The 41,616-nt window shown below is 71.9% G+C and carries 38 protein-coding genes and 1 riboswitch (1 of these 39 cut by a window edge); of the genes, 17 read left to right on the top strand and 21 right to left on the bottom strand.

What is annotated here, in order from left to right; translation table 11 throughout:
- Both KF737_RS07975 and KF737_RS07970 read left to right on the top strand, forming a co-directional pair.
- The coding region (locus tag KF737_RS07975) for an FtsX-like permease family protein (RefSeq protein WP_296452625.1) at positions 1-1,111 on the top strand (1,111 nt) is incomplete at its 5' end.
- A 100-nt stretch (positions 1,112-1,211) separates the two neighbouring features.
- On the top strand, positions 1,212-1,424 hold the full coding sequence (locus KF737_RS07970) for a hypothetical protein (protein WP_296452623.1): 213 nt from the start codon (positions 1,212-1,214) through the stop codon (positions 1,422-1,424).
- A gap of 616 nt (positions 1,425-2,040) precedes the next feature.
- On the opposite strand, the gene KF737_RS07965 is transcribed toward KF737_RS07970, so the two are convergent.
- On the bottom strand, positions 2,041-2,871 hold the full coding sequence (locus KF737_RS07965; protein ID WP_296452620.1) for a PEPxxWA-CTERM sorting domain-containing protein: 831 nt from the start codon (positions 2,869-2,871) through the stop codon (positions 2,041-2,043).
- Between the two features lie 284 nt (positions 2,872-3,155).
- On the opposite strand from KF737_RS07965, the gene KF737_RS07960 reads away from it, so the two are divergent.
- Positions 3,156-3,692: an ECF-type sigma factor gene (locus tag KF737_RS07960; RefSeq protein WP_296452617.1), complete on the top strand. Its 537-nt coding sequence runs from the start codon at positions 3,156-3,158 to the stop codon at positions 3,690-3,692.
- Complete coding sequence (locus tag KF737_RS07955; protein ID WP_296452614.1) at positions 3,685-6,054, top strand: serine/threonine-protein kinase; 2,370 nt, start codon at positions 3,685-3,687, stop codon at positions 6,052-6,054. Before KF737_RS07960 ends, KF737_RS07955 begins: the two co-directional genes overlap by 8 nt.
- Before the next feature lie 249 nt (positions 6,055-6,303).
- Here KF737_RS07955 and thiC read toward each other — a convergent pair whose 3' ends face one another.
- A complete protein-coding gene (gene thiC, locus KF737_RS07950; RefSeq protein ID WP_296452611.1) occupies positions 6,304-8,142 on the bottom strand; it encodes a phosphomethylpyrimidine synthase ThiC in 1,839 nt (612 codons plus the stop codon).
- Between the two features lie 41 nt (positions 8,143-8,183).
- A riboswitch (TPP riboswitch) is annotated at positions 8,184-8,291 on the bottom strand.
- A 123-nt stretch (positions 8,292-8,414) separates the two neighbouring features.
- On the opposite strand from thiC, the gene KF737_RS07945 reads away from it, so the two are divergent.
- The 3 genes from KF737_RS07945 to KF737_RS07935 all read left to right on the top strand — a co-directional run bounded on the left by KF737_RS07945 (position 8,415) and on the right by KF737_RS07935 (position 10,085).
- Complete coding sequence (locus tag KF737_RS07945; RefSeq protein ID WP_296452608.1) at positions 8,415-8,846, top strand: DUF6491 family protein; 432 nt, start codon at positions 8,415-8,417, stop codon at positions 8,844-8,846.
- A 9-nt stretch (positions 8,847-8,855) separates the two neighbouring features.
- On the top strand, positions 8,856-9,266 hold the full coding sequence (locus tag KF737_RS07940) for a hypothetical protein (protein WP_296452605.1): 411 nt from the start codon (positions 8,856-8,858) through the stop codon (positions 9,264-9,266).
- A gap of 111 nt (positions 9,267-9,377) precedes the next feature.
- Positions 9,378-10,085: an aspartate/glutamate racemase family protein gene (locus KF737_RS07935; RefSeq protein ID WP_296452602.1), complete on the top strand. Its 708-nt coding sequence runs from the start codon at positions 9,378-9,380 to the stop codon at positions 10,083-10,085.
- Between the two features lie 472 nt (positions 10,086-10,557).
- On the opposite strand, the gene KF737_RS07930 is transcribed toward KF737_RS07935, so the two are convergent.
- From KF737_RS07930 to KF737_RS07900, 7 genes are all read right to left on the bottom strand, one after another.
- Positions 10,558-11,700 (bottom strand): PEPxxWA-CTERM sorting domain-containing protein, encoded by a 1,143-nt coding sequence (locus KF737_RS07930; RefSeq protein ID WP_296452597.1) that lies wholly within the window; start codon positions 11,698-11,700, stop codon positions 10,558-10,560.
- Between the two features lie 289 nt (positions 11,701-11,989).
- A complete protein-coding gene (locus KF737_RS07925; RefSeq protein ID WP_296452595.1) occupies positions 11,990-12,841 on the bottom strand; it encodes a neutral zinc metallopeptidase in 852 nt (283 codons plus the stop codon).
- Positions 12,842-12,990: 149 nt separating this feature from the next.
- Complete coding sequence (locus tag KF737_RS07920; protein ID WP_296452590.1) at positions 12,991-13,368, bottom strand: hypothetical protein; 378 nt, start codon at positions 13,366-13,368, stop codon at positions 12,991-12,993.
- Between the two features lie 188 nt (positions 13,369-13,556).
- Positions 13,557-14,114 (bottom strand): hypothetical protein, encoded by a 558-nt coding sequence (locus KF737_RS07915; protein ID WP_296452589.1) that lies wholly within the window; start codon positions 14,112-14,114, stop codon positions 13,557-13,559.
- Between the two features lie 88 nt (positions 14,115-14,202).
- Complete coding sequence (locus tag KF737_RS07910; protein ID WP_296452587.1) at positions 14,203-15,093, bottom strand: DMT family transporter; 891 nt, start codon at positions 15,091-15,093, stop codon at positions 14,203-14,205.
- Positions 15,094-15,130: 37 nt separating this feature from the next.
- Complete coding sequence (locus KF737_RS07905) at positions 15,131-15,949, bottom strand: EamA family transporter (RefSeq protein WP_296452584.1); 819 nt, start codon at positions 15,947-15,949, stop codon at positions 15,131-15,133.
- Positions 15,950-16,102: 153 nt separating this feature from the next.
- A complete protein-coding gene (locus KF737_RS07900) occupies positions 16,103-16,768 on the bottom strand; it encodes a sugar transferase (RefSeq protein ID WP_296452581.1) in 666 nt (221 codons plus the stop codon).
- A gap of 154 nt (positions 16,769-16,922) precedes the next feature.
- Here KF737_RS07900 and KF737_RS07895 point away from each other — a divergent pair, with 154 nt between their 5' ends.
- Positions 16,923-17,708 (top strand): cyclase family protein, encoded by a 786-nt coding sequence (locus tag KF737_RS07895; RefSeq protein WP_296452580.1) that lies wholly within the window; start codon positions 16,923-16,925, stop codon positions 17,706-17,708.
- Between the two features lie 131 nt (positions 17,709-17,839).
- Positions 17,840-18,424, top strand: coding sequence for a PEPxxWA-CTERM sorting domain-containing protein (locus tag KF737_RS07890; RefSeq protein WP_296452577.1), 585 nt, complete (start codon positions 17,840-17,842; stop codon positions 18,422-18,424).
- 36 nt (positions 18,425-18,460) lie between these two features.
- Here KF737_RS07890 and KF737_RS07885 read toward each other — a convergent pair whose 3' ends face one another.
- Positions 18,461-19,651 carry a diguanylate cyclase gene (locus KF737_RS07885; RefSeq protein WP_296452574.1) on the bottom strand — a complete coding sequence of 397 codons (1,191 nt, stop codon included), beginning with the start codon at positions 19,649-19,651 and terminating at the stop codon, positions 18,461-18,463.
- 175 nt (positions 19,652-19,826) lie between these two features.
- Between KF737_RS07885 and KF737_RS07880 the strand changes: the two genes are divergently transcribed.
- Positions 19,827-20,840 carry a helix-turn-helix domain-containing protein gene (locus KF737_RS07880; protein ID WP_296452572.1) on the top strand — a complete coding sequence of 338 codons (1,014 nt, stop codon included), beginning with the start codon at positions 19,827-19,829 and terminating at the stop codon, positions 20,838-20,840.
- 32 nt (positions 20,841-20,872) lie between these two features.
- On the opposite strand, the gene KF737_RS07875 is transcribed toward KF737_RS07880, so the two are convergent.
- Positions 20,873-21,688 (bottom strand): PEPxxWA-CTERM sorting domain-containing protein, encoded by an 816-nt coding sequence (locus KF737_RS07875; protein WP_296452569.1) that lies wholly within the window; start codon positions 21,686-21,688, stop codon positions 20,873-20,875.
- Positions 21,689-21,891: 203 nt separating this feature from the next.
- Between KF737_RS07875 and KF737_RS07870 the strand changes: the two genes are divergently transcribed.
- The 3 genes from KF737_RS07870 to KF737_RS07860 all read left to right on the top strand — a co-directional run bounded on the left by KF737_RS07870 (position 21,892) and on the right by KF737_RS07860 (position 25,576).
- Positions 21,892-22,587, top strand: a complete 696-nt coding sequence (locus KF737_RS07870) for a TetR/AcrR family transcriptional regulator (RefSeq protein WP_296452568.1) — start codon at positions 21,892-21,894, stop codon at positions 22,585-22,587.
- A 112-nt stretch (positions 22,588-22,699) separates the two neighbouring features.
- On the top strand, positions 22,700-23,857 hold the full coding sequence (locus KF737_RS07865; protein WP_296452562.1) for a serine hydrolase: 1,158 nt from the start codon (positions 22,700-22,702) through the stop codon (positions 23,855-23,857).
- 6 nt (positions 23,858-23,863) lie between these two features.
- A complete protein-coding gene (locus KF737_RS07860; RefSeq protein WP_296452558.1) occupies positions 23,864-25,576 on the top strand; it encodes an ABC transporter ATP-binding protein in 1,713 nt (570 codons plus the stop codon).
- Here KF737_RS07860 and KF737_RS07855 read toward each other — a convergent pair.
- The 10 genes from KF737_RS07855 to KF737_RS07810 form a co-directional block, all read right to left on the bottom strand.
- Positions 25,558-27,162, bottom strand: coding sequence for a peptide ABC transporter substrate-binding protein (locus tag KF737_RS07855; RefSeq protein WP_296452555.1), 1,605 nt, complete (start codon positions 27,160-27,162; stop codon positions 25,558-25,560). The two genes, KF737_RS07860 and KF737_RS07855, sit on opposite strands and share 19 nt — an antisense overlap.
- The gene (locus KF737_RS07850; RefSeq protein WP_296452552.1) at positions 27,159-28,025 is read right to left on the bottom strand and encodes an ABC transporter permease; all 867 of its coding nucleotides are present in this window, start codon (positions 28,023-28,025) and stop codon (positions 27,159-27,161) included. The genes KF737_RS07855 and KF737_RS07850 overlap by 4 nt, the downstream gene beginning before the upstream one ends.
- A complete protein-coding gene (locus tag KF737_RS07845; RefSeq protein WP_296452549.1) occupies positions 28,022-28,939 on the bottom strand; it encodes an ABC transporter permease in 918 nt (305 codons plus the stop codon). The genes KF737_RS07850 and KF737_RS07845 overlap by 4 nt, the downstream gene beginning before the upstream one ends.
- A gap of 9 nt (positions 28,940-28,948) precedes the next feature.
- Positions 28,949-30,040: a C45 family peptidase gene (locus KF737_RS07840; protein WP_296452546.1), complete on the bottom strand. Its 1,092-nt coding sequence runs from the start codon at positions 30,038-30,040 to the stop codon at positions 28,949-28,951.
- A gap of 96 nt (positions 30,041-30,136) precedes the next feature.
- The gene (locus tag KF737_RS07835) at positions 30,137-32,989 is read right to left on the bottom strand and encodes a TonB-dependent receptor (protein WP_296452543.1); all 2,853 of its coding nucleotides are present in this window, start codon (positions 32,987-32,989) and stop codon (positions 30,137-30,139) included.
- 209 nt (positions 32,990-33,198) lie between these two features.
- A complete protein-coding gene (locus KF737_RS07830; protein ID WP_296452541.1) occupies positions 33,199-34,668 on the bottom strand; it encodes an NAD-dependent succinate-semialdehyde dehydrogenase in 1,470 nt (489 codons plus the stop codon).
- 50 nt (positions 34,669-34,718) lie between these two features.
- Positions 34,719-35,429, bottom strand: a complete 711-nt coding sequence (locus KF737_RS07825; protein ID WP_296452538.1) for a GntR family transcriptional regulator — start codon at positions 35,427-35,429, stop codon at positions 34,719-34,721.
- Between the two features lie 12 nt (positions 35,430-35,441).
- On the bottom strand, positions 35,442-36,746 hold the full coding sequence (locus KF737_RS07820) for an aspartate aminotransferase family protein (RefSeq protein ID WP_296452535.1): 1,305 nt from the start codon (positions 36,744-36,746) through the stop codon (positions 35,442-35,444).
- A 3-nt stretch (positions 36,747-36,749) separates the two neighbouring features.
- The gene (locus tag KF737_RS07815; protein ID WP_296452533.1) at positions 36,750-37,769 is read right to left on the bottom strand and encodes a phosphotransferase; all 1,020 of its coding nucleotides are present in this window, start codon (positions 37,767-37,769) and stop codon (positions 36,750-36,752) included.
- Positions 37,770-37,987: 218 nt separating this feature from the next.
- A complete protein-coding gene (locus KF737_RS07810) occupies positions 37,988-38,632 on the bottom strand; it encodes a TetR/AcrR family transcriptional regulator (protein WP_296452530.1) in 645 nt (214 codons plus the stop codon).
- A 147-nt stretch (positions 38,633-38,779) separates the two neighbouring features.
- Here KF737_RS07810 and KF737_RS07805 point away from each other — a divergent pair, with 147 nt between their 5' ends.
- The 4 genes from KF737_RS07805 to KF737_RS07790 form a co-directional block, all read left to right on the top strand.
- Positions 38,780-39,397 (top strand): sigma-70 family RNA polymerase sigma factor, encoded by a 618-nt coding sequence (locus tag KF737_RS07805; RefSeq protein WP_296452526.1) that lies wholly within the window; start codon positions 38,780-38,782, stop codon positions 39,395-39,397.
- A 41-nt stretch (positions 39,398-39,438) separates the two neighbouring features.
- Entirely contained in the window at positions 39,439-41,076 is a 1,638-nt protein-coding gene (locus tag KF737_RS07800) for a fatty acid--CoA ligase (protein WP_296452523.1), read from the top strand.
- A gap of 3 nt (positions 41,077-41,079) precedes the next feature.
- Positions 41,080-41,523: a nuclear transport factor 2 family protein gene (locus tag KF737_RS07795; protein ID WP_296452520.1), complete on the top strand. Its 444-nt coding sequence runs from the start codon at positions 41,080-41,082 to the stop codon at positions 41,521-41,523.
- A gap of 87 nt (positions 41,524-41,610) precedes the next feature.
- A protein-coding gene (locus KF737_RS07790) for a phytanoyl-CoA dioxygenase family protein (protein WP_296452517.1) crosses the window boundary here: on the top strand, positions 41,611-41,616 show its 5' portion. Its footprint extends 894 nt past the window's final position; 6 of the gene's 900 nt are visible here — the first part of the coding sequence; the start codon lies at positions 41,611-41,613; its stop codon lies off the right edge, out of view.

Here is a 41,616-nt window from a genome sequence, read left to right as displayed (position 1 = left end):
GGCGGCGCGGACGGCCGCGCCGGCCATCGGGCTCGGCGTGGGCCTGCTGGCGGCCGTGGTGCTGATCCAGTCCAGCCTGCTGCGCCAGATCGCCATCGTCGCGCCGCAGACCGCGCCGGCCATGGTGTTCACCGAGATCCCGGGCGACCGGGTCGCGGAGTTCGACGCCGACGTCGCCCGCGCGCTGGGCCGCACGCCCGGCCGCGACGAGTACCTGCGCGCGCCGATGCTCTCGGGCCGGATCGTCGCCGTGCGCGGCGAGCCGGTCGATCGCGAGAAGATCCCCCGCGGCGAGCGCTGGGCCTACGACCAGGACATCACCATCTCCGCCCTGCCCGCCGAGCCGCCCAACCCCGGCACGCTGAAAGGGCGCTGGTGGAAGGCGGGCTACGCGGGGCCGCCGCAGGTGGCGATGGCGCAGGGCGTGGCGGCCGCGGCCAACATCAAGACCGGCGACGAGATCACGCTGTCGGTGCTGGGCGCCGAGATCGAGGCGACGGTGGCGGTCATCCGGCGCGTGGACGTCGGGAGCTTCGGCGCGAGCTTCCCGATCGTGCTGACGCCCTCGGCGCTGGAGGGCGCGACGCCGCGGCACGTCGCCATCGCCAAGGCCAGCCGCGCGGAGGAGGCGCGGATCACGCGGGCGCTGGGCCAGGCGTTCCCGGAGGTGAACGTGATCTCGGTGCGCGAGCAACTGGAGGCGGCGACCGAGCTCTTCGACCGCGTGGCGCTGGCGATCCGGGGCGCGGCGGCGGTGGCGCTGATGGCGGCGCTGCTGGTGCTGGCCGGCGCGATCGCGGCGCGCGCGCAGGAGCGGACGCGCGAGGCCGCGACGCTCAAGGTGCTGGGCGCGAGCCGGCTGCAGGTGCTGAGCGCCTACGTGATCGAGTACGGCCTGGTGGGCGTCATCGCCGGCGCGGCGGGCGTGGGGCTCGGCTACGCGGCGGCATGGCCGGTCGTGGTGAAGGTGTTCGAGGCCACCTGGAGCATCGACTGGGCGGGCGTCGCGGCCCTGCTGGCCGGCGCTTCGGCGCTGGCGGCGGCGGGCGGCCTGCTGGCGTCGTTCCAGGCGCTGTCGAAGCGGCCGGCGCCGGCGCTCAGGAGCGAGTAGGCGGTGCGCAACAGTGTCGCATCGCCCGATCGGTAAGCTTTTGGCATCCAGCGGGGATCACGTTCGGCGGCCTCGTATCGCCAGACCCGCGGAGCCGCCCATGCCGTTCGACATCACCAGGAAGGACCTGATCGACTGGGCGACGGCCTGCCTCGTGTTCCTTTCGGGCGCGATGACCGGCCATCATGCGGCGATGGGCATGAACGCCGTCCAGTGGATGGGCGCGGTCACGGCGGTGCTGGGCTCGGTAGCCGTCGCCGTCGCGGTGCGCGTGTGGCCGCCGGCGGCCGAGGCCGGGCAGAAGGCCGACTGAGCGAACGGCCCCTTACGGGGTCAGGGTCCGGACTCAATAGAGCTGGCCCGAAACACCGGGTCATCCCGGCCGGAGGGCCGTAGGCCCGTAGAGCCGGGACCCAGGGGGTTCAAGCTCCGAAGCTGGTGTTCCTGGGTCCCGGCTCTCCGCTGCGCTGCGGCCGGGACGACGGTCTATATTATTGAATTTATGTTACTTTCACACATCCATGGCGAAGTGCGGACTCCAGGCAGAGTCGCCCGGGGAACTCCGATGGAGGCGGCTGCCCGATCGAAAGCCCTCCTCCTCGATGGAGGGCCGTCGCATATGGATGCGTGTGGCCGAAAGGCCGTCGGTCAAACCGCAGAGATCGCGGAGACACGCAGAGGATTCCTGTGGATCCGCGACATCTCTGCGTATCTCCGCGATCTCTGCGGTTCATGACTCGGGCGGACAAGCCGCCCACAAACCATATGCGATGGCCCCCTCCTCGATGGAGGTAGGGTTGGGTGGTTGGGACTCCGGCGTTACGGCAGACGGCGCCTCCCGCGCCCGGCCGGTAAGGTCCTGCGCACACCACCATCCCCGGCCCTTCCTCCATCGAGGAGGAAGGGAGGGGCGGGCATCGCGACTTTGCTCAGATCGAGACCGCCGGGCGCGCCCGGCGGCGCAACAGCGCGCCCGCGCCGCCGAAGCCCAGGATCATGAACGCCCAGGTGGACGGTTCGGGAACCGCGGCGCTCGGCGTGCTGCCGACGAGGACGCCCGACCGCGAGCTGTAGGTGACGCCCGGATCGTCGAGCTGGATGCCGAAGGTGGCGGTGTTGAGGAAGTCCAGCGTGGCGAAGACCGGATGGCCGTTCATGGCGATGGCGGTCGAGAAGCTGGCGAAGATGTCGTAGCTGCCGCCCGAGGTGACCGCGGTGTTCCCGAACAGCGACTCGTCCAGGAACAGGTCGACGATCTCGGTCGGGTTGCGGATCTCCAGCACGAAGCTGTCGGAGACCAGCGCGCCGCCGTAGCTCGCGAAGTTGCTCGCCGTCGCGCCCGAGCCCGCCTGGAACACCCGCAGGTTGGCGACCAGCAGGATCTGGTAGTTGCTGAGGTTCCCCTCCTCGATCGGATCGGAATAGATCGAGCCGTCGAAGTCGAACTTGAACCCGGCGTTGGTCGCGCCGGAGAAGGTCACGGTGTCGCCGAACACCGCCCCGGTCGAGCCGAAGTCGGGCCCCGCCACGTCGGGGCCGTAGAAGCTGAGATAGGTCTTGGCCTGGCCGGTCGAGAGATCGACCTGGGCCTGGGCGTCGCCGCCGGCGACGCTGGCCGACTTGCTGGTCGGGCCGTTCGGCGAGTAGCCGCCGTCGCTGGCCGAGCCGAGATTGGCCACGGCGGTGACGAAGTAGTCGGCGTGGGCCGCAGCCGGCGCCAGCGAGAGCGCCGCGGCGGCGGCGACCAGGAAAGTACGCATCACGAAAGTCCCCTTGTTACACCCCAGGGTTCGAGGCGAGGACCCGGATCGCTCGTGGCCACGGCTTGACACGGTTTGCCGCCGGCCCCGGCTTTCCAGGGTTGAGCGGCCCGCCTCGAGTCTCCGCTCCTCGGAGTCAGGCGCCGGTTCCGGTCGCCACGGGTCACGCCCTACGCATTTTTTCGCCCGCGCCGCCGTTTTCCCGCGAGAGGTGCGCCGACTTGCCAGCCGCGCGTGGGGTTCGCACTATCGCGCGCATGTGGGAGCGTACGGGGGGACACGATGTGCGCGGGCTGCTCGCCGCCTGGCGCAGCGGGGACCGCGCGGCGCGTGACCGCCTCTTCGAGCTGCTCTACGCCGAGCTGAGGCAGGCCGCCGCCGGGATGCTGCGCGGCGAACGGCATGTGTCGCTCTCGGTGGGCGACCTGGTGCACGAGACGATCCTGAAGCTGATCTCGCTGGAGCGGATCGACTGGCAGGACCGCGCCCACTTCATGGCCCTGACCTCGGTGATGATGCGCCGCTCCCTGGTCGAGCACGTGCGCGCCAAGCGGCGCAACAAGCGCGACCACCAGAAGGTGGAGCTGATCACCAACATCCCGGACGCGGTGAACGCGGACCTCGAGGAGATCAACGACGCCCTGGACGCCCTGGCCAAGATCGACCGCGAGCGGGCCGAGATCGTCGAGATGCGCTATTTCGGCGGCATGGAGATCGCCGACATCGCGGTCGTCCTCAACCTCTCCGAGTCGACGGTGAAGCGGCGCTGGCAGGCGGCGCGCCTGTGGCTCTACGAGGCGCTCGCGCCGCAGCATGGCTAGCCGGCCCCTCTCCGCCAGGGCGATCGAGGCCCGCGCGCTCGACCTCCTGGAACAGGCGATGGACCAGGCGTCGGATGCGCGCGGCCGCTGGATCGCGGAACAGGATGCGCCCGAGGCGGCGCGGGCGCGGGCGCTGCAACTGCTGGGCGTGGGCCGGGACGCGGCGATGGCGCTGGCCACCGGCGGCGGGCCGCGCAAGGCCGACGGCGGCCCGGCGCCCGAGCGGATCGGCGCCTACCGGATCACCGGCCTGATCGGCCAGGGCGGCATGGGCGCGGTCTACCGCGGCGAGCGCGCGGCCGGCGACTTCGAGCACACGACGGCGATCAAGGTGATCCGGCCCGGCGCGCTGTCGGGCAGCCTGATCGAGCGGTTCCGGCGCGAGCGGCAGACCCTGGCGCGGCTCTCGCACCCCAACATCGCGCGGCTGTTCGACGGCGGCGAGACCGAGGCGCGCGAGCCCTACATCGTCATGGAGCTGGTGGACGGCCGGCCGCTGTCGGAATGGCGCGCGGCGACGAACCCGTCGCAGGCCCAGCGGCTGGACCTGTTCCTGGCGGCGGCCTCGGCGGTGGCGTTCGCGCACCAGAACCTGATCGTCCACGGCGACGTGACGCTGGCCAACATCCTGGTGGACCAGGCCGGCCAGCCGAAGCTGATCGACTTCGGCATCTCCTCGCCGGCCTCGACCGAGGCGCCGGCGGCCCTGGCGCCCGACGGCAAGGCGGGGATCCACACGCCGGGCTTCGCCGCGCCCGAGCGGATCGCCGGCGCGCCGTCCACGACGCTCAGCGACATCTATTCGCTGGGCCGGGTGCTGGCCTGGCTGACCGAGGGCGATGCGCCGGACGCCGAGCTCCGGGCCATCGTCGCGCGGGCCACCGCGGACGACCCGGCCGAGCGCTACCCCACCGTCGAGGCGCTGCGCGACGACGTGACGGCCTGGCGGGGCGGCTTCCCGGTGGCGGCGGTCGGCGGCGGCCGCGGCTACGTCTTCGGCAAGTTCGTGCGGCGCCATCGCCTGGCGGTCGGCGGGGCGGCGGCGGCGGCGATCCTCCTCATCGCCGCCTTCGGCCTGACGCTGGCGGCCAACGCCCGCGCCGAGGCGGCCCGCGCCGAGGCCGAGACGCGGTTCGAGGACGTGCGCACCCTGGCCAAGTCGATGATGTTCGACGTCTACGACGAGGTGGCCAAGGTCCAGGGTTCGGTCGACGCGCGGCTGAAGCTGGCCCAGACCGCCCAGACCTATCTGGACCGGCTGGCCGCCGACCCGCATGCGCCGTTCGACGTGCGGCTGGAGGCGGGCGAAGGCTATTTCCGCCTCGGCAGGGTGATGGGGTCCACCGGCGGCGGCTCGCTGGGCCGGCGGGAGGAAGGCAAGGCGCTGTACGGCCGCGCCGAGGCGATCCTGGAACGGCTCCACGCCGAACGGCCGGCGCGGGCGGACGTCAGCCTGGCCCTGGGCCACCTGCTGTCGTTCCTGGCGGGCGAGAGCCTGTACGCCGACGGCGACAGCAAGGCCGCGCGCGCCCGCGCCACGCGGGCCCGAACCCTGCTGACAGCGCTGCCGGAACCCTCGGACCGCAGCGCCGGCGCCCTGGCGGCCGCCTACCTCTACGAAGGCGACAGCTACGGCTGGGACAACGACATCCCCGGCGCGGGGCGCGTGTACGAGCAGGGACTGAAGATCGTGGCCGCTCTGCCGCCGGCCCTGCGCGAAAGCGATCCGGTCGCCGTGTCGCTGAGCGGCCTGCTGCGGCAGAGCGGCAACGTCTATCTGTACGCCGGCCGCATCGACGACGCCGTGGCCCGCATGCAGGAAGGGGTCGCGCTGAACCGCGCGCGGCTGGCCGCGACCGAGGGCGACCCGACCTGGACCCGGCGGCTCGTCGCCTCGCTGTGGTCGCTGGGCGACATCCAGCGCGAGGCCGGGCGGCTGGACGCGGCGCTGGCGACCCTGAAGGACGGACAGGACATCGCCCGCGCGATGGCGGCGCGCAGTCCCACCGACGCGGGGGCGGCGGAATCCATAGCCTTGACCGGGATCGTGCTGGCCCAGGTCCAGAGCGCCCGCGGCGCGCACGCCCAGGCGGTCGCAGCGGCGGACGAGGTGGTGGCCATCCGCCGCCAGTTGGCCCAGCGCAGCGGCGGCAACAAGGGTTCGCGCCTGCACCTGGCCGTGGGCCTGAAGGACGCCGCCCCGGTCTACCGCCACGCCGGGCGCACGGCCCAGGCCTGCGGCGCCCTGCGGGAGTCGCACGCGATCCTCAGCGGCTACGCCGCCCGCAACGACCTCTCCGACTACGACCGCGAGAACAACCTGAAGAGCGTGGCGGAAGGGCTGAAGGCCTGCGGGGGCTGACGGCCGAATTAGGTGCGCTGTCACCGCAAGTTCCGCTTCGTCATCCCGCGGCTTGTCCGCGGGACCCATGGACTCCCCGGCGCCGGACAGGACGCAGGCCGCGACGCTGCGGGCCGCCACGCTCTCCCGCGTTCCTGGGTCCCGCGGACAAGCCGCGGGATGACGTTCCAGGGGGAGTGAGAGCTGCTCTTCCTCAGAGAGAGGAAGGCTTCCTCTTGGTGTCCTTGGTGCTCCTGGTGGTTCCTGAAACTACTCCGCCGGCGCGACGGGGATCAGGATCTCGCCGCCGCCGTCGCGGAACTTCTGGGCCATGTCGGCGAGGCCGGTGGCGACCTCGTTCTGCTGGCGGGCGGCGTCGCGGATGTCCTGGCTGATCTTCATGGAGCAGAACTTCGGGCCGCACATGGAGCAGAAGTGGGCGGTCTTGAACGCCTCCTTCGGCAGGCTCTCGTCGTGGTACTCGCGCGCCGTCTCGGGATCGATCCCCAGGTTGAACTGGTCCTCCCAGCGGAACTCGAAGCGGGCGCGGCTGATGGCGTCGTCCCACATGCGCGCGCCGGGGTGGCCCTTGGCGAGGTCGGCGGCGTGGGCGGCGAGCTTGTAGGTCATCACGCCCACCTTCACGTCGTCGCGGTTCGGCAGGCCCAGGTGTTCCTTGGGCGTGACGTAGCAGAGCATCGCCGTGCCGAACCAGCCGATCATCGCCGCGCCGATGGCGCTGGTGATGTGGTCGTAGCCGGGCGCGACGTCGGTGGTGAGCGGGCCGAGCGTGTAGAACGGCGCCTCGCCGCAAGTCTTGAGCTGCTTGTCCATGTTGGCCTTGATCTTGTGCATCGGCACGTGGCCGGGGCCTTCGATCATCACCTGGACGTTGTGCTTCCACGCGACCTGGGTGAGCTCGCCCAGGGTCTCCAGCTCGCCGAACTGGGCCGCGTCGTTGGCGTCGGCGATCGAGCCGGGGCGCAGGCCGTCGCCCAGGCTGAACGAGACGTCGTACGCCTTCATGATCTCGCAGATGTCCTCGAAGTGCTCGTAGAGGAAGTTCTCCTTGTGGTGCGCCAGGCACCACTTGGCCATGATCGAGCCGCCGCGGCTGACGATGCCGGTCACCCGGCCGGCGGTCAGCGGCACATAGGCCAGGCGCACGCCGGCGTGGATGGTGAAATAGTCCACCCCCTGTTCGGCCTGTTCGACCAGGGTGTCGCGGAACACCTCCCAGGTCAGGTCCTCGGCGACGCCGTTCACCTTCTCCAGCGCCTGGTAGATCGGCACGGTGCCGATGGGGACCGGGCTGTTGCGCACGATCCAGTCGCGGATGTTGTGGATGTTGCGGCCGGTGGAGAGGTCCATGACCGTGTCGGCGCCGCAGCGGATCGACCAGACCATCTTGTCCACCTCGTCGGAGACGTGGCTGAGGACGGCCGAATTGCCGATGTTGGCGTTGATCTTCACCAGGAAGTTGCGGCCGATGATCATCGGCTCGAGCTCGGTGTGGTTGATGTTGGCCGGGATGATCGCGCGGCCGCGGGCGATCTCGTCGCGCACGAACTCGGGCGTGCAGATGTCGGGGATCGAGGCGCCGAAATCCTCGCCGTCGCGGATGAACTTGCCGCCCGCCTCGCGGCGCTGGTTCTCGCGGATCGAGACGTATTCCATCTCGGGGGTGATCAGCCCCCGACGGGCGTACTCGAGCTGGGTGACGTTGGCGCCGGCCCTGGCGCGGTAGACGCGGCGGGGCGCGGTGAACTCGGGCGCCAGGTGCTGGCCCTTGGCGAAGCCGTTGTCCTCCGGCTTCACGGCGCGGGGGTGCTCCACGATCTCGACGTCGCCGCGGGAAACGACCCAGGGCTCGCGGGTCTTCGCGAGGCCCTTCTCGATGTCGATGGCGACGGTCGGGTCGGTGTAGGGGCCGGACGGGTCGTAGAGCGTCAGCGCCGGCTCCCCGGCGCTCTCGTGGACGGCCACCTCGCGGAACGGCACGCGGATGTCGGGCCACAGCGAGCCGGGCTGGTGGACCTTCTTCGATCCGGGGCGCTCCCCGGTCGGGATGGCGGCGGCTTCCAGCTTGCCGGCGATGGGCTTGTTCATCGTGCGCGTCCTCAAAACGGACGGATCACGGGCGTCGGTTGGGGTCGCTTGAGGCCCTTCCCTTCGCCGGCATGACCCGGATCAGGTTCGACGGGTCGTGGGCTCACCCACCTCTCAGCCGCTTGCGCGCGGCCCCCCGAGGATGGCCGGAGGCTACGCCCGGCCGGACGCGGGCGAAAGCGGTTTCCGCGCGTCTCCCGTTCAAAGCCGGAGACGGCGGCGCGCAGGGAGCGTATCCTTCGCTTGGGGGGTGTCGAAGGAGAAACCTGCCGATGAGACCCGTCATCATCACCCTGGCCGCCGTCGCGACGACGGGCGCCCTCGCCACCGCCGCGCTCGCCGCCAGGACGGAGGCCACCGGGCTCGGGCCGGCGCCCGCCGCCGGGACCGGCCTGCCCAGCGGCCAGTGCATCCGCAGCAACGAGATCCGCAACCACACCTTCGCCGACGACCGGACGATGCTGATCGACGTGCGCGGCCGCGACACCTATCGCGTGACCATGAGCGGTTCGTGCCTGGCCGGCGCGATGAGTTCCGACCCGATCGTCACGCGCAGCCCGCCGGGCTCGACGCTGATCTGCAAGCCGATCGACATGGACGTCGCCGTCTCCAGGGCCGGCTTCCCGAGCCCGTGCATCGTGGAATCGATCGTGAAGCTGAGCGCCGCGGAGGTCGCCGCATTGCCGAAGAAGCTGAAGCCGTAGGGACCGGCGATGACGCGCATCGCCTTCGCCCTCCCGCTGGGCCTCGCCGCGATCGGGACGCTGGCCGTGGCCGGCCCCGCCTCGCCGCTGGGCCCGCCGCCGCCCGCCGGCACGGGCCTGGCCAGGGACCGGTGCATCGTCGACCGCGACCTGGGAAACCACGCGGTGGTCGACCAGAACACCCTGCTGTGGAACGCGGTGGGCCGCAGCGGCGGCACGTACCGCGTGACCATGCGCAACGGCTGCCTGCGCAGCGCCGTCTCGTCCGACCCGATCGAGGTGCGCCAGGTGGGCGGCGGCCGGATCTGCGCGCCGAGGGACGTGCGGATCGTCGCCCGCGGCGGGCTCTGCGACATCGCCTCCATCGTGAAGCTGACCCCGGAAGAGGCCGCGGCCGTGCCCAGGCGGTTGCGGCCGTAATCCGCACGGTTTAGCGGGTGGGGCCATGCGCCCCGCCCGCCTGTCCGCCTCGCCCCCCTGCCGCACCCGCCGGAGCCTGGGGGGAAACCCCGCCGGGCGCGGAGTCCCCGCATGAGCAACGACACCTCGCTGACCCTCGGCGTCCTGGGGGGCATGGGCCCCGCCGCGACGGTCGAGTTCCTGGCCAGGCTCCAGGCCTACACGCCCGCCGAGAAGGACCAGGACCACATCCGGGTCATCGCCGACATCAATCCGAGGGCGCCCGACCACAACGCGCCGGGAAGCCAGGCCGGCGGCGTGCTGGCCGAGATGGCGGGCGCGCTGCAGGGCGCGGGCGCACAGGTGCTGGCCATGCCGTGCAACACCGCCCACGCCCACGCCGACCTGATCCAGCGGGCGTCCGGCCTGCCGCTGGTGGACATGATCGGCCTGGCGGCCGAGGCGGCCGCCCGCACGGGCGCGGCGCGCGCCGGCGTGCTGGGCGCCAAGGGCGCGCTGAAGCTCTACCGCGAGTACCTGGCCGCCCGCGCCATGGGCCTCGTGGCGCTGCCGCCCGAGGCGCAGGAGCAGTTCATGGTGACGCTCTATCGCATCAAGTCGGGCGACCTGGGCCACGACGTGAAGCGCGAGATGCAGGTCCACGCCGAGACGCTGAGGGCGGCCGGCGCCGAGGTGCTGATCGCCGGCTGCACCGAGGTCCCGCTGGTGCTCGACGACCGCGACGTGAAGCTGGAGCTGATCGACCCCGGCGACCTGCTGGCCCGCCGCTGCGTCGGCGTCTGCCTCGGCTGGGAGCCCCTGCCGCACGCGCCGGCCTAGCGGGTCGCCCCCCTCCGCTCATCCCCGCGTGCGCGGCAGGGCAATCGCATATGGCTTGTGGGCGGCGTGTCCGCCCGATTCATGAACCGCAGAGATCGCGGAGATGCGCAGAGAAGCTCTCCCACGATTGTCATCCCGGTTTCGCCGCAGGCGAAGACCGGGACCCAACCGTCCGGTGCTCTGAGGTTGTTATTTGGCCCCGCTCGCCGGGGGCCGGCCCCCAACCATCGACGCACCGGAGGGTTGGGTCCCGGTCTTGGGCTACGCCCAAACCGGGATGACAAACGGGGAAAGCCTCTGCGTATCTCCGCGATCTCTGCGGTTTGACTGACGGCCTTTCGGCCGCCCGAGTCACGAACCCCCTCCGCTCATCCCCGCGCACGCGGGGACCCAGACTATCCTTCGGAGCGGCCGCCCGGGTCCTCAAGCAAGCCTGGGTCCCGCATGCGCGGGGATGAGCGGGAGGGGGGCCTCAGGCGGCGGCGGGCGCGCGTCGGCGGCGGCGCAGGGCCGTCCCCACGGCGCCGAAGCCCGCGATCAGCATGGCCCATGTGGCGGGTTCGGGGACGGTGGCGCTGTTGGTGAGCGGCGTCAGCAGGAAGGCGTGCGCGAAGCCGGCGGCGTTGTGGCCGTAGCCCACAATCTGGCCCGAGGCGTTGATGGCGCGCGCCTCATAGAGGACCCAGCCGGCGAGCGGGTCGATGAGGTCGTTCAGGTCCTGCATGCCGCCGTCCGCCGTCCACAAGAAGGCGTGGACGCCCGTGGCGGCGCCGCTGCTGCCCACCACCTGCCCGGCGTCGTTGATCCCGTAGGCATAGCTGTAGTCGCTCCCGCCCGGCAGGTCGCCGAGGTCCTGCATCCCGCCATCCGCCGTCCACAGGAAGGCGCGGCTACCCGTGGCGGCGCTGCCGAAGCCCACTACTTGGCCGGCGTTGTTGATCCCGAAAGCCCAGCTGGAGTCGGTCCCGCCCGGCAGGTCGCCGAGATCGGTCATCGTGCCCTCGGACCACAGGAAGGCGTGGTAGCCCGTCGTGACGGTCCCGCTCAAGCCCACCACCTGGCCGGCCTCGTTGATCCCGTAGGCCTCGCTGAAGTCGACCTCGCCCGGCAGGAGGCCGAGATCAGTCATCACGCCTCCGGACCACAGGAAGGCGGGCTGGCCCGTGGCGGTGGCGCTGATGCCCACCACCTGGCCGGCGTCGTTGATCCCGTTGGCGGCGCTGAAGTCGACCCCGCCCGGCAGGTCGCCGAGATCCGTCATCACGCCATCGGACCACAGGAAGGCGCGCGTGCCCGTGGCGGCGTCGCTGACGCCCACCACCTGGCCGGCGTTGTTGATCCCGAAAGCGTAGCTGGCGTAGCGCCCGTCCAGAAGGTCGCCAAGATCGGTCATCACGCCCCCGGACCACAGGAAAGCGTGGGCGCCCGTGGCGATACTGCTGTAGCCCACCACTTGGCCGGCATTGTTGATCCCGGTGGCCTCGCTGTCGTCGCCTCCGCCCGGCAGGTCGCCGAGGTCGGTGAGGATGTACTGAACCGCGGCCGTCGCCGTGGCCGGCGCGGCGACCAACAGAGCCGACGCCGCGGCGCCGCCGATCCAATGTCCGATTTTCATCCGCCCACGTCCCCCCAAGGCGCCGCGGGCTGTAAAAGGCGCCGCGGGCTGTAAAAGGCGCCGCGGGCTGTAAACTATACTACGGTCAAGCTATGAGAGGCGCAATGCAGCTCGCCTGCGAGGCGAGCGGATTCCCGCGATGCGGCCTTCCCTCCCTTAATGGGGAGGGACAGGCGCCGCAGGCGCCAGGGTGGGGCGGTGTGGTGCGAGAACTCTGACGGCGGGGATGATCCACACTGCCCCACCCTGGCCGCTTCGCGGCCTGTCCCTCCCCATTAAGGGAGGGAGGTCAGAGCCGGTTCGTTCCGAAGGTGTCGCAGGCGTTGGGGTCGCCGCTGTCGGCGCCCTTGCGGAACCAGCGCATGCGCTGCTCCGAGCTGCCATGGGTGAAGGCGTCGGGCATCACCTGGCCCTGGGCCTTGCGCTGGAGGGTGTCGTCGCCGACGGCGGCGGCGGCGCGCAGGCCGTCCTCGATGTCCCTGGGGTCCAGCGCCACCCGGCCGTTCGAGACCTGGGCGGCGTGCGCCACCCAGACGCCGGCGTAGCAGTCGGCCTGGAGCTCCAGCCGGACCGAGCCGCTCTCGGCGCCCTTCGCGCCCAGCCGCCGCGCCTTGGCCGAGGCGCCGGTCAGGGTCTGGACGTGGTGGCCGACCTCGTGGGCGATGACGTAGGCGCGGGCCGCCTCGCCGCCGGCGCCGAACTTCTGCTCCAGCTCCTGCCAGAACGAGAGGTCGAGGTAGACCTTGCGGTCGGCGGGGCAATAGAACGGCCCCATCGCCGACTGGCCCATGCCGCAGCCGGTGCCGGTGGCCCGGTCGTAGAGCACGATGGCGGCGGGCCGCTCGTAGCGCTCGCCCTGCTGGCGGAACAGGGCGGTCCAGACGGCGTCGATGTTGCCCGAGACCACGTCGACGAAGCGGCCGGCCTCGTCGCCCGGCGCGCCGCGCACGCCGTCCTGCTGCTGCTGCTGAGACGGGGCCGCGCCCTGGAGCATGCCGGTGGTCGTGGAGGGGTCGATGCCGAAGAAGAAGTAGCCGACCAGGGCCAGGATCACGCCGCCGGCGCCCAGGCCGCCCACGCCGACCGAGCCCATGCCCCGCCGGTCCTCGATATTGCCGCCGCCGTCGCCGCCCCAGCGCATGGGTCTGTCTCTCCGCTTCGCGCGCCGTGGCGCAGCCAGGAAACCATTCCTAGAGCGGGTTGCGATCTGATGGAATCAGATCGCCGCTCCAAGTTTTATCTTGTCGCGCGTTTATTCCGAAAACCGGTTCCCACTTTTCGGAACGCGCTCTAGCGCCGGTTCCGGGCCGCGTCCTGAACCTTCTTGTCGGAGTCGGCAAGCGCCGCGTCGGGCGTCGACGGATACTGGCCGAGCGACGTCGGCGCCGGCGTGGCCGCGGGCTCGTCGCGGAGCGCCGGGGCCTGCCGCGGGCCGACGTCGCCGCGCTGGAGCTGGAGGTCGAGGCTCGCCTGTTCGGCCCGCTGCCGCGCCGAGGCGGCCTCGAGCTGGTTGGCCTGGTCGATGGCGCGGCGCTGGGCGGCCTCGGCCTGCATGCGCAGGTCCTGCAGGGCGACCTGGCTCAGCGGATCGAGCGCCTGCGCCGACGCGGGCGCGGCCGCCGCGAGGAGGCCGAGGACGATGAGGCTCCCATATGCCCCCAGGGCCATCGCATATGGATGCGGGAGGCCCAAAGGCCCTCGGTCAAACCGCGGAGATCGCGGAGATACGCGGAGGAGCCCGGTGGATCCGCGAGCGCTCTGCGCATCTCCGCGATCTCCGCGGTTCATGACCCGGGCGGACAAGCCGCCCACAGTCCGTGTGCGATGGCCCTGCATATGCGCCGAACGGCCAGCGGTCAGCGCCGTTCCACGGTGAAGCGGGCGAGTTCCTTCTTCGGCATGTCCCATTCGGGCTTCAGCTCGACCGCCTTCTGGTAGTCGAAGTAGGCGGCCTTCATGTCGTCGAGGCCTTCGTAGGCGAGCGCGCGGTTGTAGTAGGCCTTCTCGGGCTCATCCACGCCGAGCTCGAGCGCCCTGTTGAGGTCGGCCAGGCCCTCGGAGAAGCGCCGCGCGCCCACCGAGGCGGCGCCGCGGTTCACATAGGCCTCGCCCAGCGCCGGCTGGGTGGCGATCGCGCGGTTGAAGTCGAACTGGGCCGAGGCGAACTCCTTGCGCCGCAGCTTCAGGATGCCGCGGTTCACATAGGTGCCGGCCCGGTCGCGCAGGCTGAGCATCTCGGTGTCCAGCGCCTGGGTGCAGATCGCCTCGAACCGGGGCTCGGACTCGCCGCCGAGCGCGGCCTGGGAGCATTCCCTGGCCATGCCGCCGCCGATCACGGTGACGGCGCCCGCCGAGGCCGCGCCCGCGAACGCGGCGGCGGCGATGAAGGCGATGGCGAAGACGGATGTGCGCATGGGACGGCCTCCGGAGCCTGACGCGGCCGGAAGCGTCCGCCTGCGACGCGGCCGTGTCAAATCAATCGGACAGCGTCACGGGGCGCGATCATGGGGCGCGCCGGAAGCGCCGCAGCTCGCGGTGCAGGATGTAGGCCCCGCTGGCCGCCACGATCGCCGCCCCGGCCAGGGTGAAGAGGCTGGGCAGCTCGCCCCAGACGAAGAGGCCGATGAAGCTGGCCCAGACGAGCTGGGTGTAGTCGAAGGGCGCGATCACGCCGATGGGCGCCTGGCGCAACGCCTCGGTGAGGAAGAGCTGGCCCACGCCGCCGACGAGGCCGCCCAGGACCAGCGCGCCCAGGGTGAGCGGATCCGGCGTCACCCAGTGGAAGATCGAGCCCACGGCGCCCATCAGCACCCCGCCGAGGGTGAAGTAGAAGACGATGGTGGCGCCGCGCTCGGTGTCGGCGATCTGGCGGATGGCGACCATGGCCCCGGCGGCGCCCAGGGCGCTCAGGATGCCCAGCGACACGCCGACCGCGCTGAACGCGCCCGGGACGGGACGGGCCATGATCAGGACGCCGACGAAGCCCGCCAGCACGGCGGCCCAGCGGTGGCGGCCCACCTTCTCGGACAGCAGCATCGCCGACAGCGCCGTCATGAAGAGCGGCGAGGTGAACTGGAGCGCGGTGGCCTCCGTGAGCGGCAGGTGCTGCACCGCCGAGAAGCCGCAGACCATGCCGGTCAGGCCCACCACCGAGCGCAGGGCGTGGCCGCCGAGGCGGTCGGTCCTCAGGACGCCGAACCCGGTCGTATGCGCGATGTAGAGCGCCAGCGGGGCGAAGGCGAAGAGGTTGCGGAAGAGGATGATCTCGAACACCGGCACGCCGCGCGAGCCGGTCCACTTCACGATCGCCGACAGGCACGCCATGCAGGCCATCGCCGCGACGCGGTAGGCGATGCCGAGCAGGACGCGCGGCGGGTGGGTCTCGGCGGTCACGGGCGTTCTTAAGGGGGGCCGCGGGCGCGCGGTCAACCTAGAGCCGCATGGCGACGACGCCCGCCGCGATGGCGACGCCCGCGGCCACGCGCCAGCGGCCCGCCTCCTCCTTCAGCAGGAAGACGCCGATCAGCAGGGCGAAGAGGACGCTGGTCTCGCGCAGCGCCGCGACGAGCGCGACCGGCGCGCGGGTGAAAGCCCACAGCGCGATCCAGTACGAGCCCAGCGACAGCATCCCCGCCGGCAGGCCGGTGCGCCACTCGGAGACCACCGCGACCGGGGCGCGCGGGCCACGGGTGGCGACCGCATAGGCCAGCATGCAGAGCCCGTCGCCCACGAACATCCACATGGCGAAGCCGGTCGCGGTCTGCGCGATCCGCGCGCCCTGCCCGTCGGCCAGGGTGTACGACGCCACGAACACCGCCGTGCCCAGCGCATAGGCCAGCGCCTTGACGGGGAGGCGCGAGACGCCTGCGCCGCCGCGGAACGCCATCAGCCCCACGCCCAGCGCGATCAGCGCCACGGCCGCCCAGCCGGCGGGCGGCAGGTGTTCGTGGAAGAGGGCGATCCCGCCCAGGGCCACCATCGGCGGCGCCGCCCCGCGGGCCAGGGGGTAGATCTGGCTGAGGTCGCCGTGCTGGTAGGCGCGGATCAGGAACAGCTTGTAGCCCGTGTGCAGCAGGCCGGCGCCGGCGATCCACGGCCAGGCCGCCGGCAGCGGCTGCGCCGCGAACGGCAGCAGGATCAGCGCCAGCCCGCTCTGGGTCATCGACAGCAGCAGGATCGACGAGAACCGGTCGCCGCCCACGCGGACCACCGCGTTCCAGCCTGCGTGCATCAGCGCCGCGGCCAGCACGGCTGAGAATACGACGAGATCCAGGGCGTCACGCCTCCCGCCCGCATCGCGCCAGCCGGGCGGGCGCCCGTCAAGCGCCAGTCCCCCGTGCGTGGCCCCCGTGCGTGGCCCCCGTGCGTGGCGCCCGTGGCCGGGGGGGCGCGGAGGCGGCCCCTAGAAGGCCTGGGCGTCGCCGAACAGCAGGGGCACGGTGCGGGCCACCAGCGCCAGGTCGCGGGTGAAGCTCCAGCCGTCGATGTAGGCGTTGTCGGCGCCGATGCGCTGGATCAGGCCTTCGTCGTTGGCCACCTCGCCGCGGTAGCCCATCACCTGCGCCTGCCCGGTCAGGCCGGGCCGAACCCGGAAGCGATCGGCGTAGCCCGGCACGCGGCGCGACCAGGTGACGTCGTGGCTGAGCGCGTGCGGCCTGGGGCCCACGATCGACATCTCGCCCTTCAGCACGTTCAGGAGCTGCGGCAGTTCGTCGAGGCTGAGCTTGCGGAGCAGGCCGCCCAGGGGCGTCACGCGCGCGTCGCCGCGGACGGCCTGGCGCACGCCGTCGCCGTCCTCCATCACGGTCATGGTGCGGAACTTGTAGATGCGGAACGGCTTGCCGTTCAGGCCGGTGCGCTGCTGGCGGAACAGGATGGGGCCGTCGCTCTCCATCCAGACCGCGGCGCCGATCAGGACCAGCAGCGGCAGGAAGGCGAACAGGGCCAGCGCCGCGACGGCGATGTCGAAGGCGCGCTTGCGCCGGCTCGTGGCGGCGCGGGCCGGCGCGGCGGGCGTCGCCACGATCAACGACACCGGCGGCGGCGCGACATGCGCGGTGATCGGCATTCCCGGCCCAGCCCTCTGTGCTCCACCCGACATTCGACCAACCACGCCCTCGCCGGATGGTTCCGGCCCAGGCGCGCATTCGCGGAGAAATTCTGTCGCCGCCCGGGAAACGGGCGCCTAAGCTCGGGCGAAAGTTTGGCGAGGACGCGACGCGATGGCCCGGCGGCTGGTGGATCTGTCGATCCCGATCACCAACGACATCATCTCGGATCCCGACACGATGCGGCCGAAGGTGACCTACTTCAGGCACCGCGAGACGGTGCCGCAGATGGCGGCGTCGTTCCCCGGCCTGACCGCCGAGCATCTGCCCGAGGGCGAAGGCTGGGCCGTCGAACAGATCACGCTCTCCACCCACAACGGCACCCACATGGACGCGCCGTGGCACTTCCACTCGACCACCGACCAGGCCGGGACGACCCGGCCGGCGCCGACCATCGACGAGGGGCCGCTGGAGTATTTCCTGCAACCGGGCGTGAAGCTCGATTTCCGCCGCTTCCCCGACGGCTATGTCGCCACCGCCGCCGACGTGGAGGCCGAACTGGACCGGATCGGCCATGCGCTGAAGCCGCTGGACATCGTGCTGGTGAACACCGCCGCCGGCGCCGCCTACGGCGACCCGGGCTTCATCCACAAGGGCTGCGGCATGGGCGAAGAGGCGACGCTCTACCTCACCGAGCGCGGCGTGAAGGTGGTGGGCACCGACGCCTGGTCGTGGGACGCGCCCTTCAGCCATACGGCCAGGAAGTGGGCCGAGACCCGCGACCCGAAACTGATCTGGGAGGGCCACAAGGCGGGCCGCTTCCGCGAGTACTACCAGATCGAGAAGCTGACGAACCTGGAGGCCCTGCCCGCCGACGGCTTCACCCTCTCCTGCTTCCCGGTGAAGATCGCCGGCGCCTCGGCCGGCTGGATCCGCGCCGTGGCGATCCTGGACAGCTAGCCGGCGAGCGGGCGCGCCGTCTGCCTTTGAGCCCTGCGGCCAAGCGATTGGCGCCCGCGTTCAAGCGCGCCGCGGCGCAGCGGCCTACCTCTCGATCGTCCCCGTCGCGGGGCGCTTGGGAGGTCGAGTTCATGCGTGGGGTGCTGGCAGGGCTGGTCGTCGCAACGGCCGCGATGGGGGCGACGCCGGCGGCGGCGGCGATCGTCTGGACCGTGGAGGGCGCCTTCACGATCGACAGGCCGCCGCCGTCGCTGGCGCCGTTCGGCATCGCAGCGGCCGCGGCGTGGAGCACGGCCGCCGGCACGATCAGCGGCACGTTCACGACGGACGACGACGTGACCGAGGTGATCGCGGTGAACCTCGTCACCTCCGCCGCCGGCGCGTTCCGCAGCTCGACCTACGGCAGCGTCGGCTTCATCGACGCCGACCGGATGCCCCAGTACTTCCGCCTCACCGTGCTGGTGGAGGGCGCGACCCAGCAGCTCCAGCTCCTCTTCACGCCGATCCTGCTCGGGGCCGGAGGCGGCGGCGGCTATGCCTTCACCGGGTTCGAGAGCCAGCCGTGGCCCGGCTCGGGCGCCCGCATGCTGAGCGGCACGGCGACGCGGCAGGCCGCCGGCGTGCCGGAACCCCGGGCCTGGGCGCTGATGATCACGGGCTTCGGCCTTCTCGGGGCGACCGTCCGGCGCAGGCGTCTCGCACGAGCGCCGGCCTGACGGGGCGGGATGACGGCCTACCCCCAGCGAGGGCCGTCAGCGGGCGATGCGGACCCACCCGACCACAGCCGCATCGCCCCCCTCCCGCTCCTCCCACACCCGCAGCCGGTCGCGGCCGGCGCGCTTGGCGTCGTAGGCGGCCAGGTCGACGCGGCGCATCAGGTCGGCCAGGGTCTCGCCGGGCTGGCGATGGGCGAGGCCGCAGCTCGCGGTGACGGGCGGCAGGTCGTCGCTGCGCTCGGCGAGGCGCGTGCGGAGCTGCTCCATCCGGCGGCGGGCGTCGAAGGGGGCGAGGCCGGGCAGGAGCAGGGCGAACTCCTCGCCGCCCATGCGGCAGGCCAGGGCGTCCTGCGGCGCGCCCAGGCCCAGCACCTCGGCGGCGGCGGCGATCACGGCGTCGCCGGTGTCGTGCCCGAAGCGGTCGTTGACGTGCTTGAAGTGGTCGAGGTCGAAGACGGCGGCGGCCAGCGGGCGGCCCGACGCTTCCGCCGCCGCCACCAGCGGGCGCGCGCGCCGGTCGAAGCCGCGGCGGTTCAGGAGACCCGAGAGCGGGTCGGTCTCGGAGGCCACCTGGGACTCGGTGATCGCCTTCTGCGCCACGATCAGCAGCAGCAGCATGCCGGCCGCCAGCAGCAGGATGCCGGAGCTGACCTGCGAGACGAGCGCGTAGGCGGTCTGCGCATAGTTCTCCAGGGTGCCGGGACCCATGGCGAGCGCCATGAAGGGCTTGGTGAGGTGCAGGAGGGCGATCAGCGAGAAGACGACGCCCAGGGCCACCGCGAGCGGCCGGCCGGCGACGTGCAGCGACAGCACCGTGCGCGCCGCCAGGATCGCGGCGAGCGCGAACGGCAGTTGGTAGGCCAGTCCGTAGACCAGGGTGTCCTGCGGCTGCGAGCCGATCACCGCATGCGCCCCCACGCCGAAGCCGATGACGGCCGTCACCGCGCGCCACGGCCCGGGCTTTCCGTGGAACATCGGATAGGTGATCGAGATGCTGGCCGTCCCGACCAGGAAGGCGAGGTAGCCGACCCACTCGGTGAGCACCGGCGCGCCCAGGCGCGGCGTCATCAGGTCGGCGATCGGCGCCAGCAGGCCCAGGACGTAGTTGCCGGCGAACCCGAGGGCGGGACGCTGCGAGGGATTGGCGAACGCCAGCGTCGCATAGCCCGCCGCGAACAGCGCGCCCACGCAGATGTTGACGATCAGAACGCCCTCGGCCCCGCTCACCCCTGCACTCCCGGCTGAAGCCCCCATCATGCGGCGAGGGCCTGAAATCACCGTAAACGAGCCCCCAGCGTTATCGTCCCGGGACGGCCGCGCGCCTGTCGCCGGGCGCCAATCGCTTGTCGGATCGTCCCACCCGCTTGCGCGCGCCCGCACGCCGCGCCTTGATCCGAAGCCGATGGACCGCTCGCAAGTCATCGAAACCCATGCGTTCGAGACCGACGCCCTGCCCCTGGACGAGCAGTTCCCGGCCTGGGCGCGGTTCACGGCGCACTCGGAGGTAAGCCGGGCCGGCGCGGGCCCCTTCCACGCCAGCGCCCGCTTCTGGCGCCTGGACGGCATGGTGGTCTCGGCCCAGACGGTCGACCCGTTCGTGATGAACCGCACGGCGAACCACCTGGCCACGACGGCGGCCAGCCACTTCATGGTGGTGACGCCCCGCGACGGGATCAGCCATTTCACGGGCCCGGGCATCGACCAGGAGTGCCTGAGGGGCGACGTGATCCTGGCGAACCTGCGCAAGCTGGGCCGCTGCGACAACCGCACCCGCCAGCAGACGATCGCCGTGCAGATCGCCACATCGTTCCTGGAGGAGGCGACCGGCCGGATCGAGGCGCACGGGCGGCTGCGGCGCTCGGCCGAGACGCGGCTCTTCGCGGCCTTCATGGCCTCGCTGGTGCAGCAGCTTCCGTTCACGCCGACGACGGCGGTGGCCTCGCTCTCGCGGATCCTGCGCGACCTGCTGGCCAACGCCGTGCTGAGCGCGGCGCCCGAGGAGCCGGCGCCGCAGGGCCGTACGCCCAGCCTGTCGGCCCGCGCCCGCGCCTACATCGACGAACAGCCGCCGGGCGAACTCGACATGGCCAGGATGGTGCGGTCGCTGGGCACCACGCGCTCCAGCCTCTACCGCGTGTTCAAGGATGACGGCGGGGTCGCGGCCTACGACCGGCTGCGGCGCCTGCGGCGGCTCCACCGCGCCGTGGCCGACCCGCTGGACCGGCGCTCGCTGACCGAGCTCGGCGCGGACCACGGCTTTCCGGACCCGCCGCACCTGGCGCGGCTCTTCCGGCGGACGTTCGGCTATTCGATGAGCGAGCTGCGGGCGCAACTGGCCTATGCGCCGATCCTGAACGCGGCGCCGTCGACCAGCGCCGTGGACCTCTACCGCCAATCAGTGGGCGACCTGGTCTGACGCGGCCCGGGCGACGACTTAGGCCATTGAATCTATGTTGCCTTCACGCTGTATCCCGCCATGGTCCCGCGGCGCCGGCGCAGCGCCAGGCCCATGCCCGCGAAGCCGAGGATCATCAGACCCCAGGTCCCGGGCTCCGGAACGAGGGCGACGCCGAGAGGCCGGCTGGAACCGACGAGGCCGATGTCCTGCGGGCCGCCGACGAAGCTGCCCCGGACGTAGGACACGCCGTCGCCGACCGGCAGCCGGTCGATGGACTGGCCATAGCCCCAGATCAGGTTGGTCGCCCCGGACGGGCCTTGCGTCACCGTGACGTTGACGAAGTCGGGCGCCGAGAACCAGGTGGAGCCGGCCACCAGCCCGTAGTCGGCCAGCAGGGGGTTCCAGGTCGCGGCTTCGCTCGCGGCGTCGCCATACCATCCCGAGCCGAGGGACACGTAAGCGTCGCCGCCACCCGAGAGATAGGCGCTCAGATCGGCGAGCTGTGCGCCGGTGAAGGCCTGACCGAAGTGAAACACCGCATCGTAGCCGCTCGCGATGGCCAGGTCGAAGGTCGCCGACGTCTGAACGGTCTTGCCCAGCGCGGTGAGTTGGTCGGTCAGAGAGGAGAGCTGGGCGACAGGCACGTTGCTGTTGCCCGTGAGCAGCAGATAGTTCGATCCGCCGAACGTGCTGGCCAGATCCTGCACGAACGCCTGTGTCCCCGCCTGGTACGGTGCGCCGTAGGCGTAGTCGCTCAATGTCCATTCATCGCCCGACGCGACGAGGACGCCGGCGTTCGCGGCGCTGACGACACTCAACGTAAGCGCGCCGGCCAAACCGCCCAGCAGAACTCCGAAACCCCGCATCACCGCACTCCATCCTTCACACGACGTGGGCGGTGAGATCGCCTGCGAGCGCCTGTCCGCGCATACCCTGATTGGGGGTGTGAGTGCGCGAGCGCGGCCGCGTCGGACGCCGGCGCAACGGGCGCCCCCGCACCGCGGCGACGGCGCGGCTATGCCCGTCGGGCGGCGGGGTCTATAGCGGTCGCTCCTGGGGGAGCGGTGTCTTGAGTGGACGGTCCGGGCTGAGCGCCGACGAGGCGACGGGCGACGCGCCGCTGGGCCGCCGCGAGGCCGGCAAGGCCGAACGCCGCCGCCGCATCATCCACGCCGCCCGCGACCTGATCCGCGAGACCGGCAACGCGGGGCTCTCGATGCGGGCGCTGGCGGCCAGGGCCGGCGTCAGCCTGGCCACGCCCTACAACCTCTTCGGCTCCAAGCGCGCCATCGTGCTCGCCGTGCTGGACGACGTGCGGGTCTACCAGGACCGCTTCGCGCACCTGACCTCGACCGACCCGCTGGAGCGGCTGTTCGCGGCCGTCGACATGGCGATCGAGTTCTATGTGGACGACCCGCAGTTCTACAAGACCCTGTGGGCCGCGGTGTTCGACGCCTCGGACGACGTGCGCAGCGAGATCTACAACCAGGCCCGCAACGCGTTCTGGCGTCATCTCGTCGAGGCGACCGTCGAGGCCGGCGTGATCGCCGAGGACGTGGACGTCGAGCTGTTGTTCAAGGTGCTGGACCGCGGCTTCGGCGCGGCGATGCTGGAGTGGGTGGTGGGCGAGCTGTCGCCCGACCTGCTGGCCCCCACCATCCGCCACGCCTACGCCCTGGTCCTGAGGGGCGCGGCCTCGACCGACTGGCGCGGCGCGCTGGACGCCCGGCTGCAGGAGAGCCAGGCGCGCATCCTGAGGGGTTAGGGCACAGCGGTCTCGCCCTCGTTCCGCTTGCCCGCGAAGTTTCTGTTGACCCGCGCGAATCCATGATTTGTGATCACAAAAGACATCAATCGGTCAGGCAGGCGGGCGCGGGATGCGGACTTTGGGTATCGGGGCGGCCGTCGCGGCGGCGCTCCTGGTCGGCGCGGCCGGCGCCGGCGCGGCCGAGCCGACGCCCTGGACGCCGGACGGGCCGATGGACGGCGGCAACAGCATGGGCATGCCCTTCCCCGTGCGCGTCGTCCCGCGGGGCGACAAGGTCCGGGGCCTGCCGATGGCCGCCCGGCAGATCGCGCCCAGGTACGAGTGGCAGGGCAGGACCTGGACCGTCGACGACTACATGAAGGCCTACAATGTTTCGGGCGTCCTGGTGCTGAAGGACGGCCAGGTGGTGCTGGAGCGCTACGCCCAGGGCCGCAACCCCACCGACCGCTGGGCGTCGCAATCGGTGGCCAAGTCGGTGACCTCGCTGCTGGCCGGCGCGGCCATCCAGGACGGCAAGATGAAGCTCACCGACCCGGTGGAGCGTTTCCTGCCCGAATTGAAGGGCTCGGCCTACGAAGGCGTCACCGTCCGCCAGATCCTGACCATGAGCTCGGGCGTGAAGTGGAACGAGGCCTATGACGGCGGCGCCACGTCGGACCTCGCCGGCTACTATCGCGCGGTCATGGCGGGGAAGGATCCGATCGCCGACTTCATGAAGACCCTGCCCCGGGCCAACGCGCCCGGCTCGACCTTCCACTACAACACCGGCGAAACCCACCTGGCCGGCATGCTGGTGTCGCGCGCGGTCGGGATGCCGCTTGCGGAATACCTCTCGGAGAAGATCTGGAAGCCCTATGGCATGGAGCGCGACGCCGCCTGGAACGTCGACCGCCAGGGCCGCGAGTTCGCCGGCTGCTGCCTCCTGGCGACGCTGGCCGACTTCGCCCGGATCGGACAGTTCGCCCTGGACGGCGGCGTGGCCGGCGGCAAGCGGATCGTGCCGCCGGACTGGATCGCGGAGTCGACCCGGGCGCAGATCCCGAACGGCCGCCCGGCGCCGGCCGGCTACGGCTATTTCTGGTGGATCGGCCCGGAGGCCTACGAGGCGTCGGGCATCTTCGGCCAGTCGATACTGGTCTATCCGAAGGACCGCCTGGTGATCGTGATCAACTCCCAGTGGCCGAAGCCCGACGAGAAGTCGCTGTTCGACGCCCAGAGCGCGTTCCACCGCGCCGTGCGGGCGGCGGCCGTGCAGGGCGGGCGATAGCGCCGCATGACGCCGCTGCTCGCCGTCCGGGACCTGAGCATCGCCTTCCAGGGCGGGGCGATCGAGGCCGTGCGCGGCGTCTCGCTGGACGTGAACCCCGGCGAATGCCTGGGCATCGTGGGCGAGAGCGGCTCGGGCAAGAGCCTGACGGCCCTCGCGGCGATGGGGCTGTCGCCGGCCGGCGCCGTGGTCTCGGGCTCGATCCGGCTCGACGGCCAGGAGTTGCTGGGCCTCTCCGACCCCGACCTGAACCGGCTGCGCGGCGCGCGCATGGGCATGATCTTCCAGGACCCGCTGACCTCGCTCGCGCCGCACCTGCGGGTGGGCGAACAGATCGCGGCGCCCCTGCTGGCCCATGGCGGGCTCTCCCGCGGGGACGCCTGGCGCGAGGCGCGGCGGTGGCTGGACCGCGTGCGCATTCCCGACCCCGATGCGCGCCTGCGGCAGTTCCCGCACGAGCTCAGCGGCGGCATGCGGCAGCGGGTGATGATCGCCGCGGCCCTGGCGGCCGGCCCGAAGCTGCTGCTGGCCGACGAGCCCACCACCGCGCTGGACGTGACGGTGCAGGCCGGGATCCTCGACCTGCTGCAGGACCTGCGCGCCGAGACCGGCGCGGCGATCGTCCTCATCAGCCACGACATGGGCGTGATGGCGCGCATGGCCGACCGGATCTGCGTGATGCGGGCCGGAGCCTATGTCGAAGAGGGCGAGGCGGCCCAGGTGCTGGCCGCGCCGCGCTCGGACTACGCCAAGGCCCTGCTGGCCGCGACGCCGCGCCTGGACGGCCAGGGACGCCCGGGCCGGGCGCGGCCGTCGCCCGTGGCGGCCGATGCGGCGCCGGTGCTGGAGGCGCGCGACCTGACGGTGGACTTCCGGCTCCGTCAGGGCCTGTTCGCGCCGGCGCGGCGGCTGCGCGCCGTGGACGGGGTCAGCTTCACCCTGCGGCGCGGCGAAACCCTCGGCGTGGTCGGCGAGAGCGGCTCGGGCAAGTCCACCCTGGCCCGCGCCGCGCTGCGGCTGCTGCCTTCGGCCGGCGCGGTCACCCTGATGGGCGAGAGTCTGTCCACGGCCGACAAGGCGGCGCTGCGCCGCGCGCGCAGCGACCTGCAGATCGTGTTCCAGGACCCGCTGGGCAGCCTCGACCCGCGCCGCACCGTCGGCCAATCGGTGGCCGAGCCCCTGCAGGTCCATCGGCCGGACCTGGGCCGCGCCGAGCGCGACGCCCTGGTGGCCCGCTGGCTCGGCGACGTCGGGCTCTCGCCCGCGATGGCCGCGCGCCACCCGCACCAGCTCTCCGGCGGCCAGGCCCAGCGCGCCGGAATCGCGCGCGCCATGATCCTGGAGCCCAGGGTGGTGATCTGCGACGAGGCGGTCACGGCGCTGGACGTCTCTGTGCGGGCCCAGGTCATCGACCTCCTGGTCACCCTGCAGGCCCGGCTGGGGACGGCGCTGGTCTTCATCAGCCACGACCTGGCGGTGGTGCGCGAGGTGAGCCACAGGGTGATGGTGCTCTACGGGGGGCGGATCGTGGAGGAAGGCCCGGCCGACGCCGTCCTGGCGGACGCACGCCATCCCTACACCCAGGCCCTCCTGTCGGCGGTGCTGCCGCCCGAGGTGCGCATGCGGGCCCCGGCGCCCGCGCGCAGGCTGCCCCCGCCGCCGGACGGCGGGCGCGCCCCGCTGGTCGAGGTGGGGCCCGGTCACCGCGCCGCGGTCTGAGGCTCCACGCAGACCCAGCGCTTGGGATGCACGTCGTCCAGGTTGTCGACCCAGCCGGTGACCCGCGGGCTGACGAGATTGTGGCTGGGGTTCATGAACACCGGCGCAATGGGCGCGGCCTGCAGCAACCGCCGCTCGGCCGCCTGCAGGATCGCCGCGCGGCGGGCGGGATCGGCCGACGCCTCGGCCTCGCCCAGCATGCGGTCGTACCCGGGATCGGCATAGCCGGAGTAGTTCGACGCGGCCTGGTCGCTGCGCATCAGGTTCAGGAAGTTGGTGGGGTCGCGGTAGTCGGCGATCCAGTCGGTGATGCCCACCTGGAAGTCGCCGAGCTGCAGGTCGCTGAAGAAGACGGCGGTGTCGACCCGCGTCAGGGTCACCTGCACCCCGATGGCCCGCCAGTCGGCCTGGATCGCGGTGGGGACCGGGGCGGCGATGATCGGATGCTTCAGCTCGAAGCGCAGGGGCCGGCCGGGGCCGTAGCCCGCCGCCGCCAGCAGCTCGCGCGCCCGCGCCTGGCGCTCGGCCAGAGGCAGGCCCGCCCAGTCCGGCGCGGCCGGCGGCGCGCCCAGGCCCGGGGGCACGAAGGCGTCGGCCGGCTCCTGGTCGGCGCCGAGCAGCTTGCGCGCGATGAAGGCGCGGTCGATGGACATGGAGAGCGCCTGCCGCACGCGGACGTCCGCGAAGGCCGGGTCCGACATCTTGAACACCAGGTAGTGGATGTCGGTCCACGGATGCATGCGGATGTAGTCGCCCATGCGGCCGCGGCCGGTCAGGTAGCGGATACGGTTCGAAGCGAAGGCGGAGTTCAGGTCGAGCTCGCCGCGCTTCACCCGCCGCTCGGCCGAGATGCTGTCGGTGGTGGGGAAATATTCGATGCGATCGAGGCAGACGTTGGCGGCGTCGTAGAAGCGCGGGTTCTTCTCCAGCACGATGCGGTCGCCCAGGCGCCAGCTCACCAGCCGGAACGGGCCGTTCGAGACGTAGTGCTGCGGCTCGGTCCAGGCGTCGCCCCACTTGCGGACCACATGGGCGGGCACGGGCACGACGCCATAGTGCGCCAGCACGGCCGGCAGGTAGGGCGCCGGGTGCCTCAGCCGGATCTCGACGGTCATCGGGTCGGGCGCGCCGACCCCCAGGGCCGTCGGCGGCAGCTTGCCCTGGTTCACCGCCTCGGCGTTGACGATCGGATAGGCCAGCACCGCATAGCCCGCCCCGGTCGCCGGATCGACCAGGCGGCGCAGCGAGAACAGGAAGTCCTCGGCGGTGACGGGATGGCCGTCCGACCACACCGCCTGCCGTAGCCTGAAGCGCCAGAACAGGCCGTCGGGACTGACCGTCCAGGACTCCGCCATGCCGGGGATGGGTTCGGCCCGGGCGTCGAAGGTGGTGAGGCCGACGATCAGGTCGTTCAGGACCGTCTGGTCCTGCTTGACGAACGAGTGCGCCGGGTCGAGCGAGCCGGGGTCCGAGACGTTGCCGGCGCGCAGGCAGCGCTGGCCCGGCGGGCAGCCGTCGGCGGGCTTGCCCCCGCAGCCGGCGAGCGTGATCGCCGCCGCCGCCAGCACGGCCAGGACCGCCCTCACCGCCCGGGCTCCGTCACGTCCAGGGCCTCGCGCAGGCCCTCGCCCACGAGGTTCAGCGCCAGCAGCAGCGACGACATCACCAGGGCCGGGAAGATCAGCAGCCAGGGCGCGACCTCCATCTGCTGCGCGCCTTCGGCCACCAGGGTGCCGAGCGAGGTCAGCGGCTCCTGCACGCCCAGGCCCAGGAAGCTCAGGAAACTCTCGGCCAGCATCACGCTGGGGATGGTCAGCGTGATGTAGGCCAGGACCGGCCCCAGCAGGTTGGGGGCGATGTGGCGCACCACGATCATCCCGCCCGGGACGCCCACCGCGCGGGCGGCCTCGACGAACTCGCGGGCCTTCAGCGACAGCGTCTGGCCGCGCACGATGCGCGCCATGGTCAGCCACTCCACCGCCCCGATGGCGAGGAAGATCAGCGCCAGGCTCTTGCCCAGGGCCACGGTCAGCAGGATCACGAAGAAGATGAAGGGCAGCGCATAGAGCAGGTCGACCACCCGCATCATCAGCTCGTCCACGGCCCCGCCGAGCAGGCCGGCGACGGCGCCGTAGGTCACGCCGATCGCCAGCGCGACGGCGGTGGCCACCACCCCCACGGCCAGGGAGACCCGGAGCCCCACGAGCGTGCGGGCCAGGAGATCGCGGCCCAGGGAGTCGGCGCCCAGCAGGTGGCCCCCCTGCAGCGGCGAACGCCAGATGTCGGACTTGATGACCTCGTCGTAGCTGAACGGGGCGATCAGCGGCCCGATCAGCGCGGCGGCGGCCAGGACCAGCACATAGACGAGCGCCACGAAGGCGGGCCGGTCGGCGCGGAAGCGGCGCCAGGCCTCGGCGCCCGGCGGCGCGGCGGCGGCGGCGTCGCTCATGCGAGCTTCACCCGCGGATCGAGCGCCGCGTACAGCAGGTCGGCGAGCAGGTTGAGCACGAGGATCAGGGCCGCGTAGAGGATCACGACGCCCAGGACGACGGTGTAGTCCCGCTGGAGCGCGCTCAGCACGAAGGCCTTGCCGACGCCCGGCAGCCCGAAGAGCTGCTCCACGACGAGCGAGCCGGTCAGGAGGCCCGCCGCGGCCGGCCCGAGGATGCTGACCAGCGGCAGGGTCGCCTGCGGCAGGGCGTAGCGCAGCACCACGGTCGTCCGCGACAGGCCCTGGGCGCGCGCGGTGCGGACGGCGTTGGAGCGCAGCGCCTCGGCCATCCCCGCCCGGGTCAATCGCGACACCGAGGCGAGCAGCGGCAGGGTCAGGACCGCGACGGGCAGGATCAGGCTCTCGGGTCCGGCCAGGCCGGCCGTGGGCAGCCAGCCCAGCCAGGCGGCGAACACCAGCACCAGCAGCGGGGCGGTCACGAAGCTGGGCAGGCCCAACCCGGCCAGCACCGCGACGGTGGCGAGGTGATCGGCCTCGCGCCGGCGGCGCAGGGCGGCGGCCACGCCCAGCGCCACGCCCAGGACGGTCCCGCAGACCAGGGCCGCGACGCCCAGCTTCAGGCTGGTGGGCAGGCCCTGGCCGATGATCTTCGACACCGACTTGCCGGGATATTTCAGCGACGGCCCCAGGTCGCCGCGCACCGCCCCGCCGAGGTAGCGCAGGTATTGCTCGCCGACGGGCAGGTCCAGGCCGTAGCGGGCGCGCATGTTGCGCTCCACCTCGGGCGGCAGCTTGCGGGCGCTGGCGAACGGGGAGCCCGGCGCGGCGTGCATCATGAAGAAGCTCAGGGTGATCACCGCCAGGAGCGTCGGGATCGCCACGCCCAGCCGCCTGAGGAGGAACCCCGCCATCCGGCCGCCCTAGGTTTCGCTCGGCAGGACGGCGTGGCCGTAGCCGCCCAGGCTGGGCGGGCCGGCGCTGACCCAGGCCTCGATGTCTGCGGGCGCCGGCCGCAGCGCCGAGATCATCGAGCCGGTCGTGAAGTTGATGATCCCCTCTTCGCCCCGCAGCCGGCAGACCGGATGGCGCGGATCGTCGAAGGCCGTCAGCGCGCCCTGGATCTCGCCCAGCCCCGGCGCGCCGTCCGCCAGGCGGGACGTCAGCGATTCCAGCCGGGCCACGGTGTTGGCGCGCGCGGCTTCGCTCTCCGGCGCGCCCTGCGCCGCGCTCAGCGGATGATTGGTGTGCAGCACCCGGTCCTTCCGCGGCGGATGGAACTCGGTCACCCCGTCGGACGAGGCCTCGAACGAGCGTAGGGCGCCCGGCTCGGCGATCACATAGTGCTGGTTGGTGGCGTGCGGCAGCGTCTGCACCAGCACCGACGCCTCGGCCAGACTCGTGGCCTGCAGCAGGCGACGGATCATGAAGGCCACCGGCACGCCCTCGGGCGCGGAAGGCACCTGCGGGATGGAATTGACGCAGACGCCCACCCCGGCCGCATTCACGCCCAGGAGCCCGATCATCCCGGCGATGGAGAACACCAGCGCCCCCGGCCGCCCCTCGGCCGCGGCGATCCGGAGCAGCACCTGGTGGCCGTCGGTATAGGCCCCCAGGTCCATGTTCTGGCCGATCCAGGTAGGCCCGCCCGGCGAGACGACGGCGATGCTGGAGCACTTCTGCAGCTTGCCGGCGTCGGCCTTGCGCCGCGCCCGATAGGCCCACTCCTCGTCCAAGAGCTGCAGCGCGAACAGCATGTCGCGCGGCGCGCCCGAGCCGTCCGCGACGCCGTGCGCCTCCTCCAGCAGGTCCGGCGTGTGCCGCCGCAGCGCCGTGAGGAAGTCGGTGTCGCGCAGCATGTCGGCGACATAGGCCCGCGGGTCGCCCATCCCCGCGCGCTCCAGGCTGGCCAGCCAGGCCGACAGATGGCTTTCGATCAGCGGCCGGAAGGCCCGGCCGTGCGCCCGGCCGCGCTCATAGGCGCTCCCGCCGATGGGGGTGACGTCGACGATCACGCGGCCGCCCCGCGTCGGCCACGATCGAAGCCAGGCATCAGCGTCTCCCTACTCACGCAACAGAACCACAAGGCCGGGGGGCAGGCCAGGAAACGGCTAGAACCGGTGCGTGACGGCGGCCGAGAACATGGTCCCCAGGTTCGGATAGATCGAGGCGTTGTTCAGCCCCTGGTGGATATTGTTCCCACGCTTCGGCGGCTTGTTGTCGAAGATGTTGTTCACGTTGAACCGCACGTTGGTGCCCGCGGTCAGGTCGTAGCTCACCGACAGGTCGTGATAGATCTCCGCGCCCGTGCGCGGCTTCTCCAGGTTGTCCGACACCGGCGGCGCCGACAGCAGGATCGACGGATAGACGAAGGTGCTGGCGAGGTAGTGCGTGCGCCAGGTCACGGCCAGCCTGTCGAGCTGGTAGGTGGCCGAGCCCGAGACCTCCCATTCCGGCACGCCCAGCATGTCCTCGAGCTGGTTCTCCGAGGCCGGGTTGTTGGCGTCGGTGAGCGAGCGCAGCTTGTCGAGCCAGGTGCCGCTCACGCTGACGTAGGCGCGGCCCGGCAGGCTCACGTACGTCTCGAGCGCGAAACCGTAGTTGAGCGCGAAATCGACGCCGCGGGTCTTCAGCGCCCCGATGTTCAGCGCCTTGCCCGACACGCTGACGATCTGGCGGGTCGCAGCGTCGCGGACGATGGCGCCGCACAGCGGATTAGCGGCGGGCGCCACGGCCAGGTCGACGCAGTTGTTCAGCACCGTCTGCGCCGGGATCGCCCCGATCGCGTCGCTGATGTCGATGTCGAACCAGTCGACCGTCGCGCTGAAGCCGGGGAGGAAGGCCGGGGCGAAGGTCACGCCCACCGTCCAGGTGTCGGCGGTCTCGGGCGTGAGCGCGCCGTTGCCGCCGCCGAACACGGCCTTGGAGCCGGTGGTCGCCACGAAGCCTGCCGGGACCCCCAGGGCGCGGCAGTTGGCCAGGCGGTTGGCGTTGTCGTTGATGGTGGGCGCGTTGCAGGGATCGGTGACGTTCTGGAAGCCCTGGATCTGCGGGGCGAACAACTCGGTCACGTTCGGCGCGCGCACCGACTTCGAGCGCATCACCCGGACGCGCACCGACTCGACGGGGCTGTAGACGCCGCCCACGTTCCAGGTCTCGGTCGTGCCGCTGGTGTTGTAGTCCGACACCCGGCCGGCGGCCTGCAGGGTCAGCTCGTGGACCAGCGGCAGGTCCTTCAGCAGCGGGACCCGCACCTCGCCGAAGGCCTCCTTGACGTTGATCTTCCCGTAGATCGGGCCTTCGAACAGCATCTGGATGCGGCCGCGCTGGACGGCGAGCGAGGGCATGGTCTCGGCGATGGTCTGGCGGGCCTCGACGCCGAGCGCCACGGCCACCGGCCCGGCCGGCAGGGTGAAGAGGTCGCCGGTCACGTTGGCGCCGGCCATCTTCAGGGTGTTCCTGGCGTTGTAGACGTCGCTGACCCGGCTGTAGGCGATGCCGAGGGGCGTCGCGGCGGGATTGAACACGTTGAGCGGCATGCAACCGCGGGCGCGGGCCGCGGCGTCGGCGCAGGCGGGGGCGCCGTTCACCAGCGCCACGTTCACCGACTCCAGGAAGCGGTCCTGGTCGCGGCCGTCGACCAGGAGGGTCTCGAGCTTGGTCCGCCCGTAGCCCGCGAACACCTCGTACTTGAAGCGGTCGAGCACCTTGCCGTCGAAGCCGGCGGTGAACTGCAGCGTGCTGCGGTCGCTGTCCGAGCCGCGGCGGCCGAAGTCCTCATAGACCCGGTAGAAGGCGAAGGCGGGCGCGTTGGCCGCGGTCAGGATGGCCTGCAGGTTGGCCGGCACATAGGGGTTGCTGGCCAGGATGATGGGCGGGCCGTACTCGAAGTCGGCCGTCGGCTGCCAGCGGGTCTCCACGTGCGTGGTGATGTAGCGGCCCTCGGCGAAGAAGCGGACGTTCTCGGCCGCCTCGAAGGACAGGTTCGCGCTGAGGCCCATGCGCTCGTAGGGCTGGGCCAGGTTGTCGTATTTCTCGAAGAAGCCGTTGTCGCCGCCGATGCTGCGGCCCGACTGGTTGCCGATCTCGCCGAAGTCGAAGGGCCGCACGCTCTGGCCGTCGGGGTTGACGGTGTAGAAGGCGCCGCCGCCGAAATCGATGAAGCCCGACTGGGTGGGCGGGCCCAGGAAGCGGATCCGCTCCCGCAGGATCTGGTTCGGCACGCCGTCGTTGGAGGCGCGGTTGGCCGGATTGACGATCCAGTTGAGGCCGTTGACCGCGTAGCTGCGGGCGGTCGCCTTCACGCCTTCCTGGGTGTCGTAGACCAGGGTCGCGGTGATGTTGCCGCGCCTGTCCGCGAAGTTCTGGCCGCCGGTCAGCGAGACGCCGAAGCTCTCGGCGTCGCCGCGTGAGGCGACGCCGCCGCGCACGCGGGCCTCGAAGCCGTCGAAGTCCTTCTTGAGGATGACGTTGATGACGCCCGAGACGGCGTCTGCGCCGTAGATGGCCGAGGTCCCGCCCGTCACCACCTCGACCCGCTCGACCAGCGTGGCGGGAATGGAGTTGAGGTCGACGGCGTTGCTGAAGATGTCGCCCGCCACCTGCCGGCGGCCGTTGACGAGGGTCAGCGTGCGGTTGAAGCCCAGCTTGCGCAGGTCCACCAGGTTCATGGCGGCCAGAGCGTAGTTGTTCTGGCTGTTGGTGTCGGTGCGGCCCACGCCGATCGAGCCCAGTTCGGTCAGCACGTCGGCGACGTTCTCGGTGCCGGCCTGCTTCAGCGCCTCGCTGGTCACCGCGAGCACGGGCGTCGGCGAGGTGATCGCCGTCTGCGACAGGCGGGAGCCGGTGACCACCACCTCGTCCACCTCGCCCGGGGCGGCGTCGGCCCTGGCCTGGGCCTGGGCGGCGGTGGCGATGAGCGCGCCGAGCGTCAGCGCCGACGCGGAGATCCAATGAGTGCGCATGGCTAACCCTTTCCCCCGCAGCCGGACGGCTGCGCCTGCTGTGCCGCGAAGCCCGTCGGCTTCATAGGTTTTGTGATCACAGATATCGACATGTGGGATAACAGATGTCAACGGAGCGCGGCAACAGGGCCGGCCACAGGCGGCGCTGCCCGCTTCGTGGGCAAGGGAATGCCGGCGCCGGGGCAGTCTCGGCCCCTTGCGATCCGTGATCACATCGCCAGGGTGAGGGTCTTCAGTTCGAGATACTCGTCCAGCCCATGGCGCGAGCCCTCGCGGCCGACGCCGGATTCCTTGATCCCGCCGAACGGCGCGACCTCGGTGGAGATCGAGCCGGTGTTCACGCCGACCATGCCGTACTCCAGCGCCTCCCCCACCCGCCAGGCGCGGCCGACGTCGCGGGTGAAGACATAGGCCGCCAGGCCCGCCGGCGTGTCGTTGGCCAGCGCCACGGCCTCGGCCTCCGTGGAGAACCGCACCAGCCCCGCCACCGGCCCGAAGGTCTCCTCGCGGCAGAGCAGCGCCGTCGCCGGCACCTCGCGCAGGACGGTGGGGCGGTAGAAGGCGCCCTCGCCCGCCAGCGGCGCGCCGCCCGTCGCCAGGGCCGCGCCCTGCGCCAGGGCGTCGGCGACATGCGCCGCGACCTTCTCGCGGCCCGCCAGGTTGATCAGCGGCCCCTGGTCGCTGGGCCCGGCTAGGCCGTCGCCCACCACGAGGCGCTCGACCCGCGCCGCCAGCGCCGTGGCGAAGGCGTCGTAGATCCCGGCCTGGACGAGGAACCGGTTGGCGCACACGCAGGTCTGGCCGGTGTTGCGGAACTTCGACGCGACGGCCCCCTCCACCGCGGCGTCCAGGTCGGCGTCGTCGAACACCAGGAACGGCGCATTGCCGCCCAGCTCCAGCGACACCCGCTTCACGGTGCCGGCGCACTGCGCGGCCAGCAGCTTGCCCACGCGGGTGGAGCCGGTGAAGCTGAACTTGCGCACCCGCGGGTCGCCGGTGAGCACCGCGCCGATCGCCGCCGCGTCGCCCGTGACCACGTTGAGCACGCCCGCCGGGACGCCGGCCTCTTCGGCCAGCACCGCCAGGGCCAGGGCCGAGAACGGCGTGAGTTCCGACGGCTTGACCACCATCGTGCAGCCGGCGGCCAGCGCCGGGGCGGCCTTGCGCGTCACCATCGCGGCGGGGAAGTTCCAGGGCGTGACGGCGGCGGCGACGCCCACCGGCTGCTTCAGCGTCACGATGCGGCGGTCGGCGGCGGCGGGGGTGACCTCGCCGTAGGCCCGCTTGGCCTCCTCGGCGAACCATTCGACGAAGCTGGCCGCGTAGGCGATCTCGCCACGGGCCTCGGCCAGGGGCTTGCCCTGCTCGGCGGTGAGGAGCCGCGCCAGGTCCTCGGCGTTGGCGACGATCAGGTCGAACCAGCGCCGCAGCGCCTCGGCCCGCGTCCGGGCCGTGGCCGAACGCCAGGCCGGCAGGGCCGCCTCGGCCGCGGCCACCGCAGCCTGCGCCTCGGCGCCGCCCAGGTCGGGGACCCGTCCGATCAGGCCGCCCGTGGCGGGGTTGGTCACCGCCAGCGCGGGCGCGCCCGTCCAGGCGCCGCCGATGAAACAGGCTTCGCGGATCAGGTCGGGACGCGTCAGGGCCATGCGGGCGCGCTCCGGCGCCGTCGCCTCGGACATCGGTGGATCTCTTCAGGTCGGGATGTGAAGGCGCCCCAGGGGCGCCCGCCTCAACGGTGCTTGAGGACTTTCATCAGGTTCACCGCGGAGTGGCTGATGTCGTCGGCGATCGCCTGGCTGGCGGCGCGGCCGTCGCGCTGCTTCAGCGCCTCGACCATGTGCCAATGGTCGGGCATGGAGGCGACCATGCTCTTCCGGTCGGGCATCATGAGCTGCACGTAGGGGCCGACCCGCAGCCAGAGCCCCTCGATCATGGCCACCAGGCTCTCCATGTGGCTGGCCCGGTAGATCGACAGGTGGAAGGTCCAGTTGGCGCGGACGTAGCCTTCGCGGTCGCCGGCGTCGGCGGCCTCCTGCATGGCCCGGCAGTTGCGCTCGACCTCCTGCAACTCGGCGGCCTCGATGTTGGCCACGGCGCGCTCGGCGGCCAGGCCCTCGAGCACGATCCGGATGTCGCGGAGCTCATGGTACTCCTCGATGCTGAGATTGGGGATCTCCAGCGTGCGCTTGCTGCCCCGGGCGACCAGGGCGCCCTCGGCCTCCAGCCGCTGCAGGGCGGCGCGCACCGGCATGGGGCTGGTGCCCAGCGCGTCCGCCGCGGCCCGGATGGTGATCACCGTGCCCGGCCGGAACACCCCGCCCATCACCGCCTTGCGAAGCTGCTGGTAGGCCTGGGTCTGCAGGGTCGCGCGGTCCAGGCGGCCGAACTCGGGCAACCCCGACGCCGTCGTGGTCTCGAGGGATGTCCGTCTCAGCGGCATGCCGTCACCCGATCAGATCGCATCCAACGCCTCGCTCAAGGCGCCCAGCAGGATATCGGCGTGTTCGGGTTTGAACACCAGCGGCGGTCGAATCTTCAGGATGTTGCCGCCGGGGCCGGTGGCGCTGATCAGCACGCCCGCGTCGCGCATGTGGTTGACCACGGCGGTCGCGGCCTCGGGCGCGGGCTCGCCCGACGGCCGCTCGAGATCGACGCCGATGAAGAGGCCGGCGCCGCGCACCTCGCCCACCCGCGAGTGGCGCTGTCGGAGGGCGTCGAGGCCGGCGCGGAGCCGGTCGCCGACGACGCCGCTGTTCTCGGCCAGCCGCTCGCCCTGGATCACCTTCAGCACCGCCATGGCCGCGGCGCACGACACGGGGTTGCCGCCGAAGGTGTTGAAATAGCGCACGGCGGCCCCGAAGGCCGCCGCGTGCTCGTGGCGGACGACCAGACCGGCGACGGGATGGCCGTTGCCCATGGGCTTGCCCATGGTGACGATGTCCGGGACCAGGCCGTGGCGCGCGAAGCCCCACATCTGCGGCCCGACGCGGCCGAAGCCGGCCTGCACCTCGTCGGCGATGAACAGGCCGCCCGCGGCGCGGATCCGCCCGGCGGCTTCGGTGAGGAATCCCGGCGGATCGGCGAACACGCCGTCGCTGGAGAAGATGGTGTCGACCAGCAGGGCCGCGGGGCGCACGCCCTTGGCCCGCATGTCCCCGAGCGCGCGCGAGACCCCGTCGGCGAACTGGCGGCCCACGTCGGCGCCGGTGGCGGGACTGACCGGCGCGGGGACGGTCCACACGTCGGGTCCGAGCGGATTGCCGGGCCCGAGCGAGGGCGAGGCGCCGGCGATGGCGGCGGTGACGCCGTGGTAGGCCAGCTCGGTGACGATCAGCCCCCGGCCGCCGGTGACCGTGCGCGCGATGCGGAGCGCCAGGTCGTTGGCCTCGCTCCCCGTACACGTCAGCATCAGGTTCGCCAGCTCGGCCGGGAAGGTCGCGAGCAGCGCCTCGGCGTAGGCCACCACGCCTTCGTGCAGGTAGCGGGTGTGGGTGTTGAGCACCGCCGCCTGCGCCGCGATCGCCTCCACCACCTCGGGCCGCGAATGGCCGACCGAAGCCACGTTGTTGTAGGCGTCGAGGTAGCGGCGGCCGGCCTTGTCGTAGAGCCATACGCCCTCGCCGCGCACCACGTGCAGGGGCGTCTCGTAGAAGAGCCGGTAGGCCGGCCCCAGCACGCGCTCGCGGCGCGCCAACAGCGCCCGGTCCTCCGCCGAGAGGCCGGCTGCCGCCCCGTCGTAGGCGTTGATCATGGTCATGGGTCAGCCCTCCAGCGCGGCGCGCAGCCGCCCGGCGGCCGCGTCCGGGCCGAGGCCCAGGAGCTGGCGCAGGCCGGTCACCGAGGCCGGGAGATTGCGGAAGATGTAGTCGCGATTGCCGGCGTGGCTCCTGGCGCGCCATGAGGTGATGGCGGCGGTCATGGCCATGCGCCCGACGATCAGCGGGACCAGCACGTCGAGCTCGGCGTCCTGCAGCGGGCAGGCGCGATGAAAGCCGCGGAGCAGGGCTGCGACGCCGCCCAGCGGGTCGGCGCCGTCGCCGACGTGGTAGGCGGCGGCCACCGCCACGTCGTTGACGAGGGGCGCGCGCACGGCGTCGCCGAGGTCGAGGATGCCGGTCACCACGGGCGCGCCGTCGGCCGCCACCAGCACGTTGTGCGGATTGAGGTCGTTGTGGATGAGCTGGGCGCGCAGGGCCGGCAGCTTCGGCGCGGCCGCCTCGGCGAAGAGCGCCAGCCCCGCCTCGGCCAAGCCGCGGACGTCGGCGTCGTCGATGGCCCCGGCCAGCTCGCGCAGGCGCACGGCGTGCTGCAGGTCCCAGAGCAGGTCGTGGCCGTCGGCGGGATGGCGGAAGTCGGCCAGGGCCAGATCGACGCGGGCCAGCGCCTCGCCCACCGCGCAGAGCAGCGCCGGCGTGGCCTCGGCCCGGTACAGCGGCATGCCTTCGAGGAAGGTGAACAGCCGCACGACGCAGGTCTCGCCCTGCGGCAGGGTCCAGCGCGCCTGGGGCGCGCCGTCCAGCGCCGGCTGCACCTTGGGCGCCGGCAGGCCCGGGTCGGCGGCGGCCATGTGCAGCAGGGCCCGCGTCTGCAGGTCGGTGACGGGCGCGTCCTCGGCCGAGTTGCTGATCTTGAGGATGTAGGCCTCGCCGCCCTCGGCCTGCAGGCGGAAGTTCTGGTCGCGCTCGCCGGTCAGCCGCTCGGCGCGGCCACGGACGCCGAACGTGCGCTCGGCGCGGCGTTCGACCTCGGTCTCCGGAACCTGGGCATCTACGCGTTCCAACACGCCGCCGCCTTCGAACATCACCTGGCCTTCAAACTTCTTCGTTTCTTGTGATCACAAATCTCGTATAAGCGCAAGCGGGCGCCACCGCCGCCTTCGCGGCGGGACCGAGCAACCCCGGGGCCGTCTTGATAGACACGGCGCAGAGCGATTTCCTCAATCGGGACGTGCGTTCCGCACGGCGCGGCGCGGACGTTCGTGGCGCGCGGCCGCCGTCGTCACGCGCCTGCAGCGGGCCCCGGCGGCAGGGCCTGGTCGACGAAGGCGGCCAGCCGGTCGGTCAGCTCCTCGACCGTGATCGGGCCGTCGCGATGATACCAGTGCGGGATCCAGTTCATCGCGCCGAAGATGAACATCGCGGTGACCTTGGGGTCGGGGCAGACCAGGCTGCCGTCGAGGCCGCCCTCGTCCAGGATCGCGCGCAGCATGCCGTCGATCTGCCGCCGGCCGCCGACCACCTCGGCGCGATTCTCCGGCTCCAGGGCGTTGGTGCCGGTCATCACCAGGCAGGTGCCGAAGTCGTCGACGACCATGCGCACGTAGCGGCGCAGGAACTCGTGCAGGCGTTCGCGGGCGGTGCCTTGACCGGGCGGCGGCATCGGCGTCTCGCCGTCGGTGATCGCCTCGATGCCGATCCGATGGCACTCGAACAGGATCTCGTCCTTGCTCTTGAAGTAGTAATAGAGCGTCGGCTTGGAGATGTTCAGCTCGTCGGCGATGTCCGCCAGCGTCGTCTCGTGAAAGCCGCGCTCGGTGTAGATCCGCGCGGCGGTGCGCAACACCACCTGACGCTTCATCTCGAATTGCTCGCCGCGATCCTGGATGGCTTCACCCCACGGCCGCTTCGGCTTCGCCTTCGCCATTCCAACACCCCGAGCCGACGCAACTGGCGCCCCGCAGCGATAATACCCGTTGACAGCGGTTCGACTAGAGGGATGACATGCCTACCCGTGAGTTGGCTGTTCGACCCACGAGTCGAATCCGACTCGGCATGGGACAGGGAGGGGCTCGTGGACGGGGTGGACGAGAGCGGGTTCGGCCAGGGCGCCGGGATTTCGGATTCGTCGCGCCGGTCCTCCGCATCGCGGGTCCTGGCCGACCTCTACCGATCCGAATTCACGAACCTGCGGATCTATCTGACCAGAATCCTGAAGGCGGAGGCCGACGCCGAGGACGTGGCCCAGGAGGCCTTCCTGCGACTGCACCGGCAGGGCAGCCTGGACGACTACGCCCATCCGCGCGCGGTCCTGTTCAAGACCAGCTATCGCCTGGCGCTGAACCGGCTGCGCAGCCGGCGCAACGGCGTCATCGACCGCGCCGCGCCCATTCTCGACGAGGCGCAGCCGGAATCGCCCACGCCGACGGCCGAGGAGGCGATCATCGCCCGCGAGCAGGAGACGGCCTACGTCCGGGCGCTCGCCAGCCTGCCGCCGCGCTGCCGCCAGGTGATCGAGCTCCGGACCGTCCAGGAGCTGTCCTACAAGCAGATGTCCGACAGCCTCGGGATCTCGGTGAGCACGCTGGAAAAGCACCTGGTGCGCGGCAAGCGCGTCTGCGCCGAGGCGCTCGCGGGCTGGTCGAGCGGCGGCGGCCGTGCATCGTTCACGCCGGACGCCGTGGCGGCGTGACGGTCGCTCACCCCGCAACCCGGCCTCAGGGAGACACCTCGATGCCGCAGACCCTGGAGGCGCCGCCGATGCCGCCGCCGATCGCCTATTTCCCCGAGATCCGCACCCTGGGCGACGCCCCCCGGTTCCACGGCCGGACGCGGGGCCAGGCGCCGGCCTTCCTCTTCGAAGGCGAGGCCATCACCTACGCCCAGTTCGACCGGCGCACGGCGCAGGTCGCCAACGGCCTGCTGGCCGGGGGCGTGCGCCACGGCTCGCGGATCGCCTACCTCGGCAAGAACTCGACCGCCTATTTCGAGCTGCTGTTCGGCGCGGCCCGGATCGGCGCCGTGCTGACCCCGGTGAACTGGCGGCTGGCCGAGCCCGAGGTGATCTACATCACCCGCGACGCCGAGGCCGAGATGCTGTTCGTCGACGGTCACTGCGCGGGCCTGGCCGAGCGCGTGGCCGCCGAGGCCCCCACGTTGCGCAAGGTGATCGCGATGGAGGGCGGACTCCCCGGCCGCGAGAGCTACGAGGGCTGGCGGGACCTGCAGAGCGTCGAGGACCAGTCCGTGAAGGTCGCCCCGTCCGACGTGGCGGTGCAGCTCTACACCAGCGGCACCACGGGCCGGCCGAAGGGCGTGCAGCTCAGCCACGAGGCGTTCTTCGCCTTCAACGCCTACGCACACGCCAACCCCGGGGCCTTCGGGGCGGACCTCACATGGAACCAGTGGACGTCCGAGGACGTGAGCCTGGTGGCCATGCCGGTGTTCCACATCAGCGGCACGGGCTGGGGCGTGGTGGGCGTCTACGCCGGCGCCTTCACGGTGGTCCTGCGCGAGTTCGAGAACGCCGCGGTGATCGGCGCCATCCGCGACTTCCGCGTCTCCAAGACCGTGCTGGTTCCCACCACCATCCAGATGATGCTGGAGTTCCCGGGCGTCAGCCGCAGCGACTTCGCTTCGATGACCGACTTCCTCTACGGGGCCTCGCCGATCCCGCTGGACCTGCTGCAGAAGGCGGTCGACGCCTTCGGCTGCGGCTTCATCCAGCTCTACGGCATGACCGAGACCTGCGGCGCGGTGACCTACCTGCCCGCGGCCGATCACGTGGCCGGCAATCCGCGCATGCGCTCCGCCGGCAAGACGATCCCGGGCGCCGAGATCCGCATCCTCGATCCCGAGGGCGACGACGAGCGGCCCACGGGCGAGGTGGGCGAGATCTGCATCCGCGCGCCCACTACCATGCGGGGCTACTGGAAGCAGGACGAGGAGACCGCCCGGGTCGTCCGCGCCGACGGCTGGGTGCGCAGCGGCGACGCCGGCTACCTGGACGAGGACGGCTATCTCTTCATCCGCGACCGGGTGAAGGACATGATCGTGTCGGGGGGCGAGAACGTCTATCCGGCCGAGGTCGAGAACGCGATCTACGGCCACCCGGCGGTGGCGGAGGTGGCGGTGATCGGCGTGCCCGATCCCAAGTGGGGCGAGGCGGTGAAGGCGGTGGTGGCGATCCGGGCGGGCCAGCCGGCCGACGCCGAGGACATCATCGCCTGGGCCCGTGCGCGGATCGCCGGCTACAAGGTCCCCAAGACCGTGGACTTCGTGGACGCCCTGCCCCGCAACGCCTCGGGCAAGGTGTTGAAGCGCGACCTGCGGGAGCCCTACTGGTCGGGCCACGACCGGCGGGTGAACTGAGCCGTGACCGAGCTCGAGACCCTGCTGATCGAACAGGCCTGCCAGAAGCTACAGATGCTGTACGCCGTCCACGCCGACCGCGGCGAGGTGGAGGCGTTCACCCGGCTGTTCGCGGCCGACGGCTCGGTGGCGGTGCCCGAGGCGCCGGCCTTCGTGGGCCACGCCGCCATCCGCGCTTCGATGCAGGCGCTGGCCGACCAGGGCGTCACCATGCGCCACGTGATGACCAATCCGGTGGTGGACGTGGTCGACGCGGGGACGGCGACCGGCTCCTGCTACCTCACCGTCTACAACAGCGCCGCCGCGCCCGACGCGAACGGCGTGCGGCCGGTGGCCCTGCCCGCCACGGTGGGCGAGTATGCCGACGTGTTCCGCAGGACCCCGGAGGGCTGGCGTTTCCAGTCGCGGGTCCTGACACGGGTGTTCCGGCCGCTGGCCGGAGACTGACCTTCGCCGCTGGCGGGTCTGGCCGCGGGCGGTGTCCTTATGAACCGGAGGCGCCCGGACGGCGCGTCCCGCGGGAGGTGAGCTGCGATGGAA

It is taken from the genome of Phenylobacterium sp. (assembly GCF_019636135.1).
Classification (GTDB): Bacteria; Pseudomonadota; Alphaproteobacteria; order Caulobacterales; family Caulobacteraceae; genus Phenylobacterium.
Note: the sequence above shows the minus strand (reverse complement) of the source record. Positions and strands in the feature narration are given on the sequence as shown.

Bases quoted from the DNA above. Each gene is read 5' to 3' on its own strand.
- KF737_RS07820 (WP_296452535.1), bottom strand. From the start codon at position 36,746: ATGACCATGATCAACGCCTACGACGGGGCGGCAGCCGGCCTCTCGGCG.
- KF737_RS07835 (WP_296452543.1), bottom strand. From the start codon at position 32,989: ATGCGCACTCATTGGATCTCCGCGTCGGCGCTGACGCTCGGCGCGCTC.
- KF737_RS07970 (WP_296452623.1), top strand. From the start codon at position 1,212: ATGCCGTTCGACATCACCAGGAAGGACCTGATCGACTGGGCGACGGCC.
- KF737_RS07915 (WP_296452589.1), bottom strand. From the start codon at position 14,114: ATGCGCACATCCGTCTTCGCCATCGCCTTCATCGCCGCCGCCGCGTTC.
- KF737_RS07895 (WP_296452580.1), top strand. From the start codon at position 16,923: ATGGCCCGGCGGCTGGTGGATCTGTCGATCCCGATCACCAACGACATC.
- KF737_RS07810 (WP_296452530.1), bottom strand. From the start codon at position 38,632: ATGGCGAAGGCGAAGCCGAAGCGGCCGTGGGGTGAAGCCATCCAGGAT.
- KF737_RS07920 (WP_296452590.1), bottom strand. From the start codon at position 13,368: ATGGCCCTGGGGGCATATGGGAGCCTCATCGTCCTCGGCCTCCTCGCG.
- KF737_RS07800 (WP_296452523.1), top strand. From the start codon at position 39,439: ATGCCGCAGACCCTGGAGGCGCCGCCGATGCCGCCGCCGATCGCCTAT.
- KF737_RS07955 (WP_296452614.1), top strand. From the start codon at position 3,685: ATGGCTAGCCGGCCCCTCTCCGCCAGGGCGATCGAGGCCCGCGCGCTC.
- KF737_RS07845 (WP_296452549.1), bottom strand. From the start codon at position 28,939: ATGGCGGGGTTCCTCCTCAGGCGGCTGGGCGTGGCGATCCCGACGCTC.
- KF737_RS07930 (WP_296452597.1), bottom strand. From the start codon at position 11,700: ATGAAAATCGGACATTGGATCGGCGGCGCCGCGGCGTCGGCTCTGTTG.
- KF737_RS07875 (WP_296452569.1), bottom strand. From the start codon at position 21,688: ATGCGGGGTTTCGGAGTTCTGCTGGGCGGTTTGGCCGGCGCGCTTACG.
- KF737_RS07900 (WP_296452581.1), bottom strand. From the start codon at position 16,768: ATGCCGATCACCGCGCATGTCGCGCCGCCGCCGGTGTCGTTGATCGTG.
- KF737_RS07830 (WP_296452541.1), bottom strand. From the start codon at position 34,668: ATGTCCGAGGCGACGGCGCCGGAGCGCGCCCGCATGGCCCTGACGCGT.
- KF737_RS07850 (WP_296452552.1), bottom strand. From the start codon at position 28,025: ATGAGCGACGCCGCCGCCGCCGCGCCGCCGGGCGCCGAGGCCTGGCGC.
- KF737_RS07945 (WP_296452608.1), top strand. From the start codon at position 8,415: ATGAGACCCGTCATCATCACCCTGGCCGCCGTCGCGACGACGGGCGCC.
- thiC (WP_296452611.1), bottom strand. From the start codon at position 8,142: ATGAACAAGCCCATCGCCGGCAAGCTGGAAGCCGCCGCCATCCCGACC.
- KF737_RS07880 (WP_296452572.1), top strand. From the start codon at position 19,827: ATGGACCGCTCGCAAGTCATCGAAACCCATGCGTTCGAGACCGACGCC.
- KF737_RS07825 (WP_296452538.1), bottom strand. From the start codon at position 35,429: ATGCCGCTGAGACGGACATCCCTCGAGACCACGACGGCGTCGGGGTTG.
- KF737_RS07860 (WP_296452558.1), top strand. From the start codon at position 23,864: ATGACGCCGCTGCTCGCCGTCCGGGACCTGAGCATCGCCTTCCAGGGC.
- KF737_RS07865 (WP_296452562.1), top strand. From the start codon at position 22,700: ATGCGGACTTTGGGTATCGGGGCGGCCGTCGCGGCGGCGCTCCTGGTC.
- KF737_RS07965 (WP_296452620.1), bottom strand. From the start codon at position 2,871: ATGCGTACTTTCCTGGTCGCCGCCGCCGCGGCGCTCTCGCTGGCGCCG.
- KF737_RS07925 (WP_296452595.1), bottom strand. From the start codon at position 12,841: ATGCGCTGGGGCGGCGACGGCGGCGGCAATATCGAGGACCGGCGGGGC.
- KF737_RS07890 (WP_296452577.1), top strand. From the start codon at position 17,840: ATGCGTGGGGTGCTGGCAGGGCTGGTCGTCGCAACGGCCGCGATGGGG.
- KF737_RS07935 (WP_296452602.1), top strand. From the start codon at position 9,378: ATGAGCAACGACACCTCGCTGACCCTCGGCGTCCTGGGGGGCATGGGC.
- KF737_RS07940 (WP_296452605.1), top strand. From the start codon at position 8,856: ATGACGCGCATCGCCTTCGCCCTCCCGCTGGGCCTCGCCGCGATCGGG.